The organism is Maribacter caenipelagi (assembly GCF_004364175.1).
GTDB lineage: Bacteria > Bacteroidota > Bacteroidia > Flavobacteriales > Flavobacteriaceae > Maribacter > Maribacter caenipelagi.
The window spans coordinates 1-57671 of sequence record NZ_SNZW01000014.1 but is presented as its reverse complement, the minus strand read 5'-3'; the positions used below and the strand labels follow the sequence as shown (position 1 = coordinate 57671).

Annotated in this window: 51 protein-coding genes (1 of these 51 running past the window's edge); 28 read left to right on the top strand and 23 right to left on the bottom strand. The window is 35.1% G+C overall.

Features of this window, described 5'->3' with window-relative positions; all coding sequences use genetic code 11:
* Positions 1-256, bottom strand: the 5' portion of a protein-coding gene (locus DFQ03_RS08170) for an FG-GAP-like repeat-containing protein (RefSeq protein WP_133672693.1). The gene continues 1256 nt to the left of window position 1, outside the view; the window shows 256 of its 1512 coding nt (coding positions 1-256); its start codon is at positions 254-256; its stop codon lies beyond the left edge, outside the window.
* A 107-nt stretch (positions 257-363) separates the two neighbouring features.
* Here DFQ03_RS08170 and DFQ03_RS08165 point away from each other — a divergent pair, with 107 nt between their 5' ends.
* Together DFQ03_RS08165 and DFQ03_RS08160 are read left to right on the top strand one after the other, a co-directional pair.
* Positions 364-768, top strand: a complete 405-nt coding sequence (locus DFQ03_RS08165; protein ID WP_133672692.1) for a DUF2452 domain-containing protein — start codon at positions 364-366, stop codon at positions 766-768.
* Positions 769-841: 73 nt separating this feature from the next.
* A complete protein-coding gene (locus DFQ03_RS08160) occupies positions 842-2176 on the top strand; it encodes a serine hydrolase domain-containing protein (protein WP_133672691.1) in 1335 nt (444 codons plus the stop codon).
* A 442-nt stretch (positions 2177-2618) separates the two neighbouring features.
* Here the strand turns inward: DFQ03_RS08160 and DFQ03_RS08155 are convergent, their stop codons facing one another.
* Complete coding sequence (locus tag DFQ03_RS08155; RefSeq protein ID WP_036158183.1) at positions 2619-3461, bottom strand: 1,4-dihydroxy-2-naphthoyl-CoA synthase; 843 nt, start codon at positions 3459-3461, stop codon at positions 2619-2621.
* 184 nt (positions 3462-3645) lie between these two features.
* Here DFQ03_RS08155 and DFQ03_RS08150 point away from each other — a divergent pair, with 184 nt between their 5' ends.
* The 10 genes from DFQ03_RS08150 to DFQ03_RS08105 all read left to right on the top strand — a co-directional run bounded on the left by DFQ03_RS08150 (position 3646) and on the right by DFQ03_RS08105 (position 12681).
* Complete coding sequence (locus DFQ03_RS08150) at positions 3646-4374, top strand: phosphatase PAP2 family protein (protein ID WP_133672690.1); 729 nt, start codon at positions 3646-3648, stop codon at positions 4372-4374.
* Between the two features lie 81 nt (positions 4375-4455).
* Positions 4456-5445 carry a 2-hydroxyacid dehydrogenase gene (locus DFQ03_RS08145; RefSeq protein WP_133672689.1) on the top strand — a complete coding sequence of 330 codons (990 nt, stop codon included), beginning with the start codon at positions 4456-4458 and terminating at the stop codon, positions 5443-5445.
* Between the two features lie 21 nt (positions 5446-5466).
* A complete protein-coding gene (locus DFQ03_RS08140) occupies positions 5467-6417 on the top strand; it encodes an NAD(P)-dependent alcohol dehydrogenase (protein ID WP_133672688.1) in 951 nt (316 codons plus the stop codon).
* 103 nt (positions 6418-6520) lie between these two features.
* Positions 6521-7621 carry a polysaccharide lyase family 7 protein gene (locus DFQ03_RS08135; RefSeq protein ID WP_133672687.1) on the top strand — a complete coding sequence of 367 codons (1101 nt, stop codon included), beginning with the start codon at positions 6521-6523 and terminating at the stop codon, positions 7619-7621.
* 153 nt (positions 7622-7774) lie between these two features.
* Positions 7775-8566, top strand: a complete 792-nt coding sequence (gene thiM / locus DFQ03_RS08130) for a hydroxyethylthiazole kinase (RefSeq protein WP_133672686.1) — start codon at positions 7775-7777, stop codon at positions 8564-8566.
* Positions 8559-9200, top strand: coding sequence for a thiamine phosphate synthase (gene thiE / locus DFQ03_RS08125; protein ID WP_133672685.1), 642 nt, complete (start codon positions 8559-8561; stop codon positions 9198-9200). Before thiM ends, thiE begins: the two co-directional genes overlap by 8 nt.
* Positions 9179-9832: a thiaminase II gene (gene tenA / locus DFQ03_RS08120; RefSeq protein WP_133672684.1), complete on the top strand. Its 654-nt coding sequence runs from the start codon at positions 9179-9181 to the stop codon at positions 9830-9832. The genes thiE and tenA overlap by 22 nt, the downstream gene beginning before the upstream one ends.
* The gene (gene thiD, locus DFQ03_RS08115) at positions 9820-10632 is read left to right on the top strand and encodes a bifunctional hydroxymethylpyrimidine kinase/phosphomethylpyrimidine kinase (protein WP_133672683.1); all 813 of its coding nucleotides are present in this window, start codon (positions 9820-9822) and stop codon (positions 10630-10632) included. Before tenA ends, thiD begins: the two co-directional genes overlap by 13 nt.
* A gap of 160 nt (positions 10633-10792) precedes the next feature.
* A complete protein-coding gene (locus tag DFQ03_RS08110; protein WP_133672682.1) occupies positions 10793-11980 on the top strand; it encodes a TlpA family protein disulfide reductase in 1188 nt (395 codons plus the stop codon).
* Positions 11981-12156: 176 nt separating this feature from the next.
* On the top strand, positions 12157-12681 hold the full coding sequence (locus tag DFQ03_RS08105; protein WP_133672681.1) for a hypothetical protein: 525 nt from the start codon (positions 12157-12159) through the stop codon (positions 12679-12681).
* A gap of 218 nt (positions 12682-12899) precedes the next feature.
* Here the strand turns inward: DFQ03_RS08105 and DFQ03_RS08100 are convergent, their stop codons facing one another.
* Entirely contained in the window at positions 12900-13082 is a 183-nt protein-coding gene (locus DFQ03_RS08100; protein WP_133672680.1) for a hypothetical protein, read from the bottom strand.
* A gap of 321 nt (positions 13083-13403) precedes the next feature.
* Here DFQ03_RS08100 and DFQ03_RS08095 point away from each other — a divergent pair, with 321 nt between their 5' ends.
* The 3 genes from DFQ03_RS08095 (at position 13404) to DFQ03_RS08085 (ending at position 16734) form a co-directional block, all read left to right on the top strand.
* The gene (locus tag DFQ03_RS08095; protein WP_133672679.1) at positions 13404-14591 is read left to right on the top strand and encodes a M24 family metallopeptidase; all 1188 of its coding nucleotides are present in this window, start codon (positions 13404-13406) and stop codon (positions 14589-14591) included.
* Between the two features lie 413 nt (positions 14592-15004).
* A complete protein-coding gene (locus DFQ03_RS08090; protein WP_133672678.1) occupies positions 15005-15586 on the top strand; it encodes a Crp/Fnr family transcriptional regulator in 582 nt (193 codons plus the stop codon).
* 59 nt (positions 15587-15645) lie between these two features.
* Entirely contained in the window at positions 15646-16734 is a 1089-nt protein-coding gene (locus tag DFQ03_RS08085) for an alpha/beta hydrolase family protein (RefSeq protein WP_133672677.1), read from the top strand.
* A 69-nt stretch (positions 16735-16803) separates the two neighbouring features.
* Here DFQ03_RS08085 and DFQ03_RS08080 read toward each other — a convergent pair whose 3' ends face one another.
* On the bottom strand, positions 16804-18009 hold the full coding sequence (locus DFQ03_RS08080) for a glycosyltransferase (protein ID WP_243834457.1): 1206 nt from the start codon (positions 18007-18009) through the stop codon (positions 16804-16806).
* Positions 18010-18391: 382 nt separating this feature from the next.
* On the opposite strand from DFQ03_RS08080, the gene DFQ03_RS08075 reads away from it, so the two are divergent.
* Positions 18392-19372, top strand: coding sequence for a PLP-dependent cysteine synthase family protein (locus DFQ03_RS08075; protein WP_133672676.1), 981 nt, complete (start codon positions 18392-18394; stop codon positions 19370-19372).
* 16 nt (positions 19373-19388) lie between these two features.
* On the opposite strand, the gene DFQ03_RS08070 is transcribed toward DFQ03_RS08075, so the two are convergent.
* From DFQ03_RS08070 to DFQ03_RS08050, 5 genes are all read right to left on the bottom strand, one after another.
* A complete protein-coding gene (locus DFQ03_RS08070; protein WP_133672675.1) occupies positions 19389-21233 on the bottom strand; it encodes a PLP-dependent aminotransferase family protein in 1845 nt (614 codons plus the stop codon).
* Between the two features lie 457 nt (positions 21234-21690).
* Positions 21691-23901, bottom strand: a complete 2211-nt coding sequence (locus DFQ03_RS08065) for a polysaccharide biosynthesis protein (protein WP_133672674.1) — start codon at positions 23899-23901, stop codon at positions 21691-21693.
* Positions 23902-24065: 164 nt separating this feature from the next.
* Entirely contained in the window at positions 24066-25577 is a 1512-nt protein-coding gene (locus DFQ03_RS08060; protein WP_133672673.1) for a DEAD/DEAH box helicase, read from the bottom strand.
* A 99-nt stretch (positions 25578-25676) separates the two neighbouring features.
* Entirely contained in the window at positions 25677-26606 is a 930-nt protein-coding gene (locus DFQ03_RS08055; RefSeq protein ID WP_133672672.1) for a 2-hydroxyacid dehydrogenase, read from the bottom strand.
* Between the two features lie 3 nt (positions 26607-26609).
* Positions 26610-27119: a DUF6155 family protein gene (locus DFQ03_RS08050; protein WP_133672671.1), complete on the bottom strand. Its 510-nt coding sequence runs from the start codon at positions 27117-27119 to the stop codon at positions 26610-26612.
* Between the two features lie 172 nt (positions 27120-27291).
* Here DFQ03_RS08050 and DFQ03_RS08045 point away from each other — a divergent pair, with 172 nt between their 5' ends.
* Both DFQ03_RS08045 and DFQ03_RS08040 read left to right on the top strand, forming a co-directional pair.
* The gene (locus tag DFQ03_RS08045) at positions 27292-28155 is read left to right on the top strand and encodes a sigma-70 family RNA polymerase sigma factor (protein WP_036154298.1); all 864 of its coding nucleotides are present in this window, start codon (positions 27292-27294) and stop codon (positions 28153-28155) included.
* A gap of 769 nt (positions 28156-28924) precedes the next feature.
* The gene (locus DFQ03_RS08040; RefSeq protein WP_133672670.1) at positions 28925-30217 is read left to right on the top strand and encodes a PI-PLC domain-containing protein; all 1293 of its coding nucleotides are present in this window, start codon (positions 28925-28927) and stop codon (positions 30215-30217) included.
* Here DFQ03_RS08040 and DFQ03_RS08035 read toward each other — a convergent pair.
* From DFQ03_RS08035 to DFQ03_RS08010, 6 genes are all read right to left on the bottom strand, one after another.
* A complete protein-coding gene (locus DFQ03_RS08035; protein WP_133672669.1) occupies positions 30207-31514 on the bottom strand; it encodes a YaiO family outer membrane beta-barrel protein in 1308 nt (435 codons plus the stop codon). The two genes, DFQ03_RS08040 and DFQ03_RS08035, sit on opposite strands and share 11 nt — an antisense overlap.
* Positions 31514-33895, bottom strand: coding sequence for an LTA synthase family protein (locus tag DFQ03_RS08030; protein WP_133672668.1), 2382 nt, complete (start codon positions 33893-33895; stop codon positions 31514-31516). The genes DFQ03_RS08035 and DFQ03_RS08030 overlap by 1 nt, the downstream gene beginning before the upstream one ends.
* A gap of 6 nt (positions 33896-33901) precedes the next feature.
* On the bottom strand, positions 33902-35332 hold the full coding sequence (locus DFQ03_RS08025; protein ID WP_133672667.1) for a glycosyltransferase family 2 protein: 1431 nt from the start codon (positions 35330-35332) through the stop codon (positions 33902-33904).
* The gene (locus tag DFQ03_RS08020; RefSeq protein WP_133672666.1) at positions 35325-37445 is read right to left on the bottom strand and encodes a HEAT repeat domain-containing protein; all 2121 of its coding nucleotides are present in this window, start codon (positions 37443-37445) and stop codon (positions 35325-35327) included. Before DFQ03_RS08020 ends, DFQ03_RS08025 begins: the two co-directional genes overlap by 8 nt.
* 256 nt (positions 37446-37701) lie before the next feature.
* A complete protein-coding gene (locus tag DFQ03_RS08015; protein ID WP_133672665.1) occupies positions 37702-38067 on the bottom strand; it encodes a response regulator transcription factor in 366 nt (121 codons plus the stop codon).
* Between the two features lies 1 nt (position 38068).
* Positions 38069-39829, bottom strand: a complete 1761-nt coding sequence (locus DFQ03_RS08010) for an ATP-binding protein (protein ID WP_133672664.1) — start codon at positions 39827-39829, stop codon at positions 38069-38071.
* Between the two features lie 142 nt (positions 39830-39971).
* Between DFQ03_RS08010 and DFQ03_RS08005 the strand changes: the two genes are divergently transcribed.
* Positions 39972-41261 carry a dipeptidase gene (locus tag DFQ03_RS08005; protein ID WP_133672663.1) on the top strand — a complete coding sequence of 430 codons (1290 nt, stop codon included), beginning with the start codon at positions 39972-39974 and terminating at the stop codon, positions 41259-41261.
* Here DFQ03_RS08005 and DFQ03_RS08000 read toward each other — a convergent pair.
* Positions 41258-41662 carry an acyl-CoA thioesterase gene (locus DFQ03_RS08000; protein WP_133672662.1) on the bottom strand — a complete coding sequence of 135 codons (405 nt, stop codon included), beginning with the start codon at positions 41660-41662 and terminating at the stop codon, positions 41258-41260. The genes DFQ03_RS08005 and DFQ03_RS08000 overlap by 4 nt on opposite strands.
* A 272-nt stretch (positions 41663-41934) precedes the next feature.
* On the opposite strand from DFQ03_RS08000, the gene DFQ03_RS07995 reads away from it, so the two are divergent.
* Complete coding sequence (locus DFQ03_RS07995) at positions 41935-42345, top strand: glyoxalase (protein ID WP_394346266.1); 411 nt, start codon at positions 41935-41937, stop codon at positions 42343-42345.
* Here DFQ03_RS07995 and DFQ03_RS07990 read toward each other — a convergent pair.
* A complete protein-coding gene (locus DFQ03_RS07990) occupies positions 42334-43014 on the bottom strand; it encodes a DUF2461 domain-containing protein (protein ID WP_133672660.1) in 681 nt (226 codons plus the stop codon). The genes DFQ03_RS07995 and DFQ03_RS07990 overlap by 12 nt on opposite strands.
* Before the next feature lie 94 nt (positions 43015-43108).
* On the opposite strand from DFQ03_RS07990, the gene epsC reads away from it, so the two are divergent.
* On the top strand, positions 43109-43900 hold the full coding sequence (gene epsC / locus DFQ03_RS07985; RefSeq protein ID WP_133672659.1) for a serine O-acetyltransferase EpsC: 792 nt from the start codon (positions 43109-43111) through the stop codon (positions 43898-43900).
* Positions 43893-44780 (top strand): cysteine synthase CysM, encoded by an 888-nt coding sequence (cysM, locus tag DFQ03_RS07980; protein WP_133672658.1) that lies wholly within the window; start codon positions 43893-43895, stop codon positions 44778-44780. Before epsC ends, cysM begins: the two co-directional genes overlap by 8 nt.
* A 71-nt stretch (positions 44781-44851) precedes the next feature.
* Here the strand turns inward: cysM and DFQ03_RS07975 are convergent, their stop codons facing one another.
* The 3 genes from DFQ03_RS07975 to DFQ03_RS07965 form a co-directional block, all read right to left on the bottom strand.
* Positions 44852-45394, bottom strand: a complete 543-nt coding sequence (locus tag DFQ03_RS07975) for a hypothetical protein (RefSeq protein ID WP_133672657.1) — start codon at positions 45392-45394, stop codon at positions 44852-44854.
* A gap of 189 nt (positions 45395-45583) precedes the next feature.
* Positions 45584-46678, bottom strand: a complete 1095-nt coding sequence (gene corA / locus DFQ03_RS07970; RefSeq protein ID WP_133672656.1) for a magnesium/cobalt transporter CorA — start codon at positions 46676-46678, stop codon at positions 45584-45586.
* A 34-nt stretch (positions 46679-46712) separates the two neighbouring features.
* A complete protein-coding gene (locus DFQ03_RS07965) occupies positions 46713-47498 on the bottom strand; it encodes a tRNA pseudouridine synthase A (RefSeq protein ID WP_133672655.1) in 786 nt (261 codons plus the stop codon).
* A gap of 298 nt (positions 47499-47796) precedes the next feature.
* On the opposite strand from DFQ03_RS07965, the gene DFQ03_RS07960 reads away from it, so the two are divergent.
* The 3 genes from DFQ03_RS07960 (at position 47797) to DFQ03_RS07950 (ending at position 50760) form a co-directional block, all read left to right on the top strand.
* Positions 47797-48279 (top strand): hypothetical protein, encoded by a 483-nt coding sequence (locus DFQ03_RS07960; protein WP_133672654.1) that lies wholly within the window; start codon positions 47797-47799, stop codon positions 48277-48279.
* Between the two features lie 289 nt (positions 48280-48568).
* Entirely contained in the window at positions 48569-49267 is a 699-nt protein-coding gene (locus tag DFQ03_RS07955) for a response regulator transcription factor (RefSeq protein WP_133672653.1), read from the top strand.
* Positions 49264-50760: a sensor histidine kinase gene (locus DFQ03_RS07950; protein ID WP_133672652.1), complete on the top strand. Its 1497-nt coding sequence runs from the start codon at positions 49264-49266 to the stop codon at positions 50758-50760. The genes DFQ03_RS07955 and DFQ03_RS07950 overlap by 4 nt, the downstream gene beginning before the upstream one ends.
* Before the next feature lie 61 nt (positions 50761-50821).
* Here the strand turns inward: DFQ03_RS07950 and DFQ03_RS07945 are convergent, their stop codons facing one another.
* The 3 genes from DFQ03_RS07945 to DFQ03_RS07935 are packed head-to-tail and all read right to left on the bottom strand — an operon-like array spanning position 50822 to position 53905.
* Positions 50822-52291: a MoxR family ATPase gene (locus tag DFQ03_RS07945; protein ID WP_133672651.1), complete on the bottom strand. Its 1470-nt coding sequence runs from the start codon at positions 52289-52291 to the stop codon at positions 50822-50824.
* A gap of 6 nt (positions 52292-52297) precedes the next feature.
* Entirely contained in the window at positions 52298-52744 is a 447-nt protein-coding gene (locus tag DFQ03_RS07940) for a hypothetical protein (RefSeq protein ID WP_133672650.1), read from the bottom strand.
* A 9-nt stretch (positions 52745-52753) separates the two neighbouring features.
* Positions 52754-53905, bottom strand: coding sequence for a vWA domain-containing protein (locus DFQ03_RS07935; RefSeq protein WP_133672649.1), 1152 nt, complete (start codon positions 53903-53905; stop codon positions 52754-52756).
* A gap of 791 nt (positions 53906-54696) precedes the next feature.
* On the opposite strand from DFQ03_RS07935, the gene DFQ03_RS07930 reads away from it, so the two are divergent.
* The 3 genes from DFQ03_RS07930 to DFQ03_RS07920 all read left to right on the top strand — a co-directional run bounded on the left by DFQ03_RS07930 (position 54697) and on the right by DFQ03_RS07920 (position 57367).
* A complete protein-coding gene (locus DFQ03_RS07930) occupies positions 54697-55443 on the top strand; it encodes a DUF1853 family protein (RefSeq protein WP_208295899.1) in 747 nt (248 codons plus the stop codon).
* A gap of 139 nt (positions 55444-55582) precedes the next feature.
* The gene (locus DFQ03_RS07925) at positions 55583-56290 is read left to right on the top strand and encodes a hypothetical protein (protein WP_133672647.1); all 708 of its coding nucleotides are present in this window, start codon (positions 55583-55585) and stop codon (positions 56288-56290) included.
* 153 nt (positions 56291-56443) lie between these two features.
* Positions 56444-57367 carry an SRPBCC family protein gene (locus tag DFQ03_RS07920; protein ID WP_133672646.1) on the top strand — a complete coding sequence of 308 codons (924 nt, stop codon included), beginning with the start codon at positions 56444-56446 and terminating at the stop codon, positions 57365-57367.
* The last annotated feature ends 304 nt before the right edge of the window (positions 57368-57671 follow it).

The window sequence follows — 57671 nt, the reverse complement described above, 5'->3', positions numbered from 1 at the left end:
TAATTATTGCAATTTGTTCATTAAAAGAATACTTGTAATAAGGGTGATTTTCTGGTGTAATAATTCCCAATCGAGCGCCCATATCTGGCAGTACATTATCTCTCCATATATCTTTTGGTAAATCATTAATATTCGGAGCCAAATGGCAGCTGGCACAATAGGTTTCGTAAAGAACAATTTCTTTCGAACGCTTTTCTGTATTACACGATACAATTAGGCATAACAAAATGAGATAAAAGGCAGATTTAATAGCCATTAGAATTAGTTCGTTTTATTGAATTCAGATTTGAAGAATGGAAGATACCCATACCGTTAAAATCTTGCAAGTGATAAATGCGGGCTTTTCTTTAAATTTGTAGGGCTATGAAAAAAGATAAAAAACCAGATAATGTAGTTTTCAATGAAGATACCCAAGAGTATCATGGAAAACTATCCCCTTTTGCAACCGGAGTATCCGCACCAAAAATTACTCCGCCAGATGTAACTTCCTGGAAGAATACGCATATTGTAAGTGCAAATAATCAGTTTAAGGCAGAATATGAAGCACTACAAGCTTCGTACAAGAAACTGATGGATAATTTTGAATACAACAATCTTGTGTATAGTGCTAAATTCAGTTTTGAGCCCATTGTTGGTAAGGAATACCATTTATATAAGGCAAAAGATGAAAGCACATTTCTATCATTGATTTTACCTCAAGAATGTAACTTTAACCATGTTGGTAGTTTTAAGCTTACATCAGATAAAACGTGGCAGAAATTGGAGTAATTCTAGCGAAACAAGAAGTCTATACTAACTTAAGATCTCATCACATTTTAATTTTATCAAGAACATAATAAGAATGAAGAAAAGAAAACTGCTTTTAGGCATTGTCTTAGTAGGTATCATTACCGCGGCATATTTTAACTACCCAAAACTAAATCTAATTTCTGGCTATGCTTCTAAAAACATGGCCTCTAGTGTTTTTATTGCGGATAGAGATGCTGATGATATTACTCTAAACGATAATAATATGCCGTTGATTAAATTAGCGGATTCTGAGGTGTTAGAAGAAAATAAATCTGCCACTGCCACGGTATATGGACTAATGCCAAGAACAGCGGTGTTTAAAGAAGGACTTGGCACTGTACTAATCAACAAAGAATTTTCTAAACATAATTTTGACATTGTCCCCAATAGATTTAAAGTGCAAGATTCACTTCCGTTCCCTTATGGAAATAACGGAGTTGTCGATACGGTATTAGAAAATGTAGCCTATGATAAACTAGAAGTGGCATTCGAAAATGCTTTTAAAGATCCAGAACAAAAAACAAGATCTCTTTTAGTAGTTCATAAAAATCAAATTATAGGGGAACGTTACATTCGCGGATTTTCTAAGGATACAAAAATTCTTGGGTGGTCAATGACCAAAAGTATCTTGTCTACTCTTTATGGTATTTTAGAGTATAAAGGTGCTATAAAAATGGACTACAAACCTTTTTCTCAGGAAATACGTATGAAGAAGCCGAAAAATGGTATAACTCTTAATCACCTATTACGTATGCAAAGTGGATTGGAATGGGACGAGAATTATTTTAAAATATCTGATGTTACCCGTATGTTATTCTTAGATTCTGACATGACTTTGACACAACTTAATAAAAATGTCATTGCCCAGCCAACAGAAGTGTGGAATTATTCTTCTGGCACCACTAACTTACTTTCTGGTATTCTAAGAGATCAGTTCGCTACACATCAAGAATATTTAGATTTTCCCTATAAAGAATTAATCGATAAGATTGGAATGAATTCGATGCTATTAGAAACCGATTTATCTGGTAATTATATTCTATCATCTTATGGATGGGCAACCACTCGAGATTGGGCTAAATTCGGATTGTTATACTTGAATAAGGGAGATTGGAACGGTAAACGCATCTTTTCAGAAACTTGGTCTAATTATGTTGCCAAACCAACCATTAACTCTAACGGATCTTACGGTGCGCATTTTTGGTTAAATGCCGAAGGAAAGTACGAAGACATTCCTACAGACCTTTATTCCGTTAACGGATTTCAAGGACAGCGCATCTTTATTATACCATCTAAAGATTTAGTAGTGGTGAGAACGGGACTGGAAGAACAGACAGATGAGCAATTCAACACGCTACTCAAAGAAATAATAGCGTCTATTCGATAAAAGGCATAAAATTTTAACCTTGTAAATACAATACCACATTTATACAGCAGTTCACAACAAAACTCTCTTGTGTGGCAACAATAATTTCAAAGAACTCTAAATGATATATACATTTATAGTGTTATTAAAAACGAATTAAAAAATTTTCATTTTCATATAGTGTTCTCGTAAAAGAGTCTGATCTTCACTGATCGGACTCTTTTTAGTTACAGCTAATTCAGTTTTCAGTATTCATTTGGCCGTAGGAGTTTTCAGGTGAGAAAGTATTAAGTACTGCTTAATTGATTCCGAAACGCTTCTCGTTCTAAAAACCAGATTCAGTTCTCGACTGCGCTCGAACAGACATACTTTTATTTTAGCCTTTAACCTAAAAAAGTTCATTCTTTCATATGAAAGAATGAACTTTTTTAATACAGCCAACAGCCAACAGCCAACAGCTATTCTAAGGTAACCAATTATCTTTACCGAAGTTTGGTTTACGCTTTTCTAGAAATGCATTTCTACCTTCTTTTGCTTCTTCGGTCATGTAGGCTAATCTTGTGGCTTCACCTGCGAATACCTGTTGTCCGACCATACCATCATCGGTTAGGTTCATAGAGAATTTTAGCATTTTTATAGAAGTTGGAGATTTTTCTAAAACTTCTTGTGCCCATTGAAAAGCAGTATCTTCTAACTCGTCATGCGGAATTACAGCATTTACCATACCCATATCAAAAGCATCTTGTGCAGAGTAATTTCTCCCTAAAAAGAATATTTCACGAGCTTTCTTCTGTCCAACCATTTTCGCTAAATATGCAGAACCGTATCCGCCATCAAAACTGGTGACATCGGCATCGGTTTGTTTAAAAATGGCGTGTTCTTTACTAGCTAAAGTCATATCGCAAACCACGTGCAGACTATGTCCGCCACCTACGGCCCATCCCGGTACAACGCATATAACCACTTTTGGCATAAAGCGAATCATCCTTTGAACTTCTAAAATATTTAGACGATGCTGACCATCTTGACCAACGTACCCCTTTTCTCCCCTAGCCTTTTGATCACCACCAGAACAAAAAGACCATATTCCGTCTTTAGTAGAAGGTCCTTCCGCAGAAAGCAAAACTACTCCGATAGAAGTATCTTCTTGAGCATCATAAAATGCTTTAATTAGCTCGCTTGTCGTATGTGGTCTAAAAGCATTTCGTACATTAGGTCGGTTAAACGCAATTCGCGCTACGCCGTCACATTTTTTATAGGTAATATCATCAAATTCTATAGCCGTTTTCCAGTTGGGTGATTTCATATTTTCTAACAATTCTATTATCGCATAAAGATAAGGGTTCAAGGTATACCTGTGCAAATTTGAGAACTAGGTTACCTGACTTAAATTTTAAGTATTAACTCAATCGAGTCAGTTATCAATTTATTTGAAACAGTAGAAGTACCCGTTATCTACTAAGTTTACACAAAAATAAATAGTACGTTTCATGAAACAATCCCTTTTTACATTTATAAAATCGCTTCGTGAATTTTTAGCGAATAAATTAAACCAATACAATACAACGCTACCCTATGTAATTACGGTCATTGTAGCTTTAGTAATTGTTGTTGGTGGTATTAATCTATTTGTAGAATTGACAGAAACACTAAAGACAGAGATGCTTACAACCTATGATACTGCAATTACAGATTATGTAATTTCTTATCGTAATCCTGGTTTAACCTCGTATTTTAAATTCATGACCAATATTGGCGATGTGTATGGGTATTTAATAGTACTTGCAGTTTTTCTTTTAGTATCTCTTTTGGTATTTAAACGTTGGAAATATGTTGTACAAGCAACCTTGGTTTTAGCGCTAGCGACCATTTCTAATATGATGCTAAAACGTTTTATTGACCGTGCTCGACCAGGTATTGAGCATTTGGTTTCGGTAGAAACGTTGAGTTACCCAAGTGGACATGCCATGAGTGCGATGGCTTTCTACGGATTTCTAATATTTCTAGTTACCAAATTCAATATTAATAAAGTGATGAAATATGTATTGATTTTGGTTTTGATAACACTAATTTTAAGTATCGGCATTAGTAGAATCTATTTGGGAGTCCATTTTCCTTCTGATATCGCTGGCGGATTTATTGCCGGATTAATCTGGGTTGTTTTCTGTGTACTAGTGTTTGATTTAATCGAATTATTTAGAAAAGATCCACAAACTTAAATTGCAAACCTGATAATTGTCATAAAATTTCAAGTTCCAATAAGTAATTTTATTCCGCAATAACATACCAATAGAATTTTTATGAAAATAGCTGTTTTTAGTACAAAATCTTATGACCAAGAATACTTTGAAAAGTATAACGATGAACACCAATATGCGTTCTCATTTTATGAAACTGCATTAAATTCAGACACTGCTAAACTTACTAGTGATAGTAAAGTAGTTTGTGTTTTTGTGAATGATGTTGTCGACAAAGAAACGATTAAAGTATTAGCAGCTAACGGAGTAAAATTAATAGCTTTACGCTGCGCAGGATATAACAATGTAGATTTAGAGGCTGCTGAAAGTCATAATATAAAAGTTGTTAGAGTTCCCGCATATTCACCAGAGGCAGTAGCAGAGCATGCGTTAGCACTGATTTTAACTCTCAATCGAAAAACACATAAAGCTTATAATCGAGTTAGAGAAGGTAACTTTTCATTGAAAAACTTAATAGGTTTCAATCTACATAATAAAACGGTCGGAGTTATTGGTACAGGACAAATCGGAGCTACGTTCTGTAAAATAATTAAAGGATTTGGGTGCAATATTATAGCTTATGATATAGCCGAAAATCAAGAGTTATTAGATTTGGGGGTAACATATGTTTCATTAGAAGAAGTATTTAAACAATCAGACATTATATCTCTTCATTGCCCGCTTAATAAACACACGAAACATATAGTCAACAAATCCTCCATAGCCACTATGAAAGAAGGTGTTATGATTATTAATACCAGCCGTGGTGCATTAATTAATACTGCAGATGCAATTGAAGGTTTAATTACGAAGAAAATAGGCTACTTAGGTATTGATGTATATGAACAAGAAGAGAACTTATTCTTTGAAGATTTATCTGAACATATTATTCAAGACGAACAAATACTACGATTGTTGAGTTTTCCGAATGTATTGATCACTTCCCACCAAGCTTACTTTACCAAAGAGGCAATGGATCAAATAACCACAATTACATTAGAAAATATAAAATCATTTGAGACTGGTAGCGAGATAGCGAATGAGGTGAATTAATTAAAATCAATTCCAGATGACATGAAAGCAATTACCAAGAAAGTTTATGGCGGACCAGAAGTACTTCAGCTAGAAGAAGTAGCAAAACCGGTAGTAAAGGATCATCATATTTTAGTTAAGGTGATGGCAAATTCAGCAAATCCGGCAGATTGGCATATTCTTCGTGGCAAACCCTTTTTTGCGCGGTTATCATTCGGTCTCTTTAAACCTAAAAAGCCCATATTGGGTGCTGATTTTGCTGGAATTGTAGAAGAAGTAGGCAATAGCGTTGAGAATTATAAAATGGGTGACCATGTATTTGGTGAAATGTTAGACGGTGGTGCTTTTGCTGAATATCTATGTGTACCGGTAAATGCATGTGCTAAAATGCCAGAGAATGTCGGTTTTTCTGCCATGGCAGGTGTTCCCATTGCTGGTCTAACAGCTTACCAAGCGCTGATAACACATGGAAAAATCAAAGAGGGAGAATCTGTTCTAATCAATGGTGCATCAGGTGGTGTGGGTCATTTTGCAGTTCAAATAGCAAAGGCATATGGAGCACATGTAACCGGAGTATGCTCCTCTAGAAATATAGATTTTATAACATCAATCGGCGCAGATGATACCCTTGCCTATGATGAAGAAAATATTCATGAACATAATGATAACTATGATGTCATTATTGACACCCACGGAAACCTATCGCATTCAGATTATAAAAGAATGGGTAAACGAGGAGTCATGGTAGGTTATACCACTATGGCGCATATGCTTTCTGTTTTATTGAAAAAGGTATTTAGTAAATTTCCATTGATCCAATTTACGGCCGAAGCAAATACCCACGATTTAGAAATTTTGGCATCACTAGTAAGAGAAGGTAAAATGAAAGTACACATAGAAAAGACATATTCGCATACTGAAATTCCGGAGGCAATTGTCCATATAGAGAAGATGCGGACAAGAGGTAAAGTAGGTATGGAATGGGAACGGTGAGTATATATAAAACAAAACCCTTAAAATCCGTTAAAGTATTGTTCCTTCAAAATTCATAAAACACTTAAACTATTCCTATCTTATGGTTTCCTAACATAAGACAATGAAAAATAACACCATAGCATTAGCATCATTACTACTAGCTTTCAGTTTTACTAGCTGCAAGAATACTACTAAAAAGTCAGCTGAATCTACAGAAGAAAGCACGAATGAAAATAAGTCAACTGAAACCGTTTTCGCAAGTGACGTAATTCCGTTTTTTGATGATTGGAAATTAATTTTAGGCGATGGTACAAATGCGGGAATCGCCAATGACTTTGAAAATAAAGATTTCTTCTATACCACAAATGATGGTAAAGATGATTGGGTAGTTTTCAAAGCTCCCAATGGTGGCGATACCCATGGCACGTCGAATAATACAAGAACGGAACTGGCCCAGATTAAAAAATGGTATCCAAAAACGGCAGATGATAAATTGACTGCCACCTTAAAAGTAATGAACGTATCTTCTACGGGAGATGCCCGTGTTGCTTCAACACACGCTGTAGTAGTGGGTCAAATTCACAGTGCAGATGCGTTTGAAAACGAGCCATTAAAAATATTCTATAAAAAATACCCTGGTCATACCAAAGGTTCTGTGTTCTGGCATTATGAAATCAACACCGCCGGAGATGATAATTCCGGAAGGTGGGACTACTCTACCGCCGTTTGGGGCAATGATTTTTCGGTAGTGGGCAAAACGGCAGACTCCTATCCTGCAGAGCCAGAAGATGGTATAGCTTTAGGAGAAGAATTCAGTTATGAGGTTGTTGTAAAAGATGGCATCATGAGCTTGAAGTTTATGAGTGACGGTCATGAAACCAAAACGTTCACCAAAAATTTATTGGAATCGGAATACACTACAAAAGCAGATATTCCTGAGCAAACAAAGAAATTATTTTTTCCAATTGGTCAAGATGGTGTGGAACGCAAAGAAGCCTATGCTGGAGAGGGTTGTTTCTTTAAGTTAGGTACTTACAACCAAACAAATGGTAAATCTCCAGATGAAAATATGAACTGGTGCTCTGGCGCAGAAACCCATGGTGGCGATATTGAAATGCAATATGCAGATGGTAACTATGCCGAAGTGTGGTTTAAAACAGCGAGTATTCAAGTTAGCAATGCCGCCGTATCGAACGAAGGATATTTTACGAAAAATGATTGATTATGCCTGCAAATTAGAATTCATATTTTAAACACTGTCCGTTAATAACTTATCAAAATGGTAACATGATTTTGAAGGCTGTTTTATTCATTATCCCGATCTTAGTTTATTCCGTTTAAAAATGAATCAACCATCATATTATCAACTATTAAAATGAGCAGTATTGCATTCGTATTACAAAAAATAAGAACCAAGAGTCCGCTAGTACATAACATCACTAATTATGTGGTAATGAACAACACTGCCAATGCGTTGTTAGCGGTTGGTGCATCGCCTGTTATGGCACATGCTATTGAGGAAGTTAAGGACATTGTTACCATTTCTTCTTCTCTGGTCATCAATATGGGTACCTTGAGCGAGAAATGGGTAGAAAGTATGCTTATGGCCGTACAACAAGCAAAAGCAACCAAAACTCCGTTCGTATTCGATCCTGTAGGTGTCGGCGCATCTGCGTACCGAACAGCAATTGCCCAAAAAATTATTGAGACTGCTACACCCAATGTAATTCGCGGTAATGCTTCAGAAATTATGGCACTGGCAAAAGTGACCAATTCAACAAAGGGAGTGGATAGTACCATGGATACTAAGGATGCTATTGAAGGCGCTACCCTTCTCGCGCAGAAATTGAACAACACGATTGTCATTAGTGGAGAAACCGATTATATCATCACCGGTGACAACATCAGCAAAATTGAAAACGGGAGTCCGCTTATGGCTAAAATTACCGGCATGGGCTGTACGGCAACGGCACTGGTAGGTACCTGTTTGGGTGTTGAAGAAGATATTCATTTAGCGGCTACGGTGGCAATGGCGATTATGGGTGTCGCAGGAGATTTGGCACATGAAAAAAGTGCAGGACCCGGTAGTTTTCAAATGAATTTTTATGATAGTCTTTATGAATTATCGCCAGAAGTCTTGGCAGAAAAAGTAAAGACGAATGCCTAAAGTAGATTACGCTTTAATGTATGTGACCGATGATAGCATTAGGGATGATCATTCCTTTTTTGCCATTCTAGAAGCGGCTTTGAAAGGTGGGGCAACCATTGTACAATTACGTGAAAAAACCTGCGATACCGCTACCTTTTACAAAAGAGCAATTCGGTGTAAAGAACTCTGTGGCACTTATCAAATTCCTTTACTGATTAATGATCGCTTAGATATTGCGCTTGCCATAGATGCTGACGGAGTTCATATCGGTCAGTCCGATATGCCTTATAATGTCGCTAGAGAATTATTGGGTAATGAGAAGATTATCGGGCTTTCGGTTAGTACTACGGCCCAGGCTATAAAATCAGATGCCCAGTCGGCAGATTATATCGGCATCTCCCCTATTTTTTCAACGAACACAAAGACAAACGATCTAGCAAAACCTTTGGGGATTTCGGGACTAAAAGAGATTCGCGAATTGTATACAAAGCCTATTGTTTGCATTGGCGGAATTCACAAAGAAAACACCAAAGAAATTATAGCAAATGGAGCGGACGGAATAGCAGTTGTTTCTGCAATTTCTAAAGCCGAAGATGCTGAAGCGGCAACAAAAAAACTTAAAGATATTATATGCAAGACTGGTACAAACTAGCAAGACAACGAACAGACCATATTCTAGAGGCTATAAAACAGCAGCCTTTTATCAAAGAGCTCATGAACGGTACCTTACCTTCAGACATTTTTCAGTTTTATATTCATCAAGATGCCATGTATTTGGCTGCCTATAAAAAAGTATTGGCAAGTGTTGGTGTAAAATGTGAATATGAAGATGACACCCAATTTTTTCTAGATTCCGCAACAGGTATCATTCATGTAGAAAATGCGCTGCATCAGATTTTCTTAAAAGAGAATCAGCTAGTTCATGAGCCCTCTCCTACTTGCGAACTATACACAAGCTATTTGAGCCGTATAGTGGCGAATCATTCTTTAGAAGAAGCATTGGCCGCCGTACTGCCATGCTTTACCATTTATAAAGAAATCGGAGATTATATTCAGGCGAACCAAACCAATAAAGAAAATAATCCCTTTCAAGATTGGATAGATACCTATGGCGGCGAAGAGTTTGCCAGTTCTGTAAACAACGCCATAGCGATTACCAACAAATACGCAGCCAACGCATCTGAAGAAGTTTTGGCTAAAATGGAAACGGCTTTTACCAAAGCATCAAAATTGGAGTGGATGTTTTGGAACAGCGCCTATACTAAAGAAGCATGGAAAATATAGACCCACGATACAAAAGTGTATTGAGCATTGCCGGAAGTGATTCTGGCGGATGTGCCGGTATACAGGCGGATATTAAAAGCATAAGTGCCTGCGGAGCTTATGCCGCTACCGTGATTACAGCAACTACGGCTCAGAACACAACGGGAGTCACTGACATACACGCCATACCCATTCCACATCTAGAAAAGCAGTTAGATGCTGTTCTCAGTGATATTGATTTTGGTGCCGTTAAAATAGGTATGCTCCATTCTTGTGAAGTGATTGAAGTAGTGCAGCATAAACTAAGTGAATACAAGGCTAAGAATATTGTTTTAGACCCGGTTATGGTAAGCACATCTGGTCATAAATTAATTGCCGATGACGCTATAGCGTGTCTAAAATCCTTCTTGCCACACGTAACGCTGATTACCCCTAATATTCCAGAGGCAGAACTTTTGATCGATGAGAAAATAGATAGTGACAATATGGAAGAAATTGCACAGAAAATTGGAGAGCGTTTTCAGGTTTCCGTATTATTAAAAGGTGGTCATATCGACAATGGCACCATTGTAATGACCGATGTCTTTTATGTGCATGAAACCCAAAAAGTAAAGGTAATTACCAACCCAAGGGTGAATACCAATAACATTCATGGTACGGGCTGTAGTTTATCTTCAAGTATTGCCGCTTATTTGAGTTTAGGCTATCCTATGGATGATGCCATTACCAAAGGATGCAATTACGTGAACCAAGCGATCATTGCCGGTAAAGATAAAATTTTAGGTCATGGCAACGGACCAATTAATCATTTTGGGTTGTAGTTATTATTAATGTTTTCATTGTTGAAATCCCATAAAAAGATTCAGCAAAATTTGTAAACACTAAGCATATTAATTTTTAGAACGTAAATTAGAATAGTGAATTCCCCATTCGAAATTATTATAGCTTCATTGTAATTGTCTAAAATAATGAGAGATTAAAATGAAATCAGCCCAAGTAAAAATAACGACAGTTCTTATCATATTGTTTCTAGGTGTAACCGCTTGTACTTCTCCCGCGGATATTTCGGGTACATTACACGGATTAAAAAAAGAAAATGTAAAAATCTATTTGATTCAACCGGATGCGTTAAAACATGTAGCGGCATCTTATTTAGGGAAAGTCATAGACTCAGCGGTGGTAGCCTCTGAGGGTAATTTTGAGTTCCATAACCTACCAACTACCAAAGAACCTGTATTATTAGAATTGGCAGTACAGCCCACCGGAAAAAGCGGTAACTATTTACAAAACGACGACCCAAAAACGGCGAACTATATGCCTATTGTTTGGCAATCAGGCGAAACACTACAAATCTCGGCAGAGTACAATAATTTTCAGCAAAGTTTTACCATAGATAACCCCTCAGATATAAATACCACTTTGTTAGAACTACGAGATCTGAAATTAGAAGCGTATCGAACCAATCTTGCCAACAAGCAATGGCAAGTGGAAGAAGGTGATGAATTACTAGCCAAAGAACATGCTATTTTACAATATCGTACAGTATTAATGACCTTTGCAGAAAACACTCCGCATCTACTACCAGCTATAATAGCATTACGGTGGGTAAGTCCTGAGAATGATTATGAGCGCGTTCCAGAATTTTTGGTAGACCAATGTAGCAAGTGGCAAAAAATACAACCCGATCACCCTTGGGTAAAACAACTGTGTAAAGAAAGTGCTCCAGCAAATTTGCCTGTATTAATAGGCGATGAATTTCCAAATGTTGAACTACCTACCATTACAAAAGATACCGTATCTCTTAGAGACTCATTGGGCAAAAAGCTTACGATTGTCGACTTGTGGGCATCTTGGTGTGCTCCTTGCCGATTAGAGAACCGTAATGTTTTAGTACCCCTATATGATGAATACCACGACCAGGGCTTGCAAATTGTGGCCTACGCCCTAGAAAGTAATGAAGCAAGCTGGAAAGCAGCTGCAGAGCGCGATGGCGCAGATCGTTGGCTACAAGCTTCTGACCTGCAAGGCGATGATGCCCCATTTTTAAAGAAAATTCGTGTTCGTACCATACCATCAAACTTTATTTTGGATAGTAACGGAGTCGTGATCGCAAAAAATTTGCATGGTGAAGAATTGATGGATTTGGTGAAGAATAATTTTGAAAAGTAAGTTTGAACTACCATTAGAAACCTCATTATAATTAGTTATTTCGTTAATAACTTGATTACAACTCATATTGTAAGTACTTGCTTTCAATTTTTGAAAGAACGAAATTCGTTATCATCCGCTAAAAGGAATTAAAACTCCTCTTAGCTCCACGTTGTGTGTAATACTAAAAAAATGAAATGATAGAAAATTTTTTACCATTGTTAGAAAAAATTTCGCCCGCAATAATTACAATTCTTGGAAACTTAATTTTCTACTTATGGATTAAAGGAAAAGTTGATAAATCATTGGAAAAAAATAAAATTGCATACGGTGGAATTTTTAAAGAAAAAGTAAATATCTATCGTGAGTTATTAGAACGCACTTATGGGCTAAAAAAAGAGTTAAGTAGATTTCAGTATGTGGGTGTAAAAGAAGATGGAACTGTTATTATGGAAAAAATCAACGATTACATTCAATTCGCATCTATAAACCAACCTTTCCTTTCAAAAGAAATGCTATCAGATGTAAATACTCTACGTACCGAATTTCAAGATGTATTTGATAATTTTTATAAACACATAGCTAATTCAGATTCCACGCAATTGAACAATTTTTTTCAAGCTGGGAATAAGCTTAGAGCTAATGAACCATTTAAAGAAATTGAAGACAGAATAGTTACTGAAATGCGCAGAGACTTAAAAATTGAAAATTTCGATGCGTAAAAGTACTACACACAACAAAACCTAAACGTAATGCGGACTTTAGGGCAAAACCGAAAGGTCTGTGTATATTTATAATGTCGCTAAATCTGATGGATTTAGCTTTGGAACAAAAAAAGAAAAAGCAAAACAATAAGCTTTAGCTTCGTGCGCAGACGGAAACGCAAAGTTTCCTTGCCTGCCCTACTTGCCATAGCCGTGACGATAACGAAACCACCAACTTAACCTCTATTCTTCTCCTCTATCCATTTACTCATAAACTTAGTTGCAGTCATGGTTTGGTACTGTAATAAAACACCAGTAAAGTTTTGTGTTCTATGAGCAGTAATTGATTGTTGCAGCTGTGCTATCGTTTCTAGATACACCTGATCCAAACTGGTTTTAGCATACAAGGTATTGACCAAAGTTTTGCCTTGGTCTTTTGCCGTTTGCCAAGATTGCTGAAAATGTTCATGATGAAGATGTAATGGATTTGTGAAGAATTATTTTAAAAGCAATTGGCAAGATTAGCTTCAACGCTGATTATACTTTAAAAAGAAATCCTATTATTAACTCAATCGTTAATAACTTATCACAACCTACTTTGCAAGTACTTGCTTTCAATTTTTGAAAGAACGAACTTGGTTATCATTCGCTAAAAGAGTCTTTTCTGAGCTTGCCGAAGTATTGAAACTTCTTTTAGCTCTTTGTTGGCGGTAATTTAAGTAACCCATTAAAACTGAAATTTGAGAATAAGTAAATCAGAATACAAACAGAGAATACAGTTAATACAGGATAAGATTAAAACTAGCGAAATTGACTCTTTAATCATTTCTGAAGAAGAAGATATCTACTACTTAACTGGGTTGACTTATAAAAGTCTTGAAAGATTATTTTTATTAGTAATTAAAGAAGATAATGTAAGTTTTATTGTTCCAAAAATGGAATTGGCACATCTAAAAAAAGTAGACAACGTTAATGATATAGAAAGTTATTGGGAATATCCTGCTCAAAAACCAGAACGTTGGAAAGATATACTTTTAAAGAAAGTAAAAGACAGTAAACTAATTGGAATTGGTGGTAAAACACCTTATGAAATATCAGCTTTTTTAACATCAGTAAATCTAAAAACTGTAGAAAACGCAATACTGGAAAAACAAAGATGGGTAAAAAGTAGTGCAGAAATTCAATTAATTAAACAAGCGTCTACATACTGTGATGTTAGTATCAATAAACTAAATAAAAATGCCTATTTCGGAATGTCGGAACTTGAGGTTTTTTCAATTGGACGTTCTATTCAACAGAAAATTATTAAAGAAACGCCTTTTGACTATTTAGCTACAAATATTCTAGTAGCAGCTTGGCCAAGTAGAATTTCTTATCAGCCTCACGGTATACCAAAAGTTTCAGATCTACTAGTTGAAGGGTCGCATATTAGTTTGGCTTTTTTAAGAGTAAATGGATATTCGGCTGAATTAGAAAGAACATTTTTTACAAGTAAACCAACGAAAGAACAAGAAGAAGCTTTTGAATTGATGATGGAAGCAAGAAGAAGAAGTTATGCTGTTTTAAAAGAAGGAGTTATTGCAGAAGAAGTAGACCTTGCTGCCAAACAGTACTTAACTGACCAGGGACTAAAAGATAATTTAATGCATAGAACTGGACATGGAATAGGTTTGGGTAATCACGAAGGACCTTATTTAGCAGAAGGAGACAAAACCGTTCTAAAAGAAAACATGGTTGTAAGTATAGAGCCAGGAATTTATATTGAAGGAGTTGGAGGTTTTAGACATTCAGACACTGTATTGATTACAAAAAATGGATATGAAATTCTCACGAACTGTCCTGATGAATTGAAAGACTTGACTTTTACTACATCTAAACCTTTACAAAAGTTAAAAGGGAAAATTATAAAGAAAATGTACAGAATATAACTACCGCCAATATTGCGGTATAAACCGATAACTAAACCACCAATTACCCCTCTATTCTTCTCCTCAATCCATTTACTCATAAACTTGTTAGCCGTCATGGTCTGGTGGAGCAACAAAGCACCAGTAAAGTTTTGTGTTCTATGAGCATTAATTGATTGTTGTAGCTGTGCTATCTTTTCTAGATATACCTGTTCTAAATTGGTTATGTATACATGGTATTTACAAAAGTTTTTCTTTGATTTTGTGCCGTTTGCCAAGATTGCTAAAAATGTATCTAGCTCAACCTCTTAATCACTCTCCTTTATTTTTATAATTATAGTATCTTCAAACTGAAAACCAAACATACGAGACGAGACCGTTGGCGGTAATTGTAAAACAAACTCATTATTAGTCGTTTTAACGATTAAGGTAATATGACTGACTATCTAAAGAAACATCTAAATCAAAAATTAATACTTTCTGATGAGAAATTAGAAAGTGTATTAATTTGTTTCAAGGAAATACATACTAGGAAGAATCAGATATTGATTCATCAAAACAAAGTTTGTAAACATTTATTTTTCATAAAAAAAGGATGTTTACGAGTTGTATGCACTAGGGATGATGGTCAAGAATGGACAAGGCAAATTGAAACTGAAAACAACTTCATTACAATATTTCCTAGTTTCATCGAACAAACAAATACCAGTTCATACCTTCAGGCTATCGAGGCAAGTGAAATATTCTATATTTCATTTACAGATTTTAAAAAGCTTAATAATATGCTTCCTGAGTGGAAAATATTCTATACCGACATTCTTGAGAAAGCATATATAAATAGTGTGAAACGAATTGAAAAATTAATAACAATGAGCGGAAAACACCTTTATCAAGATTTTAAAATAAATCATCCTGAGCTTTTAAGAAGATTACCTAATAAAGTTCTAGCGAGTTACCTAGGTATGTCCCAAGAAACACTGAGTAGACTAAAAGCTAAAAAAAATGAGACTTCTTGATTTTTGTCAATTTTATTTACTTAGATGAGTTCTAATTTTGTACTTAAATTAAAAATCATATGTATTTAAGAACTTTATCATTTCTAATCATTTTATTTGTTTTCTTACCTTTTACAGCTTGCAATAACGATAATTATAAAGACCAAAGTTTTCAAAATTATTTGCAAACACATAAATATGCAGTTGGTCAAACCAATTTTACATTTCTTGATTCTTTAAGAAACAGACCTTTAAAAACCGAAATATGGTATCCGACAAAAGACACTACTAAATTTAATGTCACAACCGAATACCCTTTTAAGTTACCTCCTACTTCAAAAGACGCAGAACCTATTGTAGAAAAATCTCCCTTGATTTTACTCTCTCACGGAACAGGAGGAAATAGAATTAGCCAAATGTGGCTTGCTTGTGAACTAGCTTCCAACGGATTTATAGTAGCTGCAGTTGACCATTATGGCAATACCTTAGATAATAAAATTCCAGAGAATTTTGTAAAAGTTTGGGACAGACCATTAGACATCAGTTATGCACTCGACAATCTGTTGAATACTTCAGAATTTAGTTCGATAATTGACTCAACAAGAATCGGAATGGCAGGATTTTCATTGGGCGGTTACACGACAATTTCACTAGCGGGTGGCGTGTTGAATTATGAATTACTAAAAGAATTTTCCAATACCAAAGAAGGAAAGGTGGAGTTTCAATTACCTGAATTGGGAGATGTTTCAAAACTTATTACTCCCGAGATTATTGAATTGGGAAATAAAGAATATAGATACCTTAAAGACAATAGAATATCTGCGTTTATAGCAATGGCTCCTGCTATTGGACAAGGGTTTAATGAAAAAAGTCAATTTGAAAAAGTTGATAAAACAGTTTTAATCATTGGTGCGCAAAATGATGAACGGACACCTGTCAATACCAATGCTAAACATTATAGTAAATTATTAGATGGCTCAAAATACATAGAATTGAGAGGAAAAGTAGGGCATTACATTTTTATGAACGAAGCAAAAAATAGTCTTAAAAGAAATGCTCCCATTGTTTTTAAAGACGATAAGTCTGTTAATAGAGATGAAATACACAAAGAAGTTTCCACTATGACAATAGAATTCTTTAATAACGAATTGAATAAAAAAAGCTACTAACACTGCATATGAAATCATAGCTAGTACCACAATACAATTCATATACTCATCAATATCTAGACCACCAATCTACCCTCTATTCTTCTCCTCAATCCATTTACTCATAAATTTTGTTGCCGTCATGGTTTGGTGTTGCAACAAAGCACCGGTAAAGTTTTGTGTTCTATGAGTAGCAATTGATTGTTGCAGCTCTATTATATTTTCTAGAAACACCTGTTCCAAATTGGTTTTGGCATATAAGGTATTGACCAAAGTTTTACCTTGTTCTTGTGCGGTTTGCCAATTTTGCTTTGTAGTATATAATTGAATCGCTGCTGCTGCAAATTCGGCAGGGTCATTTTTTATAGCGCCGTTCCAGTCTAAAATACCGTGCATCCCTTCTGCGCCGATAGTTGTGGTAACGCTTGGTGTACCATTTTGCATGGCGGCAATCAATTTACCTTTTATACCCGCACCAAAGCGCAAGGGTGCCAAACAGACTTTTGCGGTACGCATCACTTCATCTACACTTTCCGTTCTGCCGTGTACTAGAAATCTCGTTGCTGGGCTATTCATTTCTAACAATTGCTGTGGTAAGTAGGCTCCGTAAATATGTAATTTGGCATCTGGCAGTTCTTTTTTAATGAGCGGCCATATAATCGTTTTTAAGCACTTAACGGCATCAATATTGGGCGCATGTTTTCCACCGCCTATGAAGATAAAATCGGTTCTTTCTTCAAATGTTTTCCAATTGGATTCTTCCCTAATTTCATCAACCATAAAAGGAAGTAACAATAATAGACTTTCGTCTATTTTGACAACATCGGTCAATAATTGCAACTCATAGCTAGAGATAATTAGGCAAAGATCACAACGATAGATACTGGCAATTTCTCGTTTGGTTTTGTCATCTGCCAGCCACGCCTCTGTAGTAAATGGAACATTCTTTTTAAAACACTGCTCCCGTACATGGCGTAGGCTATGCAAATCTTCGGTATCTAAAATTCGTAAGGCATCTGGGCAATTTTCAGCGAATCGCCACCCAAACTGTTCTTCGGTCAAAAAGCGATCGAACAGCACCACATTTGGGTTCAGTTCTTTCACGAAAACATCGAAAGAGCTATCGTTCATTTTAATATCCGCAGTATGGAATCCCAATGAAGAGAAATCAAACGAAAACTCCGACTTCGAGGCCGCCGAAGCAATGGTAATCGCATATCCCTGCTTTTTGAAAACATCCAATAATTGCATCATCCGCACTCCCGCAGCTGTAGAAGCAGGTTCGGGCCATACCAAGGCGATTACGAGAAGTGTTTTCGTGTTGTTGATAGTTGTCTGTTATCTATTGTTGGTACAAAGTAAATGAATCGTTTTACGGTGGGCAAGTATTTAATTGGGAGTTCTCAGTGGTCAGTTGGCAGTAACAGTTTTCAGTATTCAGTATCAGTGTTCTGTGGGCAGTTTTCAGTATTTGTTTTTAGTATCAGTTTTTAGTATTTATTTTCGCTTCGCTCGAACCATTATATATTTAAATTACTTATATCAAAAACTAGCAACTGACATCGAATAACTCAGCTTTACCCACTATTGCGCAATCCAAATCAATTATTGATGTATCTGCAACAATATTGCTAGAATCAATCTAGTTTTATACTTTTGAGGGACTTTAAAATCAGCTATGGAATACGCAGAAAATATACTTGGAACAATTGGTAACACTCCGCTTGTAAAAATAAACAAACTTACAAAAGAGTTACCTTGTTTAGTATTAGCTAAATACGAGACCTTTAATCCGGGAAACTCGGTTAAAGATCGTATGGCCTTAAAGATGATCGAAGATGCCGAAGCGGATGGAAGATTACAACCAGGCGGAACAATTATTGAAGGAACTTCTGGGAATACCGGAATGGGATTGGCATTAGCGGCCATCGTAAAAGGCTACAAATGTATTTTTGTATTAGCGGATAAACAGTCAAAAGAAAAGTGTGATATTCTACATGCTGTAGGTGCAGAAGTTGTGGTTTGCCCAACTGCGGTAGAACCAGATGATCCAAGATCATATTATTCGGTTTCTAAAAGATTAGCGCAAGAAACAACGAATAGCTGGTATGTTAACCAATATGACAACCCAAGTAATGCCATTGCACATTACCAAAGTACCGGACCGGAAATATGGAAACAAACAGAAGGAAAGATTACACACTTTGTAGTTGGTGTGGGAACTGGCGGAACCATATCTGGCGTGGGCAAGTACTTAAAAGAGCAAAATCCTGATATTAAAATTTGGGGAATTGATACTTACGGCAGCGTATTCAAAAAATACCACGAAACGGGAATCTTTGATGAAAAGGAAATCTATCCCTACGTGACCGAAGGAATCGGTGAAGATATTTTACCAAAAAATGTAGATTTCAGCATCATTGACGGATTCACCAAAGTAACCGATAAAGACGGCGCGGTGTATACACAACGACTGGCAAAAGAAGAAGGAATGTTTTTGGGTAACTCCGCCGGTTCGGCTATAAAAGGAGTATTGCAGTTACAAGAGCACTTTACAAAAGATGATGTGGTAGTCGTATTGTTCCATGACCACGGCAGTAGATATGTTGGTAAAATGTTCAATGATGAGTGGATGCGCGAGCAAGGTTATATTGATTAATCCACCACTACCTTATTTACATACTTTCAACAAATTTCGTAAAGACTTCTTTGTGGCGTTCGACATCCATATTCGGAGAAAGAGAAACACGTGCTATATAATCCTTGTCGTCCTCTTTTGTGGTGCCTTGGGTCGATGTTGCAGGTATCGTCCAATAACAACCCTTTAACTGTCCGTAACTAACACAGTATTTACTCTCTTCAGGAATTTCGGTGATCATAAGATGTATCAACCTATGGTTTAGTTCGCGTTTGTAGGCTTCACGTTCTTCAGCAGTATCTCCTTTGGCAGGCAGATCTAATGAAAAAACAGACGGCGTAAACCCTTCTTTAGCCAATTTTTCCGATACAAAATTAATTTTAGCGGTGGGTAGCGTTTCTGAAATGAACGCTACAAATTCACGCGTATTTGCATATGCATCTTGAATTCGCTTTTTCATGGAAGGCATTTGTTGCGCAAGAATTTCATATTGCAGGTCTGTAGCCTCATTATCGCAAAGCTCTAAGTGCAATGCTATTTTATCCATTAAGGTATCTCCTTTTTTATTTGCTATGCAATAGCCTGCAGTACATTTGCCACCACTAGGGAATTTTGAACCACTAGAAAATGATATTGTTCTAACGGATGAAAGAATATCGTCATCCCCTAAAAAGTGAACATTTGGGCAAAACGTTTGATCTAGAATAAATACAGGCTCGATAGCATCGTCACCATTACTAGTATTTCGTTTGGCACTTAAAACAGCCCTTAATTTTTTAAGATCAGGAACTTCTACCCTCGGATTTGTAGGTATTTCTGCAATAATATACGGTATGGCATCCTCTTTAGCGATTTGCTCTAAAACCTTATCGATACTTTGCACCATATCGTTGTCGCCATCAACCGGTAAATCAACAATTTCGATAGCATCGTTACAAGCGGCGACACGCCTAGCCTGATCATTGGTACCACCATAACAATTTGGCGGAACAACAATTTTAATTTCCTTGCCCTTATAGTTTTCAGCGGCATAATGTACCAATCCCATCATAATTGCATACTGCACCGATAGTCCGCTTGATGCAACCAGTGGCGTGGTAATTGTACCACTAACTTCCCTTATTAAATCTATTACCTGAGACTTGTTCTCAGCTGAGTTTGTTTTTTTGTTATCGGCTATTGGTTGGTTAATAAAAGACTTTAGCGCATTAAGACAATTTGCTGGTGTCATTGCTACGGTCTCTCTTCTTCTGAAATGCTGAATGTCGGATATAAAATCTTTATTATCGGCTCCGTTAACCAATAGAACACTACCAAGACCGGAGTGTATGTTGATATAAAAATCAATATTTGAAATTACCTTTTCAGCCGAAAACTTATCTTGATGCGATACAAAAATGGTAGAACCGTCAAAGTCTAAAATATTCGATGGATGATCCACTTGTTGCAACTCGAAAGTATAGCCATATACTGTGCGTAATATTTCAGCATCAAAAGAACTAGGTAGTTCTCCAGTGTAAGCAATCAGCGTGTTTTTATGAGTTAATAAATTTGTTCTTAGGATGGATAAAATAGGAGCTGTCTTTGACAAAAAACTAATGACCTCGTCTGGTGATATGGTATTGATATTGGCAATTGCCCATTCTAAAATACATGACAGCGGATGACCTAACCTGATATAGTCGTAAGCAGTAGGTAATTCACTTAGAGCGGAAGTATCTGAAATGTTATCATTTGCTAAGTTTTCGAACTGGCCTAAAAATTGAACTTTAGCTAATTCTTCATTGTAAATATCTAATCGATGGGTTGTTAGGTTCAGCCAATCCGATGGCATATTTTTAATGACTTCTTTAATAAACTCCTTCATTTTAGTAACCTCCATAAGTATCGACTTTTGACTGCTCGAAATTACGTAATAATTAAAACTATATAAAGTTTTCAGTAGGCAGTTTCAGTTCTCAGCTATCAGTAACAGTTTACAGTATCAGTTGGCAGATTAAATTGGCAGATTCAAATTGATAAACGTTTTTGCGAGGAGCTTTTCGCGACGTGGCAATCTGCCGAATCATTGTAATTAAGTATATTTTTAGTACCTCTGTCAGTTCGAGCGGCTTTTTAGTTGTAGCATAGCGAAAACCAAAAAGTTGCCTGCCTGCCGGCGGGCAGGTATCGATAACCCTTTTGTGTAACAAACGTTCTCGATACTAATTTCTCGATACTAATTTCTCGTACCTCGAAATTCACTCGAACTTACCATTCATTAGATAGTATGTAGGTGTGTCCCGAAGAAACAGATAGCCACTTTCCACTCGCTATGACCAACAACCGACAACCAACAACTAACTTCCTGAAACCCCGATTTCATCAAGGACCATCACCCCATAATCTGTTTGGTCAAAAATGAATGTGATGTTACTTACCTCTTCTAGATTTAACTCAGGATTTATAGAAGTGAATTTCTCTAATGGCAAATGATAAGTCTGTAGTTGTACTTCCCAATCTTCACCAATCATTTCTTTATCTAAAAAAGCGAATTTGGTGAACCTGGTTTTTAATGGTTTTGGTATTCCCTTGATATCACTAACTTTTAGTGCAGAGGTTTGTCCTGATGCATCAGTAAGTTGTATGGTGAAATCCAACTGCGGAACTTCCCGTTTATCATCTTCATTTTTTGCTTCCTTTTGTTTTTCGGTTAAATTGATATCTAACCACTCATGATTTCCTGCACCCAAGGTAAATTGCAAAGTTGAATTTGTTGTAATGGCAATAGAATCATCCGTTGAAAGCCGTAATTCATACATTGCTTTATCCGAAGAACTTGTATCATTTTTATAATCCCATCCCAAAATCACAGCATTGTTTTCTTGACTGCCCTCATCGCGAGTCGGTAGATTTTGTTCCTTCCAAAGGGCAAGATTAACACCTTTTATTATGGTGCTATCTTTTGCCGTAGTAATATCTATATCTTCCTCAAAATTTGCAATAGTCTTATGATTAGACGATTCATAAGAAGTTAAATAATGTTCTACAGGTAACCATTGTTTGGCAACCGAAACATTCTTGAATAGCCCACGATATTCTTGATTGTTTTTTAAAGTAGCTTCGGCAAAGGCGCTTATAAAAACCTTGGCGGCTTCTTGCTGTTGTTCTTCTTTTAATAACGGATTTAAATTCAACAGCCATTTTGAGGGAGCACCAAAATCTGAATTTCCCCAAGTTGAATTAAACTGTCCGTGATTGGCGTGGTGAATATAAACACCCGATTTAAATCTAGAAATGCTATCCGTGTATTCTAAACGACGGTAAGGGCGCATCCCCCAAAAACTAACCTCGTCAGCATCATAAGAACCCTGTATACTTAAAAAATTAATATTGTTCAATACTATTTTACGGTCATATCTATAATCAGTAGGTGCCAATGCCACCACCCCTTTAATATTGAAATTGAAATCGAATTTCTCTTTTGCTTGATCAGGAAAATAAGGTAACGGATTAAATGCTGCGGCAATAGAAACCGCCTCTCCACCACGAGAATGCCCAACGAACATAATATTATCCATATCCACTTTATGTTCAAGTTCGTGACCTTCTTCATTATTCCAGTTTCTCCATAGCTCCAAGTGTTTTAATAGCAACCAAGCTCGAGCCGGCATTTCTTTACCCCTAAAATCACCCGACCAATGTCCGTTTAAAAAATTCTCGTCAACCGAAACAGCAATTATTCCCCTACTCGCCAATAAACTTCCCAAATAGCCATAACCATCATCAGAATAATCGATCATATTATGATTGCCATGAACAATTAGGGTTAGAGGAAATGGTCCTTCACCTTGGGGCATATACACTCTGCCGTTAAGCGGAAAATTATCTGACCCAAATCCCCAATAGCGCTCACGCCATTTTTTCTTTTTACCTGTCCAATCTGGTATCAGCCAAGTACCATCAACCGTATTGGTTTTGTACTTGACTCCCCTTGAGAATTCCGTTCTTTGTTCATCTGTACCGCTACCATATGTAAATGTATTTATTGAAAAATCACCAGATGCTGCCGGGTTATCAAATAATACCTCAGTAGGGGGAAACCCATTATCATTAGAAAATGCCAAGGGAATTTCTTTATCATAAGGGTCGGAACCAGAACCCGCTAAAACGAACAGCATATAACCCGCACCAATTAACATGAGCACGAGAAATATACTTGAAAGTGCTGTTCTTTTTATTTGAAATAGATAAATCGAAATACAAAGCAGGATACCAATAACGGCAATAGCCGAATAGAAAAGTACAGGCCACCCGAAACCAATATATTTTAAAATAATGAAAACGATGATACCACCTAGAATTGCAGTTACGGTTTTCATCGGTATATTTTTTGAGCCTTTACCGATAATATTAAGAAACACGTAGATTAATGAATTTATACATAAACCTATGGTAATGGCTATGAACATCATGACCAAAGGGTGCCAACCGGTAAGAAAGTGATAGCCGGCAATGGCATAAAAGACTACGGTAAGTAATATAATGAGGGTAAATAAGCGATTTTTCATTGGTTGGAATAGTTCTGGTGGTTCTAGCACTTGAATTTAACCAACTTCTGCGGATATAAATAACCGACTCGCCATTTTTAAAAATCCGGTAGTAAAGACCTCTTTAGAATATAAAATCGATAACCAGATAAAAGATAATTCTGAATATCAAATACCTTTAAAAATTACATTTTTGCAGCGAACATCTTAGAGATTTTAGAACGCAATTTTCGTTCATAATCCTCTTCTAGCCATTCTTTATAATTTTTGGTATTGTTCATAATACAATACGAATATTGGCGTACGCGATACTTAATTTCTTCTTTTAATTTTTTCGCTAGAATACGGGCATCAAACACATCTTCAGAATTTTCTACACATATTTTTGCATGCTGCTGAATACTCTTTTCAAGAACCAGTTTAGATTTTTCGCCATTGGCAAAACTCTTTTTATATTCCGCTTTAATATCAAAATCTATGTCTGTCGAATTTGCAAATTCTGCTCGTAGATCTGCAGGCATTTCATATACGAACTCTCGTTCGATCTCTTCATCGTTTTTAATGTTCTCCAAGTAAAAATCTGGAAAGTGGAAAATCTCTTGCCAATCGATACCTGCATTCCATAATCCGAAACGGGCAACATTGTTCCCCATATCAATAACGTTGAATTCTTCTTTATGAGGAAGGTATCTAGAACCACGACCGATCATTTGAAAATAAAGCGTTAAAGAACGTGTAGCACGATTAAGAATAATTGTTTCTACACTTGGTTCATCGAAACCAGTAGTTAAAATACTTACAGATGTAAGAATAGCATCAGGTGTTTCTTTAAACCATTTTAGTATCTCTTTTCGCTCAGTGGCATTATTCTTATTGTCTAAATGGCGAATATTGTAACCTGCCTTTTTAAAGGTCTCGCAAACATATCTAGACGTGTTTATACCATTGTTGAATATGAGCGTTTTAGTGCCTTTACCAATTTCAGTATAGGCAGAAACAAGCTTATTAAGCATGCTGTGGTTACCATATAATTCATCAGAAGATTTTACCGTATAATCACCGCTTATACCAAGTTTTAAATTCTGTAAGCTTACATCATAATTATACATATTTGCCTTTGCCAAGAACTTTTTCTGAATCAACGATTCAATTGACTCGCCCACAATCAACTTTTTATAGTTGTCTTTCATGGGGAGTTTTATGTTGGAACTTAGCGGAGTAGCGGTAACCCCAAGAATAACAGAGTTTTCAAAGAATTTAAAAAGTTTACGGAACGAGTTGTAATGCGCTTCATCAATTATTACCAGTCCGATATTATTAATCTCGACCTTTTCTTCTTGCAAGCGATTGTTAAGCGTCTCGACCATGGCCACAAAACACATAAACTCGTCTTGATCTTGCCACTCTTTGACCTCGCTATTTATTATTTTGTTCTTAACACCAAAGCCATTCAACATTCTTGACGTTTGCTGACTTAATTCTATACGGTGTGTTAGTACAATTACCTTTTTATTGGTTCTTGCGATGTAGCGTTTGGCAATCTCAGAAAATACCACCGTTTTACCACCACCGGTAGGCAATTGGTATAACAAATTAGAATTATCGCCATTCTCATATAAATACTTAAAAATAGTATGTAAATCTTCCTCTTGATAATCGTAAAGGGTTTTCTCAGCAGTTTCTTTATGTAATTTCAAAAGGTGTGTAGGCGTTTATTTATGTTAATAATGCAAAAACCTTATAAAATTATAAGATTTTTATGGGTCTAGGAAATAAAAAACCTGAAAAAAACAATATTAGTAGCCCTTGTCAGAATCTACTAAATTCTGCAATTTTTCTCCGGAATTCAACCTTTTATAATTTTCAATAATCTGCGGAATTACGGAATTGGTATCGGAAACACTTGCGTAATGGGGAGTCATGTGCACTCTTTTATGATCCCAAAAAGGATGGGTTTTAGGCAAGGGTTCTGTATGGTAAACATCTAAACAAGCTCCAGATAAATGAACTGAATCTAATAAATCGATTAAATCTTCGTCAACTAGATGACCGCCACGGGCAACATTAATAACGTATGCATTTTTAGGAAGCTGAGACAAGAGCTCCTTGTTTAGAATACCTTCAGTTGCTGTTGTTAGTGGCAACAGACAGACTAACACATTGGTAGTTTTCAAGAACTCTTGTTGTTCATCTGCACCAAAAAAAGTTCTTACGCCCTCAATATTCTTTTTACTCCTACTCCACCCTTGTACCTTGAATCCGAATCTGGTAAGGTCAGAAGCAGTAAGTGCACCTAATTCACCGAGACCCAAAATACCAACAGTTACATCTTTAATTCGTAAATAACTTTTAGGTTCCCATACATGTGCTACTTGATCTAACTTGTAAATGTTTAAATTTTTAAGGTAAGCAAGTAAGACACTCAGTATATGCTCAGACATATCACCCGCTAAAAACGTATCCACTATACGTGTTATAGGAATATTTTTAGGACGTGTATTATCTTCAAAAATATAATCTACACCAGCACCGGCAGATGCAATACATTTTAAATTAGGGTAATTTGCTAGCGTACCGGTTGGATGCTTCCAGATGACCGCCATGGTTATTTCATCTTTTGGGTGACTCTCTAAATAGCTATACACCTTTATAGAACTATCTGCCTTTTGTAAGGCATTCTTCCACACATCTATCTTATTATCCTGCCTAATAACTACTATTGCCATATACTAATCTATAATATCTAAAGCCTTTGAGAATTCATCCTCAAAAAGCCACTTTTGATTTTGCGTTTCGGTATATATGTTTAAAATGCGCGCTCGAAATTCTGGAAAGACACCTTGAACGGTAGTAAATTGAATAACCTCGTTAAATGAGTTTAGCATACTTCTATAAAAAGAATCTGGTACATTCTTCTCCATCGAGAAGGTTTGTGCAATTTCGAGATTATAGCACATAACATCAGCAATTAAATGTGGGTCTACCCCCAGCTTGACGAAATGCTTAATAAATTTCTGTGCGACAGACCTACGGGCTTTAGGTTTTCTTCTCTTGAGCGGAAAATATTCGTTAGATATTTTAGCTTTTGCATCTTGCACCAATTTATCTTCTTTAGGGTTAAATGCAAAATCGTAATAAGTTTTTACGGTCGGAAATTTCTCGTAAAGCTCTACGATTTGTTCTTCCAAAGCCTTTTTTGGAAGTTTGGAGAGGTATGTTTTTAAAGCCCGTTTACTCATAAAAATTCAGTGTCTATATTCAAAAATACGCTTTACAGGAACAATGTCCTAAAAGGCTAAATCTTTGTTAAAGCTAATAAATGCTGTAGAAGTATAGTGAAATTCATTAGGAAATACGGATAAAAAGCGGTATACTGTAAACTTGTACAACTTCTAAATTCCATACACACATATGAGGCAACTAAAGATTATCAAGCAGGTAACGAATCGTGAGTCGAAATCACTGGATAAATATTTGCAAGATATCAGTAAAATTGATTTGATTACAGCGAATGAAGAGGTAGAACTGGCGCAGAAGATTCGTGAAGGTAGTCAAGCAGCTTTGGAGAAATTAACCACTGCAAATTTAAGGTTCGTGGTTTCCGTAGCAAAACAATATCAAAATCAAGGTCTTAAATTACCAGATTTAATTAATGAAGGAAATTTAGGCTTAGTTAAAGCAGCAAAAAGATTTGACGAAACAAGAGGATTTAAGTTTATATCCTATGCCGTTTGGTGGATCAGACAATCTATATTACAAGCTTTGGCTGAACAATCTAGAGTTGTTCGTTTACCGTTGAACAAAATTGGTTCTATAAATAAAATCAAAAAGACATTTTCTTATTTAGAGCAGGCACATGAACGTCCGCCTTCTCCAGAAGAAATTGCAAAAGAATTAGAAATGACGGTTTCTGAAGTGAAACAATCACTTAAGAATTCAGGTAGACACGTATCTATGGATGCACCTTTACGTGAAGGCGAAGATTCTAACCTATATGACGTATTACGTTCAGGAGAGTCTCCAAGACCAGATAATATTTTATTACAACAGTCTTTGAATACTGAAATCAATAGAGCTTTAGATACATTATCGCCAAGAGAGGCTGATGTTGTTAAACTTTATTATGGCATCGGTGATCAACAATCTATGACTTTGGCAGAAATTGGACAGACATTCGATCTAACAAGAGAACGTGTACGTCAAATTCGTGAAAAGGCAATTCGTAAATTACGCCATGCCTCTAGAAGTAAATTGTTAAAGACGTATTTAGGCTAGACTTTATTATTGTTTTAAAAAAAGAAAGCGCCCGTTATAAACGGGCGCTTTCTTTTTACATAATGTTTGGGAACACTACGAATAGGTCAATTTGTTGATATTAAAGTTTACTAGGATACTATTAAGATCCTGAATAAAGTTTTGATACGATGAGAAATCTTGATTTTGGTGTGCCATGGGTGTATTTTTTTTGGTTTTGGTTTGATTGACTCTTACATATAGTCCAACTCTGCTAATTCGTTGATACTAAGAATCTCATTTAAATCTTGAAGAAACAAAAGGTATTCTTCTCCGTAGGTGTCGTAAAGCATATTGTAGGTTTAAAAGTTAATCTTAATTTGGGTATTCATATCTTGAAGTAAATATATACTGATGATAAGGCTGTGACAACAAAATGTGGTGAACTAATTTAAATATGTTGTAAAACCTATAAAAAAGTGTTGTTTACTCATCTAAAACCTATGAACCCTGTAATTGGCTAGGCTTCACAAGTGGTATTTCATCCTATTTATTGGTATTTTAACGATATTCTTCAAAAATCAGGTATGTTTCCCCACTAATGATATTTCTCTAAGAATGAAATGAAAGTAAATAATCCTTTATATTAAAGAATCATGTAGCTTTATTTCTAGAGTACCTTAAACATCCTATTTAAATAAAGAAGAAGGTATTTATCATTACAATACCATTGATCTAATTACGTTTTTACAATAGTATAAATGGTATATCATATTCCAAGACCTTTGATTAAGCTGAAAATATAATTACAATGACAAGATTCTCACATCTACTATTCAACCATAAAGTCCCTATTCTATTAATTTTACTTTTTATCTGGAAACCCGTAAAAGCAGAAAATAGAAGCACTATAGATTCCTCATTTGAAAATTTACAATCATTAGAATTAATTCTAAATAGTCATAGTTTTAATACTCATGAGCGAAGTACATTTTCTTATGCTTCTCAAACCGAATCAATAGAACGCGGATTAACAATTGTTCATCTACAAGCAGATAATAAAGTGGAGTTCAAAACTTTTGATACCTATGGTAGTAAAGAAGATGTAAAAACATTTTTAGAAGTGCTTACTCAAATGATAGAATCTAAGGCGATTTTTGCAATGTTGGCACATGATTCTGCAGCAGCACAATTAACAGGATTCGAAAAGCAGTTATCTGATTTAGGCTTTCTACAATTAAGCGCCTTAAAAGGAAGGCAAGCATACATTATGCATAATATAAATGGTACTATTACTGAACAGGTAAATGATAATTCCATCACAGAAACCTTAAGTATTACATCATCCGTTGGTAGTACTGCTATTTATTTTCCGAAAGAGGTATATGAATTTGAATCAAATATAGATAGATACATTGCCCATGCCGGTGGAGAGATTAACGGAGTGAAATCTACCAACTCGAAACATGCTTTAGATGAGAATTATAAAAAGGGCTTCCGAAATTTTGAATTGGACATTATAGAAACATCCGACGGTAAATTGGTGGCGGCACATGATTGGAATATGTGGGCACGTTTTACAGATTATACAGGTACCTTACCTCCTACTCACGCCCAATTTATGAAACAGAAAATTTATGGCGATTATACGACCTTAGATATGGATGGAATTAATGCCTGGTTTAAGAATCACCCAGATGCGACCTTGATTACCGATAAGGTGAACGATCCAATAGCCTTCTCTGATTCGTTTATAGATAAAGACCGTCTAATAATGGAACTATTTAGCGTTATGGCAGTAGAAAAGGCATCTGAGCAAGGTATACACCCCATGATTTCTCAAGAACCGTTGTTAGCTATTAAAGGTGATAAAGTAAATTTTCTAAAAGTCAATAACGTTAGTCACGTTGCAGTTTCAAGAAGAATAATCTCAAGTCAGAAAAAATTGATGCTGCAATTAAGAGATGCGGGCATTAAAGTATATGTTTTCAACGTCAACTTCGACGCAGGCAAAGATGAGCAATATGTTTACGATAATGAGTTAGGTTTGGTGTACGGTATGTATGCCGATAAGTGGATATCTGCTATGCAGTCTAAAAATTAAACTCATAAGTTAAACCTGCAGATATAGAATAAAAATAGCTGCCAGGATCAAAAGATTGCTCTTGTCGCAAAACCCCTACATTAGTTCTATAGGCACTAAGGTTATTTTTACTGGTAAATTGATATTCAAAGCTTAATCGTTGCGATTCGATATACAAAAGTGTTTCTGCCAACAATTGATCGCCCGAAGTAAACTGTCTCAACTCAGGTGAAAAACCATAACCTACATTTAAACCCATATAATTTTCGGCATCCTTTAAATATTTACGTACTAGTAAGTTACCCGAGACCCTAGTAAGCTTATTAGACTCAGGCGTTATATATGAGCGTAGCGAGAAATAATAGTTTCCCTTATAATAACCTAAAGAGTTGGTAATTGATTTGACATCTTTAGTCGCAAAATTTATAAATCTACCACCGGCAGAAAACTCAACACCACTTTTATGATTATAATACACATCGCTACCCATTTTGTGATTGGGGTATAGGTCAGATTCAGAATATCCATAATTTACATAGGCATAGAACCCCTTAGCAATTTTAGGATACAAATCGAGGTCTAACTGAATTCCGTTCTTACCAACTCTATTGCTATTATTTATTCTTGGGATAATTGATCCAAAAGGAGTTTGTCTTTTGTAAGCAATACTAGACGTGGTAATAGGATCAAAACGTTGGTCATAAAACGTAACTGAACTATTGACCATTACAGAATTTTTGAGTTTCTCTTCTGTCACTGGCGTTTTTCTTAATAATTCACCGTTTTTATCATCAATAACTTTCGCCTCCGTTTTTTTTGATTTTTTAGCGCCTACTAATTTAGTTTTAACAGCGCTATCGACATTATACCAACCATCTTTGGCATACGACAAACTAGTAATACCAACTTTAGCTAATGCCTGAAGCCTTTTTAGTTCTTTATCATTTTCTATGTTCGCCAATGCTTTATTTGCCAGTCCCAATGCTGTAGCATAGTTTTTAGCATACAGTTCGTTTTTAACCGCAGAAATCCATACTTCTCTATTATTCTTATTAGTTGATAATATAGCGTTGAATTCGGTACGTGCTAAATCATAATCACCTCGCCAGCTCAATGTACTCGCCCATAATATAGAAGTATTTATATCGGTAGCAGGCTTGTTAATCATTAAATACAGCATATTATGTGCAGTATTGGTTTTGCCCTCATACGCCAATGCATATGCAGTATCGAAATTACCAGCAGTATCTTGACCACTAACACGAACAATACCGGCTAATAGGGTCAAAAGAATGATATGTATAAACGTTTTCCTCATTATTTAACAGATGCTATGGTAGTAGCGGGTTCTTTTTGTTTTGGTTTGTGTACTTTGATACCGGCATTTCTTGCAATTGTTCGGGCCCTAGAAATTTTATCTACAATCTCATTGGCACTAGAACTATTTGCTTCGACCTTATCGATTAGCTCTAAACCTTCATTCAATTTATCTGACCAGTAATACACATCGAAAAGTGCAGCATAAGAATCTATATAATTCGGATTAACAGAAATACACTCTTGTAATATTTCAGCTGCTTTTTCATGATTCCCTTTCCATGAATTCACTCTTCCCATTAATATTTTAGTGTCAATATGACTAGGTGCTCCAGAAAGGTTATAACGGCATAGCAACAAGGCTTTATCCCATTTTTTATTCCATGCTAAATCCCGCGCCTTAAAATATCCTTTATCAGAATCTTTACCGTCGTAAACACTGTTCAACCAGACGGTTTCACTATCGGTAAATTGTTCTTTTTGAATCGTGAAAATTGCCAAACTATCAGGAATTATCTTGTTCTCTGTAGTCACATAATGGTTCACAGATTTAAATCGCTCTAAGGTAGATTCAATAGAACCACCACCAAAAGCAGAACTGACATTCATATTTTCGTCTAGTTCCATAATATCGCCATCAGTATATAGTTTTTCTTTACTTATATATTCTTTCAATTCGTTCTTATTACGCATCAACGGAATATTTTTTGTAGACCTAAATGCAGTTTCCATATCAAGTGCACCACCCATCCAAGCCACTTTTTTAGGCATTTTCAATTCATAAGAATTTGATAGTAAAGCCAATATAGACGGAGTAATATCGAAATGTGATGAAACAGAACTCATTTTACGTGTGGTTGTGAGCATAGGGCTGAACATAATCATCGGAACATGAAAACGGCTAATAGTATTACGCTGTGGTATAGGTATAAGCCTATGGTCACCAGTAATGATGAAAATCGTATTCTCGTAATTTGGTTGTGTTTTGTATGATTCCATAAACCATTTTATAGCATCATCTGTATACAACAGTGTAGCGAAAACGTTATCATTCTTTTCAATGATTTTCTCGACTCTAGAGTCAAAACTGCCATTTTCTAGTATATTCTTTACTTTACCTTCAAACAAATCTTGATTTGGCGGAATAAAAGGTTCGTGTGTACTAATAGTCATGTAAACCTCTAATCGTGGTTGATTTTCACCTCTTTCAAAACTTAAACTTTTCTTAAACAATTCCATATCAGGATACCCCCAAGAAGAACCTGCGGCATCTTCAGCTTGTTTTTGGTATTTACTTCCGAATCCTGATTTATCTAACACAAAATCAACATTCTCACTAGTTAAAAATCGGTCAACCTTATCAAAAGAACTATTGGTGCCTTGATAAAATGAGGTATGATAACCATTATTTTTAAGCACACTGAACATGGTCAATTTGTTTGGGTATTCTTCTAGTTCCATGAATCCGCTTTTACCAAAAGGCAACGAACCTAATAATGATGGTAATACTCCGAATGTCCTACCCGTATTACTCAAGAAATTTTCCCAGTATAAAGATTTAGTAGTTAGAGAATCTAAGTAAGGTGTGAATCCGCCATATTCGGCACCTTCACCAACAAAATCTCTACCCAAACCTTCGACCATTATAAAAACGATATTAGGTTTCTCTTCTTTAAGATTAAAATACTCACCCAGCACATTTTCTACATTTGCACTTTGCACCAAAGGATACTCTTCTTTCGATGTATACGAATTGTCTTCGGTACTGGTATTGTATACATTAACAGCGAGATATTGTACTTTATTCTGATTAATAGGTTTGCCGTCTGTAAATAAAGAAGCCATAAACAGACTAAATAAAACAATCGTAAACGGATACATTTTGCTAATTCGATGATAGACTTTAGAAGTAATTCTATAGAGTGCTAAAAAGAGACTTATTAATATAGATATGCCAATGAGCAGATAAAATGAAATCATGAATCCGCCAGAATTAGCTATCGTTATTTTCATATCTGCATAACTATATCCTAAAATATCTGAACCTAATGGCACTAATGTAGTACAGTAGTAGGCCGTAAGTAACGCTTCGAATATGAGTACAAAACTCAATAAAACGAAGACAAGGTTAAAGCCGTATTTGGAGCGCAAATTTTCCCAAAAATTGAAAGGTAACACCATTACAATACCCATCAACGCGGTAAAACCTATTTGATGAACAATAGCTTTTAAAAAACTTACTGAAAAAATAGTATCGATAACCCCTTTATAATACAGCATACCGTATTGAAAAAGCGCCAACACGAACAAACATCCGAAAAAGGATATCATAAGCCGTGTATACTGCTTTAAGGAATATCTATCTATTTGACTTGTGTTCATTGCTTATTAAGATGCTTTTGCAAAACCTTTTCTAACTTGGGATCCCCAACCAGATTTTATTTTGAATAATTTTTTATAGTTGCCCCTAACTGCAGCATACACTACAATTGGGTGAAAAATGAAAGGCTCTAGAATTGCCAGACCCATAAGTATTAAAATGTCTTTTGTTTTACGATATTGGTTATAAGAATACACATCCCAAAGAATGGCATAAAATGAAATCATGATAGAGAAAAGGAAAATTGCCAATGTAATCATGAAAAAGAATTCCCAATTTAGAATGCCTAAATAGGCAAAAAGTATAATGGTGAAAAAGCCAAAAAACTCCAATAAAGGAGAAAGCCATTCATAGAAAAACCAATATGGATAACTTAATAAACCAAGTCTACCATATTTTGAATTGAACAACATGTCTTTATGTTTGAACAATGTTTCTAAATTACCACGAGCCCAACGGTCTCTTTGGTTGACTAGAATTTTAAGATCTTCAGGAACCTCGGTCCAACACAACGGATCAGGAATATATTCTATCGTATATGGTTCTTTTCTATCATGCATATAACGACGCATTTTAAAAACGATTTCCATGTCTTCACCAACAGTATCAGTATCATACCCACCAACCGCTAACGCAATTTCACGTTCAAAAAAGCCAAATGCACCAGAAATTATAAGTAAGCTATCAATTCTACCCCAAGCCATTCTACCTAAAATAAATGAACGGGTGTACTCTAAAAGTTGAAATCTAGCCAACCAATTAGTTGGTAATCTAATTTCTTCAAGTTGACCACCTTGTATGATACAAGAGTTGGCTACACGTATTACTCCGCCGACCGCAATCACCCTTTTCTTAGAACGTTGAAAAAATGATTTGACCACGTGTAATAAAGCATCTGGTTGTAACAGGCAATCGACATCGATACAACCTACATATTTACTGGTAGACAATGAAACACCAGCATTTAAAGCATCTGACTTGCCACCATTCATTTTATCAACAACGGTAAGCTTTTCAAAAGCCCTGTTTTTTGATTTATAGATACCACGAACTGTTTTAGATTTCCAGTCGGGATCCATCTCAACAGTTATTTTTTCGAGGTCGTAAGAATCAATCAGTTTTTGTAATGTATCATCTTTACTTCCATCGTTCACGACCATAACATCATAATTGACATATTGAAGTGATAATAAAGAGCGAATATTTTCTACAATGGTTAAGCCTTCATTATAAGCGGGAGCAATTATAGTGATGGTTGGCGCCAAAGGAGAAGCCATTATTTTGGTGATATCTGTAAAACTGTTTTTATTTCTATAATGAAGAGAGTTCTTTGTAGAGAAATACGCCATTAATGAAAACAGGACAAACAGAATTAAGGTAAAAACAAAGAATACAAAATTGATGTATTCCAATACCACACCAAATAGTTCACTATCCATTTTTCTTTCGGTATAAGGAGTTGGACATGGAGCATAATTGATCGAACAAAGTAGAACCATTTTCGTTCGAAACAGATCTTTTATGTTCTGTTGGCCTATTAAATTCTAGCTCAAAACCGACATTAAAAATGGAATCTTCGTCTGATGCAATAATAGAATGATCAGTGACTACTGCCAATTGCGACTTTATATGTGCTAGGGCTTCAGTAGCCTTTTTTACGAGAGTTTTTGATTCAGTTTGAATAACATTATTTAAAAGATCAATTTCTTTCTCGTCACCAACTTTTTTAATTTCGCCGATAAGCATAAGTTTTGTCTCATAATCGGCTAGATTATAAATATCTGTAAATACACTTTCGGCAAGATCATTATCATCAGAAAACAATTCATTTGGTCGTGGTGATTGGTATGAGAATTTCTGAATTAATTCATTTGCTCTCTCGATAACTACTTCAGAACTATTTTCTTCTATAATTTGGTATAAAAGGATGAGTTCGCGACAGTCACCAAGCTCAGATATGTTTTCTAACAATACCATGGCATCAAGCTCTTCTTGAGGCATAAAATTCGCCGTGAAAGAAATATTATCATTTTCAAAAGAAATAAGCGGCTCAGCCGAATCAGCTGTGTTGATATCCACTTTATTTTGCTCTATTTTTTCTGAATTTAAAGTAGACCAATCAAGTCCATTATTTATATTCGTTGAAATATTATTTAACGGATTTATAGAAGACTGCTCTTGCGTATCTTCCATTGATTCATCATCTAATTCAAATAACGGTTGAAAATCGTCATCTTTATAAGAAGTAGTTACTTGTTGAATAACATCTTCTTCTACAACATATGGTAGAAAACTAAAAGTAAGCTCTTCTTCTTCCTTTAATACTTCTTGTTCTTCTTCTTCTAATTCTTGGACTTGCTCACTGTCGACTACAGTCTCATTTTCTTTTATTTCCTCTAATGCTTCTTCATCTTTAATATGAGGTAAAAAACTTAAATCGATATCTTCTAATGACTTGACCTTCTTTATTTCATCAACATCTAATGCTGTCTCATCTTTTTGAATCAGTTCTTCAACAGTTGCTTCCTCAATATCGTTAAGTGCAACATTTTCTTCAACGGTAGGTGATATTACTGTTATGTCTTCAGTAGTTGTTGTTTCAACATCTACTTCAGTAGAAACATCTGCATTCTTATCTTCTAATATTATATCTTCATGATTATCGATAATTGAAAGATCCTCTTCTTGCAATGCATCATCACATATAACATCATAAAAATCTGGCTTAGATATATTTTTAGTTGGTAAAACTCTTTCAGGATCAATTTTGTTGAGTGTTCCTATTACTTTACTTTTTATATTAAAGTTGCGTTCTGTCAAATGCAGATTTTCTAAAAAAGAAATTTCGGCCTTTGTACCCAATTCTCCAATGGCATCTAAAATGGCTATTTTAATATCATGACTAGCCTTGGAATACACTAATTTTAATGTTTTTAAAGCATTCACGAAATGAAAATCTTTAATGCACTCAATAGCTTCTGCCTGAATATCTCGATTCTTATGTTTTAACAGGGTAATTATAGATTGCTCAGCATCGTTCTGACTATAATATTTAATCAAACGCAAAGAAAACAATACTACGTGGATATTGGTAGAAGTTAACCAGAGCCCGAATTGTGGCGGACTATAATTAGGCTTATGTCTAAGTACATCTAACAACTTTAACTGTTGCCATTCAGCAATCTTAAACTTGGTATTATCAAGAAAATATTTAATACCCTCTTCTTTAAGATTAACCACTGCAATTTCTGCCTGTTTACGAATGGTACTTTGTTTATGGTTTATGAATTTTATAAGTAGTCCGTATGACTCATCAACCTCCATAGTTGTCAATTCTAGTATACCACTTGAAACAACTTGCCATTTTCTGCTGCCTAATTTTTCGTAAGCATTGTGATGTAGTCCTAAATCTTTATATAAATCAATTAATACCGTTTGCGATTGACCAGATAAATCTTTTCGTAGATCAAGCAAAACTTCGGTAAGAACATCTCTATCGAAATTATTCTTTATTAATTCTCTAATCTGAACTTTTAGGTTTAAATAATTCATTTTTTCCTCCTTAGTATTTGAATCTTCATAAAAAAGAAATTCATTGATCATAGGGGAAAACTCGACCTTTTTATTTTTGGTACGACTGTTATTTGATGTAATTTTATTTCTGATGATGAATACACCAACAAAATAAATTACCGACAACACAAAAAACAATATAGTAAGCCACCAGAGATATTCTAAATTGAATTCTGGTGCAGTTATTAGCGATATTTTAATTTGATTAGGGGGAATCAACAAATTTTTATCTTACTTATTTACTTATTTCTCGCGCTATTCGAACTAGTAATTCCGTTGGACTTACAGGTTTCGTTATAAAATCATTTGCACCTAATTCAAAAGCTGTAAGAACGTTCTGCTCATTACCTGCCGATGATATAATAATTATAGGTGTCTTTGATTTAAGTTCATTTCGAACATAATCAATAAGCTCGATACCAGAACAATACGGCATCATAATATCACTCACGATAATGTCGGGCATTTTATTTTTTAAATACTCCTTTACTTCTTTTCCGTTGGCTGAATGATGTACTACATAGCCACCTTTTTTCAGTCTAAAGTTTAATAAAGACGCTAAAAGTTGGTCATCATCTGCTAATAGAACACTTTTACCCATCTTATTTTTTATTCATTATTTCTAGTTCACTGTTCAAGTTTTCCTCTAATAAAGGATAATCGTTTAAAAACAATTCATATAACTCTTTTACTGTTTCAAATTGATTTGTTTTACAGCTACTTTCTAGTTCAACAATTAACTTTCGCATTCCATCAGCTTTTATCATGGCAAAACCAGCCTTTAATTTGTGGGCAGATAACGCGATTTCCTTTAAATTTTCGGTTTTTAAATGAATTTTTACATTACCTATGAACTCAATGGCGTTCAATTTGAACAACTTTACTAATTCATTTAGCATATCAATTTCACCGAAACAATCTTTCATTAGATGGTTTAGGTCTATAACCGTGGTTTCTTTTGGTTCTATCATTGGCTTTTGAAGTATTGAGGCAAAATCTTGATGCTCTGTGTTTAATTTTTTGTTCTTTACTATTGTTGACATTAAATCGTCTAGGGTGTATGGTTTTAATAAGAAATCATTAATTCCTATCTCTTTACAATCTTTACTATCCTGCTCTGTAAAATCAGCACTAAAAGCAATAATTGGTACTGAATTTACATTTGAATTTTTATGATTTCTGATGGCTTTTGAAACTTCAAATCCATTTTGACCAGGCATTTTTAAATCCATTAGAATGAGATCAATTTTTCTTGAAGACAGCAAATACAAGCCTTTATCTAAATCAACATCTGCATGAACCGTACAGCCCCATTTTGTCAATTGTTCAACAATAAGGTGTTCGTTCATCTTATTATCTTCAAATACCAATATTTCGGTACCTACCAATAAACCACTGTTATCGTTTTTTGTAACCTTCTTTAAAGATTTACTTGGTACCGTAGTAGGACTAGCTATAGCATACGGCATTCTAAACCTAACAGTAGTTCCGCTATCTATTGTACTATCTATTTCGATTTCGCCATTCAGCCTACCTATAATTTCTTTAGTAATGGTTAAACCAAGTCCAGTACCACCATACTTCTTAGAAGTATCATCTTCTGCCTGGGTGTAACCTTTAAATATGGTTTTGATTTTTTCTTTAGAGATACCAATACCAGTATCGGCAACAGAAAACTCTATAAGACATTCGTTATTAATACGTTGTTTGGTGAAAACTTCTAATTTTATAAATCCTTGATGAACAAATTTCACCGAATTCCCTAATAGATTAAGAAGTATTTGAGATAATTTAGATGGATCGCCTTTTATTATTTTAGGCACGTTCTCGTCGATATCTATCAACAGTTCTATTTTGCGATCCATTACCAATGTCTCACATAAGAACATAACGTCATTAAGTAAGCTATGCAGGTTAAATTCTACCGTCTCAAAATTGTTATTACCCGAAGATAATTTAGAATATTCTAAAACTTCATTAATCAGCTTTAAAAGCGTATTTGATGCAAACTGAATGGCATCTACTTTTTTATGTTGCCCACGGGTTAATTTTTCTTCTTTTAAAAGATTCGCATACCCAATAATACTATTTAATGGGGTTCTAATTTCATGACTAACGTGAGCTATAAATTGCTTCTCTGAAGTGTCTTGATTTTCTGTAACAGAACCCTCATTTTTATTGGAAACAACGTGGTCTGTTTTTGGTGCATAAATATGTCTTTCTAAACTAGAACGAAAGGTATTAAAAGAGCTTTTTAACTCTTTAGCTTCAGCGGCATTTAACTCTTCAAAAGAGAATTCGCTAACTGTTCTTTCTAGTTGAGATAATTGACCAAGTAAATCCTTAGTATTTGAAATTGACATAAATAGGTATTCTTTAGTTTAAGAGGGTTGTTATTTATAATTACCTAAAAATGCATCAATACCGCTGCGAGAACAATAAAATGTTCTCTAAGAGTGGTTATTTGTTGTGAATACACTTAAATTGTAGGTCTAAACTCATCTGATGAAGCATCTTATCTATTTATTATGTGTACTAACCATAATCTCTTGCGGCGAAAAAAAAGAGAAAATTGAAGAAACTACCTTAGAAAAAGCACATCGAATTCATGATGATGTTATTACCATTGATACCCATAATGACATTAATGTAAAAAACTTTGTAGATAGTGTAAATTACAGTCAGAGGTTAGATAACCAAGTTAATTTACCGAAGATGAAAGAAGGTGGTTTAGACGTCACTTGGCTTATCGTTTATACAGGTCAAGATACGTTGACAGATGAAGGCTATGCCAAGGCAAAAGAGAACGCAATGTCAAAATTTGATGCTATTCATAAATTGTGCGAAGAAATTGCCCCCGAAGACATAGAATTAGCGTTAACTTCTGCAGATGTTGAACGAATAGTTGGTTCTGGAAAAAAAGCTGCTATGATCGGTGTTGAAAACGCTTACTCTATCGGAACAGATTTAGCACAGTTTAAAACCTACCATGATTTAGGCGCGCGTTATATATCATTAGCACATAACGGCCATAGCCAATTTTCAGATTCTAATACCGGTGAAGCCGATGATGAATGGTTGCATAACGGATTAAGTGATTTAGGTAAGCAAGCAGTAGTAGAAATGAATAAACTAGGTATAATGATAGATGTTTCTCACCCTTCAAAAGAAGCTATGAAACAAATGATATCATTATCAAAAGCACCAATTATAGCTTCTCATTCGTCTGCAAGAGCATTATGTGATCATAGTCGAAACTTAGATGACGAACAATTAATGTTGATGAAAGAAAATGGCGGCGTAGTACAGACCGTTGCGTTCAGCTCTTACTTAAATACTGAAAAACATGAAGCTAGAGCAGCATACATGAAATCTATTTATGAAAAAGTAGCTGATTCTTTAGATATCGCCTGGTACGAGCGCTCTCAGTTCTCAAGTTTATCTGATACTGAAAAAGAAGCCTTTATGGAAAACTACCCAAAGGTTTTAAAAATAGGAAAGGAATTGGTCGTTAATATGACTGATGCACCTGAAGCCGTAAATGTTTCTGATTTCGTGAACCATATCGATTATATGGTAAAGTTAATTGGTATTGACCACGTAGGCATTAGTTCTGACTTTGATGGTGGCGGTGGTATTGCAGGATGGAATGATGCTTCAGAAACCTTCAATGTTACCCTTGAGCTAGTAAAACGTGGATATTCTGAAGAAAATATTGCCAAATTATGGGGTGGTAACCTTATGCGAGTACTTGACGAAGTACAAGCTATAGCTAAAGAAATGGGTGAGCGTTAAAAATCATCACCCATTGCTGCTAGTCGATCTTTTACAAATTCTATTTTAGTTTTACCGTGTGCTGCAGGTTTTCCATTTTCACCAAGGTTAACCATAATGATGTTGTCTACGGTAACTATAGTTTCATGGTTCATTTTATTACGAACCTCGCAATTTAGGGTCAATGATGTTTTACCAAACTTAACTACTTCAATACCAATTTCAATAACATCGCCTTTAACGGCAGCGCTCATGAAATTAATTTCTGACATATATTTGGTAACCACTTTACCGTTTTCTAATTGAATTATAGCGTAAAGTGCTGCTTCTTCATCTATCCAAGCTAATAATCGACCTCCAAACAATGTTCCGTTAGAATTCAAATCACCAGGCTTTACTAATTTTCTAGTATGAAATCTCATAGTCTTTTTTTTGAAAATTTACTTTGCAAAGTTATGTCTAAAAATTTTCTACAGCACAATTTAACCGTTATTAGCAACACGATTTGCCAATTGTAACATTTACGTTATTAATACTTTACATATTAACAATTGTCTCTAGATAGAATTATGATAACCCTAATTTTCTTAGCTCTTTTTTGCCTTAAGCTTTATTGTTCATAACAGGTTAAAAACTTATTTATGGTATTAAACAGGCATTTTATCTAATACGTATCTTTAAGTAAAATCAAAATATAATGGACAGGACACAGAAATTGCAATCAATTCGCCCTTTAATTGCCTCTGCCAAAATAATGCCCAATATGAGTGATGACGAACGATTTCAGAATGAAACGTTACGCCCCATACTAAAACTTCAAAATGATTTACTTCTAGCATCTTATCAGAATTATATCAATAAAATGAAGAATAGTTTTTACGAGCTAAAGCTTAATAAGCGAATGGGCTACATTGCCAATTCTATTCAAAAAGATATTAAGTTCAGAAACTCCTTAAAAGGAATGATCATTGGTCAATTTACTGTTGAAGAGTATGAAATTTATATAAAAAACTCTTCTGCTTTGAACAAGAGAATGATGAATATGGTTGTAAAAAGAATTCAAGATCAGATTCAATATTTTGAAAAATATGAGCTAGTCCAATAATGATTCGCCATTTAAATTAGTGGTTAGAATTGTACTCATTAAATCGAAATAAGGGCGTATTGCAATAAAACTATCGTTTACTTTACTTGCAAAATAATCTGATAACACCTCTTTGTCGGTAAACTTTCTTACGAAGATGTACTGCTTTTTACGTATAAATTCAATATTGGGGTCTTCTTTATCAAAACCTTTAGGTGAAGTTTTCAATTCATCACCAACCAATGGTCCCCAAATAGACTTGAAATTTTTATTATCGATAATGTCGGTCAAATCGGTAGTATCTATTTCCCACTCTTTTCTAATACGCAACAAGTCTTCTTTTTCAGGATTCCAAAATCCTGTTGCAACAAAGCTATCACCAGGTGCTATCTGTAAATAATACCCGCCTCTACGGTGTTTACCTGCCCTTGAAAAAGATGCAGATAAATTATTTTTATATGGTGTTTTATTTTTAGAAAAACGGACATCCCTATAAATTCTAAATACTTTTAATTTTTCAATTTCATCATGTGTCTTTAGCATTTCAAGTACATGATTAAAAAAGCTTTTTACTTTAGTTTCCTCCGCTTTAAATTCCGCTTTATGCTCTGTAAACCACTCTCGATTATTGTTTTTCTTTAGCTTATTTAAAAATTGTAACGTGCTTTTTGTAATCTTCGTTTCTAACATTCGACTTAGCTGTTGTGATTTTAAGCTAAAGTTAACCATTAGATGAGAAGTACTTTTACTTATTTGGTTAATTTTGATGATCTAACGAAGACCTATGGACCATCGATCTATAATCGAAAAGATTAATACCCACAAAAAACAACCGAATTTAAGATTTCGCTTAAAAAAGAATACGGAAAAATTTACCGATCTTCTTTTTTATATGTTGTTCGATATTGAAACACCAGTAGCCGAAAGTTTAGATAAACTTGAAAAGCAATTTGATGAACTTGTAGATTTAGCATGTTGGGAAAGCGATAAACCTTGTAAGAAAGTATGGGAGAATTATGTAGAGAAACTTCCTTTAGTTCTAGAGAGTTTAAATCTTGATGCTGAAGCGACCGTAAACTGTGACCCTGCCTCATTATCAATTGAAGAAGTATATATGGCCTACCCAGGGTTTTATGCCATTTCAGTATATAGATTGGCACACGAGTTATACAAGACAGGCTTTCCGTTAGTACCAAGATTAATGACAGAATATGCACACCGACAAACTGGTGTCGATATTAATCCTGGAGCACAAATAGGGAGATCGTTTCATATTGATCATGGCACCGGAGTTGTAATTGGTGAAACTGCCATTATTAAGAATGACGTAAAAATATACCAGGGCGTAACCTTAGGCGGACTCTTTGTTGCTAAAAAATTACAGCAAACCAAACGCCATCCAACCATAGACAATAACGTAACAATTTACGCAAATGCCACTATTTTAGGAGGCGATACTATTATCGGTGCAAATAGTGTAATTGGTGGTAATGCATGGATTACGGCATCTGTACCACCACATTCAACAGTTTTTCACACGCCTGAAATTAAAATAAAAACATTACCACATGTCTAATACTTTATTATCGCTTATTGGCAATACGCCATTGGTAAAATCACGAGTACTTAATACAAACCCAAATGTTTCTGTTTATTTTAAATTAGAAGGGCATAACCCTGGTGGCAGTGTAAAAGATCGTGCAGCTTATAATATGATTAAAACTGGTTTTGATAATGGAGATTTTACCGTTAATGACAAATTAATAGAAGCTACTAGTGGAAATACTGGTATCGCCTTAGCTATGATTGCTGGTGTTTACGGACTTGATATTGAATTGGTAATGCCAGAGAATGCTACAAAAGAACGCGTTCAGACGATGAGAGCGTACGGAGCCAAAGTAACGCTTACGTCTTCAGATGTAGGTATTGAAGGTGCACGAGATTATGCAGAAAGTAAAGTTGCCAACGAGGGTTATGTTATGATGAATCAATTCGGAAACGAAAACAATTGGAAAGCTCATTACAAAACTACAGGTCCTGAAATATGGAAAGATACCGATGGTAAAATAACTCACTTCGTATCTGCAATGGGAACAACAGGAACCATTATGGGGACTTCTACATTTTTAAAAGAAAAAAATAAAGATATTCAAATAGTTGGTGTACAGCCATGCGACAATGCAAGCATACCAGGTATAAGAAAATGGCCCCAAGAATATTTACCTAAAATATTTAATCCTAAGAAAGTAGACCGCATAATGGAAGTCAATGAAATAGAAGCTAAGACAATGGCTAGAAGATTGGCAAAAGAAGAAGGAATATTCTCTGGTATGAGCAGTGGCGGCGCAGCAACAGTAGCCTTGCGTTTAGCTCAAGAATTAGATCACGGTGTTATAGTATCTATAGTTTGTGATAGAGGTGATCGCTACCTATCGTCAGATTTATTTGAACTATAACATTTTTCAAAATAGCATATAAAAAAAGAGCCGTCTACACGGCTCTTTTTAATTTTAACATAAACGCAATTCTATTTCTCTAACATTGCAGTATCACTAGGTTTGCTATATTCTTGTACTAAGAATTCTAAATTTTCACCATGTTCATTGGTGAAGATATAGGTGGTCTTATTATCTGCTACCTCTTTGCTTTTTAAACTTAAATTTTCAACAATTTTTAAGTTTTCACCTTCGTTCATGGCGACAACCAATTCGTCATTTTTAGAAACTAAAACAAAATCTTCTGGAGTTTCAGATTCATAGCTAAAGACTATTTTTTCGTCAAAGGCATCGTCATCATCATTGTCTATTTGTACTGTTTTGATAATCGTTGAAACACTATCCACTACTCTATCTTGATTTACCTTCCCTTGGTCCTTTTCAGCATTTTCTATGGTATTTAATCTCTTTGTGGTTATAACTACAGTATTCTTTACCAATTTCTTTCCGTCATTAATTGTGTACGATTTAGAAATTTTGGTATCTAATACTTCTTGATTTTGTTCTTGTGCCGACATAGTACCGGTCATTAAAAAAATTGCCGTAATTGACATATAAATGGTTTTCATTTTCATATATATTATTTTAAGTTAACAATAGACTTAAACACAGTAGTATAAAACGTGTTTAAATCGCTTATATCTAATAACTTAGACGTAGGCAAGATATATGAAATGTATTAGTAATTATGACCCATTACAATTAATCTTTAATGGAAATGCTTTGTAGAACAATATGAAAACAGAACGCTTGTAAAGCAAATATTAAAGCCACTTTTTCTTTTTAAAATAAAACATCATACCTATAAAAAGAATAATCATAACAGCCCAAACCACATGGTATCCGTATTTATAATGAAGCTCTGGCATATGTTCAAAATTCATACCGTATATACCAGCAATAAATGTCAAAGGAATAAAAATGGATGCCATAATAGTCAAAACCTTCATGACCTCGTTCATTTTATTACTCATATTACTCATATACATCTCCATTAAGCTCATAGACATCTCACGATAAATCTGTAAACTTTCGTTTATTTCAATGGCATGATCCAAAACATCGCGAAGAAACAATTTTGTATCCTTTTTAATCAGCTGATTTTCGGTATCTATTAGTCTACTTATCAATTCCTTGACCGGGAATATCCACCTTCGTATTTTCAGGATTTCCTTTTTTAATTGTTGAATATTTTGAGCTACAATAGGCTCAGGATTCTGATAAACCTCTTCTTCTAAATTCTCTATTCTATTATTAAGGTTTTCAATCGCTAAAAAATAATTATCTACAATAGCATCCAGTAAGGCAAAAAATAAGTAATCAGCTCCCCTAGTTCTTATGCGCCCCAGCTTACCGGTAATTCGTTCTCGTAATCCATTAAAAACATCGGCTTTTACTTCTTGAAAAACCAAAACTGTATTTTCATGTAGAACAAGTGCGATATGTTCACCTACAATTTCATCTTCGTCAGAAATGTATAACATACGAAAGATTCCGAAAATGTAATCTTCGTATTCATCTATTTTAGGGCGTTGTTCGGTATTGACAATATCTTCAAGAACCAAAGGATTCAAGTTAAAATGCTTTCCTAATTTTTCAATAAAAGGCTCATCCGTAATACCAACTACATTTATCCATGATATTTTGTCGGCTCGCTCTTCTTTAAAAAACTGTTCTATGTGTGCAAATTCTTTAGTTTCGAATCCGTCAGCATTATAGGTCGTGCTATGGATAAAACTATCACTTCGCTCCTTATCACCCATGTAACTTATGGTTCCCGGTGCTTTACCAAGCTTATTCTGCTGGCGAGACTTTTTCTTTTTACGCTTAGGGAAGTTGAGCTTCTTATTTACAGCCATGAACAATTTTTTATAAATATATTAAAACTACAAACTAATTATTGAAGTCCAGTTTGTTTAAAATTAAACCAGAACCAGGTGCAATAGTATTTAGTTTATGGTCAGAACCAGAAACTAAAGACGCTTTAATTTCTTCTATGGTAAGTTCGTGTTTACCAAGTTGTACCAACGCACCCATAATCATTCGTATTTGATATCTTATAAATCCCTTTCCCTTTATCTTTAAGATGTAACTATGCTCAGGAAAAAAATTGGCTATCAAAATATCATTGGGTACAATGGTACATTCTTCGATTTCACGAACTGTAATCGTTGTGGGTTTTAAAGATGCAGTGTACACACTAAAATCATGTGTACCTTCAAACAGCGAAGCACCCTGCTTCATTAACTCTAAATCAAGGTGATCTATGTAATTGGTTATAAAAGGCGCGCTAAACGGGTGATTCTTACATCCGAAGGAAAAGAAGTAATTATACTCCTTCGTTTTACTATCCTTTATAATATTAAAATCTTGACCGACAGATTCAATGGAAAGTAATCGAATATCTGAAGGTAAATTTTTATTAAAATCTTTTAAGAAAACATTTAGGTCTTCTAATGGTTCATCAATAAAAAGTTCAAATGCACCATCTAATGAAGAAACCTTAGAATCGGTTCTACCGGCACCCAGAATTTTAAAAGGAGTATTGGGGTATATAAATGTAAATGTTTTATTAAGCATACCTACAATAGTTCGTAGTTTAGGTTGTACTTGCCAACCATTAAATCTAAAGCCTAAATACTGCAGACGAACCAAATAACAAAAACGCTGTTTCTTCATAGTGTAAATGTAATTACATTATAAGCATTACTATACACCTCGTGTAAATTGTCTTCATTTACATCTACTTGCGTCCCTTGTTTTAGGTGGTAATTACATTATAACTTCCTACACCATTATTATAGGTATTTTATTGTTAATGTTCAGAAAAAATGGTAATATTAAAATATGATTATCTTAAAATCAAGGTCTTGAACAACAATGTTAACCGTTTGTCGAATTGTTTGGAAAAAAACAATATCATGCCATTACTTGCAGCAAAACTATGGTTCCTTTTTAACCATAAAAACTAAATTTCATGAACTCTATCAAAGGATTATTAACTTGGAAACGAACCTTAATTGTTTCAATTGTCGTGCTTTTTTTGTTGAACATCTTTAGTTTTTATGGTTTATACACCAATAAGTTTTACTTTTTCAAAATAGATAATTACATCTTTCCTATTCTATCCATTATTCACTTTGTATTTCTATATGTACTCTGGTTTAAAATTAAAGAGAATGAACTAAGTGACCCACCAATGCGAACATTAGAATATATTCTTTATATCATATCATTGGTATACATATATAAATTAGTAGAGACAATGATTGTATTGTCTAGCTATTCTGATTTTGAAAACCATCTTATACCGGGTACATTTTTACCTATCGGATATTTAATGTTGACATTATACGCAGCCTTATTATTGGTAACTCTTTTAGCTGTAGTATATAGAAAAGAAATGGTCGGCACATATCTATTTGATGATATGAACCAACATGTTGACCACTGGAAATAACTAGAACTCAAAAATTATCTTTAGCCCTCGTTAAGAAATTATCGAGGGCTTTTGTTTTAAATACGTTCAATTACATAGCAACAAAATAGCAACAAACTACCAGATATAGTCGACTTGATTATTCCTGTATTCTTAAGTTTTTAAATACAATTATCTATAAAAGTTTAAATATGCTGTAATTATCATAGCATTCCTCGACTTACTTATAAGCTAAATTATAGTGCGTTAGAACATTTGTCGTTCGCTGTGATTTTTCTGTGATACTTTTTTTCTTTATTCGTAATTGATTATGAAACGTATACTTATTATTGAGGATGATCCTGAAATCATTAAGCTATTAGAACTACATCTTTCTGATGTTAGTTATGAAACCACTATGGCAATGGATGGCAACGAAGGACTACGCCTTGCCTTAGAAAATGATTACGAGTTAATTCTTCTAGACCTGACACTACCCGGCTTAGATGGTGTTGAAATTTGTAGAAAGCTACGTGCTACTAAAAATACACCTGTAATTATGTTAACCGCTAAATCTGAAGAGATTGATCGCGTCTTAGGTTTAGAAATTGGTGCTGATGATTATATGACAAAACCCTTTAGCATTAGAGAGCTTTTGGCAAGAATTAAAGCTGTGCTTCGACGATCCAATAAAGTGGAAAAGAAGCAAGAGGATACGTCTATCATTTTGGCGGAAGGACTTTCAATTGATATTGATAAGCGAAAAGTGGTTTTAGGTGATTATAAAATTGAATTATCACCCAAAGAGTTTGAATTACTAGTATTAATGGCTTCTAACCCTGGTAGAAACTATACTAGAACAGAGTTGCTGAATATGATATGGGGATACAATTTTGAGGGCTATGAACACACCGTAAATTCTCATATTAATCGGTTAAGATCTAAAATAGAATCTGATATGGCCAACCCCAATTACATACTGACAACTTGGGGTGTTGGTTATAAATTTAATGAAGAGATAATGGCATGATAAATAACGGCAAAACTCTTACTCCGAAATTGGTAAAGAAACTATGGATGGCTTTCATATTTCTGATCATTCTAATGGGAGCTTCATATATTTTCATTACAGGTTACCTAACGCTGAATTATAACCAAGCTATTACACAGCGTATAAATGCGAATGTAGCAAATCATGTAATTCAAGAAAAGTTTCAAAATGCCGCTCCGTTTTTAGAAGATGGCACAGTTAACAAGGCACTTTTTGGAGATTTAATGCACGATATGATGGCGGTAAATCGTGGTATCGAGGTATATCTTCTTGACAAATCTGGTGATATTCTATATTCTGTAGTTTTAGAACATAATGATAATGAGCCGATGAAATCGGTTTCATTAGAGCCTATAAATAGGTTTATTGAAAGTAATGGAGAAGAATTTATTTTAGGTGATGACCCCTTAAATCCAGAAGCGAAGAATATCTTTTCTGCTGCACCATTTTCTATCGATGGTCATGAAGGTTATATTTATATTATAGTTGCCGGTAAACAATTAGCGCTCATTAGTGATAGTCTTTTTAGAACGTATTTCACCAAACTAAGCATAGGCGCCATTGTACTGACCATGCTTTTTGCGGCATTGATCGGAATATTAAGTATTTGGTTCTTGACCAAAAATCTTCGACTGATTACTCAAACCGTTCGTAAATTTCAAGAAGGTGATTTAGATATTAGAATTAAGAATCCTGAGCAATCAGACATTGAAGTTGTTGCCCTATCTTTTAATGAAATGGCAGATACCATTGTAGATAATATGGACAAAATGAAATCTGTAGACAATCTACGAAGAGAATTAATTGCAAATGTCTCTCACGATTTACGTACGCCGTTAGCTGTTTTAAAAGGATACATTGAAACGCTTCAGATTAAGAAAGATACGCTTACAGAAAGTCAAAAAGAAGAATATTTACAAATTACACATAACAATATTGATAAGCTCTCAAGTCTGATCAATCAGTTATTTGAGTACTCTAAATTAGAAGCTGAACAGGTTACCCCTATAAAAGAGCCATTCTCAATTACGGAACTTTCTCATGACCTTATTGCCAAATTCAGGCTGCTTGCAGAACAAAAACAAATACACCTTCAATTAGAAAATCCTGAAGAGAACTATATGGTATATGCAGATATAGGTCTGGTTGAAAGAGCACTACAGAATCTAATTGAAAATGCTATAAAGTATACAGAACCAAATGGTAAGGTTAGGTTAAGCCTAGTAAAAATGGGTAAACAAATTGAAATCAATATAACAGATACCGGTAACGGTATACCAGTGAACGATCAACCATTTATATTTGACAGATACAAACAAGTAAATAAGAACACTCAAAAGCAAGGGCTAGGTCTTGGCTTGGCAATTGTAAAAAAAATAATGGATTTACATGATACCACCATCGTAGTATTAAGCAAACCATATAAAGGTAGTTCCTTTATTTTCAAATTGCCCGCTTATCAATTGCCATGAATTTAAATATTGCTGTGAAAAAGAGAAAGCCCTATTCGTAATGAATAGGGCTTTTTTGATTCTAGATATCTTTTAAGAAACTACTGTAGAGGTCTTTAAATTCAAAACCATCTGTAAAACGTTGCTTATTTAATTTTTTGTAGGAGACCAATCCCCATAACAACAATTCTTTTAAGAAGTATACATCTTTAGTATCATAATCTGGCTGATGGTCTTTTAACAACTGATTTAATGCTGGTATGCTATCTAGAGCACGTTTGTACTCTTCATCCGTAAAATCGTCCATTAGCTCAATACCTTCACCTTGAAAAAACCAATGCAACAGCTCGTCATAAACGGTTTCTTCATCTTTACGCTCTAGTTTATTTATTTTGGGAAAATACTTTGGGAACAATGATTTTACAGCATCATCAATTAAAATTGCCGCAACGCCGTCCGCTCCCTCCTGCTCTCCTTCATACACCAATTCTATCTTACCGGTAATTGCAGGTATAATCCCCAAGAAATCACTTAAACGAACCATGGTATTATTTCCACCGTTCAATAAAGATCTACGCTCTGCAGTACTTAATAAGTTTTCAAAAGCAGTAATACTGGTACGTGCACTCACACCACTTTTAGCATCTACATACTCACTTTCACGAGCTTCAAATATAATTTGCTCTAACAGATCCTTTGCTAAATCCGGAACATAAACAGCATCAGTTTGTCTAGAATCTAACTTTGCCTCTTGCTCGGTAATCTTGCGGGCAATTTCAATATCATCTGGGTAATGCGTTAAGATTTGCGACCCAATTCTATCTTTTAGTGGAGTAACGATACTCCCTCTATTGGTATAATCTTCTGGGTTAGCCGTAAATACGAACTGAATATCCAAAGGTAATCTCAGTTTAAATCCGCGGATTTGAATATCTCCTTCCTCCAAAATATTGAATAAAGAAACCTGAATACGTGCCTGCAAATCGGGCAGTTCATTAATCACAAAAATGCAACGGTTCGCACGAGGTATCATTCCGAAATGAATTACCCTGTCATCTGCATATGACAATTTTAGGTTTGCTGCTTTTATAGGATCTACATCACCAATTAAATCTGCTACGGTAACATCGGGTGTTGCTAGTTTTTCTGCAAAACGCTCATCTTTATGCATCCAAATTATGGGAGTGTCATCGCCTTTTTCCTTGATCAATTCCATGGCAAATCTGGACATGGGCTTCATAGGGTCGTCATTGATTTCTGAACCCTCTACAACGGGAATATATTCATCCAATAAATTGACCATTAAATGCGCCAAACGAGTTTTTGCCTGACCACGAAGTCCCAATAAATTAATGTTATGACGAGAAAGAATAGCCCGTTCCAACTCTGGAATTACCGAGTCTTCATAGCCCCAAACACCTGTAAAGGCATCTTCGCCCTTTTTAATTTTTTCTACAAGATTGTCTCGCAACTCATCTTTTACACTTTTGGTTTGGTATCCGGCAGCTTTTAACTCCCCAAGTGTATGTATGTTTTTATAATCTAATTTCATAAAAATTTATTTCTTTAAAATAGCAATAGTTTGTTTTAACTCGTCCGGTTTCTTTATTCGGATGTTTATGGAAATGTATTCCCATTTATCGTTTATATTTTCAGCCAAAACATCCATTTTTGATCTTATATTATTTATTGGTTTATCTCCTCTAACATCTATAGTAATTCCGACAGAATCACCAGACTGTGAATAACCTACAGAACCATTTAACAAATCTAAAGAACCTAAAGGTTCTAAGTTACCAAGCAATTTTAAAACTGTAGAATCCTTTTTTGCAATTTCTAGAGCATCTTCGCATATTTCTGGCTCTGAATATGCCTTCGTTAAATAAGAAATATTACGAGACAATTCCGGGGTTAATGTTGAAACCAATAAACCTACAAAAACTAAAAAGAATAGCATTATCCATGTCCTTTTCAACTTATACCAAGGTCTTTTATAAGATGTCATCTTTTAGTCTTATTTCAATCTTTTTTTTCTATTTGCTTCGTAATCCTCAAATATCATTTCGCCTAAACCTTTTAATCCTGTAAAGAATGCCTTGCCTTTATTAGCCTCTGTAAAATGGCGAATAAACTGCATCAAATACGGGTCTTGGGCAATCATAAATGTCGTAATGGGAATATGCAACTTACGAGCCTGGCGCGCCATATTATAGCATTTCTCTACTATAAAATCGTCTAGTCCCACACTATTCTTATAATACGTACCGTCTGGCATGCGCAAACAACTTGGCTTACCATCGGTAATCATAAAAATCTGCTTATTGGTATTTCGTTTTCTACGGAGCATATCCATTGCCAATTGCAAACCTGCAACGGTATTGGTGTGATACGGACCAACCTTTAAATATGGTAGATCTTTAATAGGTATAGGCCAGGCATCGTTACCGAATACCAAAATATCTAAAGTATCTTTTGGGTACCTGGTGGTAATCAACTCTGCCAGCGCCATGGCAACTTTTTTAGCGGGCGTAATACGATCCTCTCCGTACAAGATCATACTATGACTAATATCGATCATAAGTATGGTACTCATTTGTGCTTTATGCTGGGTATCTTCAACAACCAAGTCATTTTCACTTAAATGAAAACTGCCCACACCGTGATTAATTTGAGCGTTTTTAAGACTCTCGGTCATAGATATGTTTTCTAGACCATCGCCGTAACGGTATTCCCTAAGGTCGCCCGTATGCTCATCTCCTTGTCCTGATTTACCTGTTTTATGATTACCGGCACCACTACGTTTAAGTTTTCCAAAAATTTGGTCTAATGCACGCTGACGGATGATACGTTCCATTTTCGCGGTAATGGAGATATCACCACCGCCAGAACCTTCTTCCCCATCTTCACCATTACCACCGCCATCTTTAAACTCTTCGCGTATGTAACCTTTTGCCTTAAGGTCTTCTATAAAATCGTCAATGGTATAGTCTTCGGTCGTCAATTCATATTCCTTGTCCAGCTCGCGTAACCAATCGATCGCTTCGTCAAAATCACCAGAAGTATGTGTAATTAGCTCTTGAAAAATATCAAATAGCTTATCAAAAATAGATTGTTCGGGTGCTTCGTAAGTTTCAAAGCGGAACCCCTTTCTTATATTCATAGCCATACTATAAAATTAACACTTTTACGCTGGATGCCCACGGCTTTTGGGAAATGTTAACGTTGTTGTTTAAGTTTGGTTGTTGGTTGTTGGTTGTTGGTTGACTGTTGTCGGTTGACCGTTGATGGTTGTTCGTTGTTCGTTGTTCGTTGTTCGTGTTGAGTTGGACGCTGTACGCAATACGCTGTGCGCTTTTCGCGTGGCGCTTAGTGTTTCAAGGAAGCAACTTCGGCTACGGAGTATAATTGGTAATAAACAATTATTAGTTGGCAGTATCAGTTTTCAGTATTCAGTAACAGTATTGATATTTCAACAAACACTATTAACGAACAACGATTAACGAATAACGATTAGCGCATTTCGCAAAAATATTCGTCTTTGCGAGGAGCATTTTGGCGACGAAGCAATCTGTTTGTTTCGTGTACCTAAGCTACAGATTGCCGCGCTATGCTCGCAATGACGTTTAAATGAAGTAACTTCGACTACGGGAGACAAATAACAATAAACAATTAGCAATAATCAGTATGCAGTTTCAGTAGGCAGTATCAGTTAACAGTATCAGTTTTCAGTATTCAGTAGACAGTATCAGTAGACAGTATCAGTATGCAGTATTGATATTTCAACAAACACTATTAACTAACAACGAACAACGATTAGCGATTAGCGATTAGCGATTAGCGAAAAACAAAACACCAACAACCGACAACCAACAACTAAAAAGATAAACCATCAACCAGCAACAAACATTAATCAAACAGATACAAGGCTTTTTAAGTACTCCGCCGTTATGGGAAGGTGTGCAGTTTGGTGTGCCTCAGTTTCAGTTTCCGGAGATGGTGATAGACGGTTTTGTGCCACGATCTATTCCTGAGAAATTGCGGTTGGGACATCGGATGGAATATGTGTGCAAGCAGTTGTTAGATGCAAGTGCGGAGTATAAAGTGCTATTGCATAATTTACCGATACGGGAAGAAAAACAGACCATTGGTGAAATAGATTTTATTGTTCAAGAAACCGCCACACAGCAGCTGATACATGTAGAACTCACTTATAAATTCTACATTATTGACACCGAAATAAAAGAACCCATACATCAACTGATCGGACCCAACCGGCGTGATTCTTTTTACACCAAGCTAGAAAAGATAAAGAACAACCAGTTTTCATTACTGCATACGCCCGTTGGGCGTTCGGTATTGTTGGAAAAAGGAATAGACACCGCTACCATAGCGCAAAAGGTATGCTATAAAGCCCAACTCTTTAAACCTTATAAAAGCGCTCCATTGCCCATTTCTCAAGTAAACCCAAATTGCATTGTGGGCTTTTGGTTACGGATGGCGGAGTTTCTTACGGCTGACTTTACGCCACATCATTTTTATATTCCCACGAAGGGTGAATGGGTAGTAGACCCTGAAGACGATGTTGAGTGGCTCACACACCAAGAAGTTACCATTGCTATTACGGAACGCTTAGAAAACAACAGTGCTCCCATGGTTTGGATGAACAAAAACTACACCTCATTAGAGAAGTTTTTCATAGTGTGATGGTAAGCATTATTTCTTAGTTTACATACCACAAATACCTGTTAATAACTGTTGATAGGTCTTTTTTTATGTGGGTGGGAATTAGATTACTTTTATAGATGGAATATTTGCAATTGTTGTAGCACATTTAAGAAAAACTTTGGAACTAATAGAAAAAGACATAGAAGATTGGATTGAACATTTTGCAACTATTGTTGGAGAACAAAAAGAATATGATTTAAAATTGCGTGAACAAAATCCGTCTGAATTTTTCCTTCAATTAACATTACCAAATAATTATCAAGAATATGCAATTGCTTTACACTCATTCTGGATTAATAATAAAATACCAAAAGATAAAATTGTAGTTCGAGAGTTATCAAATGAAGAATTTCCCGAAGATGATTTTTCTCGTGTAACTTGGAAAGATTTTCACGAAAGAAAATATCGAGGGTATGATTTGAATAAAGCCATTATGGATAGTATTAATCATACTCACTCATATGACAAGCAACTAAATAACGAATTGTATCCTGTCGAAGGATTAATGGATAAAGAACATTTAATTAGTTTAGTAGAAATAGTATTAGAATTATATGGAAATCAAGAAATTGAACTATTTTATACTTTTCTTGCCACGAAAAACTGGGAAAAAGATTTGATTTACAGTGGTAAAATAAGTGAACTTCCAAAATTATTTGAAATTGACAATTTGAGATTAACACCAAGTCTGATTTACCCAAAAGAAAAAAATTGGGTTGTGAATACCGATTATGATTTAGCGTTCACAACAATCGGAGGAGAAAGGAAGTTTATTTCGGAACTTTCAGAAAGAAATCATGACGGAATAGTAAAAATTGCGCGATAAAAAAGTGCTACAATTACGTATATAGCTCATAGCTAATTAGTTGATTAGTTGATTAGTTGATTAGTTAAAGTTAAGGCATATTTGGAAAGTCGCCAAATTTTCTAATTTGCATGCTACGAGCCATCTACAAAACCGTTTTTAAACATTTTAAGATTGAATAAAATTCACCTGATTTCCATTTTAATAACTCTTGTTCTAATTCAAATTTTAGGCTATGTTTCAATCAACTACCTTGGAGATTATGGGTGGAGTGTTTTTCTCTTTATTCCTTTTTTAATTGGTTTTTTACCTCCTTATATTTCTGGAAAGAAAATTACTATAACTAAAAGTATGGCTTACAGATTAAGCTTTGCCGCCTTAGGGATTGCATGTCTGGTTCTCTTAGTTTTTGCAATTGAAGGTATTATATGTTTACTAATGGCAAGTCCTCTTCTTGCCCTTGCTGTTTGGCTAGGATCATATATCGGATATAAAAGCACTGGCTCAAATTTTATGAACTCAAAAAACACAACTATTATATTAGTTTTACTATCGCTTGGGTTCACCGGTTTCGATTATAATAACAAGCCGAAAGACTTAATACCCGTACGGACTAAAATAATTGTAAACGCTCCAATTGAGGCAGTATGGAAAAACGTAGTCACATTTGATAAAATTAACGAACCTACTGATTGGATTTTCACCACTGGAATAGCTTATCCAACTGACGCCACTATCGTAGGAAAGGGTGTCGGAGCAATTAGATATTGCAATTTCACTACCGGCAGTTTCATAGAGCCAATTACAACATGGAATGAACCAAATTTATTACAATTTGATGTTCAGGAGCAGCCAATTCCTATGAACGAATTAAATCCATTTTGGAATGTTCATCCTCCACATTTAGATGGATATTTTAAATCCTATAAGGGACAATTCAAATTAACCAAAATATCTAAAAATAAAACGGAACTAGAAGGTACGACCTGGTACAAGGTGGATATTTATCCTGAAATATATTGGAAAGGCTGGTCTAATTTCATAGTTCATAGAATACACGAAAGAGTTTTAAATCATATAAAGTACGAATCGGAATAAAAACGTTTTACAACGGAACCTAAACGTAATGCAGACTTTAGGGATAAACCGAAAGGTCTGTGTATATTTATAAAGTCTCTAAATCTTATGGATTTAGCTTTGAACAAGAAAAAATAAAGCAAAACAATAAGCTTTAGCTACGTCGGCAGACGGACAGGAAAGGTTTCCTTACCACCGCACTACGCTTAGCCCAACCGTTGTGTTTAATATGGTACGATATACAAACATCCTTTACAGAGTTATAGAAACATCGTTTACACTTTTTAAGTTGCATTTGAAACCAAAATTCAGATGCTATGCCTTG

What these genes read in the sequence shown, in the direction of transcription:
- DFQ03_RS08165 (WP_133672692.1), top strand. Translation starts at nt 364, where the DNA reads ATGAAAAAAGATAAAAAACCAGATAATGTAGTTTTCAATGAAGATACC.
- DFQ03_RS08160 (WP_133672691.1), top strand. Translation starts at nt 842, where the DNA reads ATGAAGAAAAGAAAACTGCTTTTAGGCATTGTCTTAGTAGGTATCATT.
- DFQ03_RS08155 (WP_036158183.1), bottom strand. Translation starts at nt 3,461, where the DNA reads ATGAAATCACCCAACTGGAAAACGGCTATAGAATTTGATGATATTACC.
- DFQ03_RS08150 (WP_133672690.1), top strand. Translation starts at nt 3,646, where the DNA reads ATGAAACAATCCCTTTTTACATTTATAAAATCGCTTCGTGAATTTTTA.
- DFQ03_RS08145 (WP_133672689.1), top strand. Translation starts at nt 4,456, where the DNA reads ATGAAAATAGCTGTTTTTAGTACAAAATCTTATGACCAAGAATACTTT.
- DFQ03_RS08140 (WP_133672688.1), top strand. Translation starts at nt 5,467, where the DNA reads ATGAAAGCAATTACCAAGAAAGTTTATGGCGGACCAGAAGTACTTCAG.
- DFQ03_RS08135 (WP_133672687.1), top strand. Translation starts at nt 6,521, where the DNA reads ATGAAAAATAACACCATAGCATTAGCATCATTACTACTAGCTTTCAGT.
- thiM (WP_133672686.1), top strand. Translation starts at nt 7,775, where the DNA reads ATGAGCAGTATTGCATTCGTATTACAAAAAATAAGAACCAAGAGTCCG.
- thiE (WP_133672685.1), top strand. Translation starts at nt 8,559, where the DNA reads ATGCCTAAAGTAGATTACGCTTTAATGTATGTGACCGATGATAGCATT.
- tenA (WP_133672684.1), top strand. Translation starts at nt 9,179, where the DNA reads ATGCAAGACTGGTACAAACTAGCAAGACAACGAACAGACCATATTCTA.
- thiD (WP_133672683.1), top strand. Translation starts at nt 9,820, where the DNA reads ATGGAAAATATAGACCCACGATACAAAAGTGTATTGAGCATTGCCGGA.
- DFQ03_RS08110 (WP_133672682.1), top strand. Translation starts at nt 10,793, where the DNA reads ATGAAATCAGCCCAAGTAAAAATAACGACAGTTCTTATCATATTGTTT.
- DFQ03_RS08105 (WP_133672681.1), top strand. Translation starts at nt 12,157, where the DNA reads ATGATAGAAAATTTTTTACCATTGTTAGAAAAAATTTCGCCCGCAATA.
- DFQ03_RS08090 (WP_133672678.1), top strand. Translation starts at nt 15,005, where the DNA reads ATGACTGACTATCTAAAGAAACATCTAAATCAAAAATTAATACTTTCT.
- DFQ03_RS08085 (WP_133672677.1), top strand. Translation starts at nt 15,646, where the DNA reads ATGTATTTAAGAACTTTATCATTTCTAATCATTTTATTTGTTTTCTTA.
- DFQ03_RS08075 (WP_133672676.1), top strand. Translation starts at nt 18,392, where the DNA reads ATGGAATACGCAGAAAATATACTTGGAACAATTGGTAACACTCCGCTT.
- DFQ03_RS08070 (WP_133672675.1), bottom strand. Translation starts at nt 21,233, where the DNA reads ATGGAGGTTACTAAAATGAAGGAGTTTATTAAAGAAGTCATTAAAAAT.
- DFQ03_RS08065 (WP_133672674.1), bottom strand. Translation starts at nt 23,901, where the DNA reads ATGAAAAATCGCTTATTTACCCTCATTATATTACTTACCGTAGTCTTT.
- DFQ03_RS08055 (WP_133672672.1), bottom strand. Translation starts at nt 26,606, where the DNA reads ATGGCAATAGTAGTTATTAGGCAGGATAATAAGATAGATGTGTGGAAG.
- DFQ03_RS08050 (WP_133672671.1), bottom strand. Translation starts at nt 27,119, where the DNA reads ATGAGTAAACGGGCTTTAAAAACATACCTCTCCAAACTTCCAAAAAAG.
- DFQ03_RS08045 (WP_036154298.1), top strand. Translation starts at nt 27,292, where the DNA reads ATGAGGCAACTAAAGATTATCAAGCAGGTAACGAATCGTGAGTCGAAA.
- DFQ03_RS08040 (WP_133672670.1), top strand. Translation starts at nt 28,925, where the DNA reads ATGACAAGATTCTCACATCTACTATTCAACCATAAAGTCCCTATTCTA.
- DFQ03_RS08035 (WP_133672669.1), bottom strand. Translation starts at nt 31,514, where the DNA reads ATGAGGAAAACGTTTATACATATCATTCTTTTGACCCTATTAGCCGGT.
- DFQ03_RS08030 (WP_133672668.1), bottom strand. Translation starts at nt 33,895, where the DNA reads ATGAACACAAGTCAAATAGATAGATATTCCTTAAAGCAGTATACACGG.
- DFQ03_RS08025 (WP_133672667.1), bottom strand. Translation starts at nt 35,332, where the DNA reads ATGGATAGTGAACTATTTGGTGTGGTATTGGAATACATCAATTTTGTA.
- DFQ03_RS08020 (WP_133672666.1), bottom strand. Translation starts at nt 37,445, where the DNA reads ATGAATTATTTAAACCTAAAAGTTCAGATTAGAGAATTAATAAAGAAT.
- DFQ03_RS08015 (WP_133672665.1), bottom strand. Translation starts at nt 38,067, where the DNA reads ATGGGTAAAAGTGTTCTATTAGCAGATGATGACCAACTTTTAGCGTCT.
- DFQ03_RS08010 (WP_133672664.1), bottom strand. Translation starts at nt 39,829, where the DNA reads ATGTCAATTTCAAATACTAAGGATTTACTTGGTCAATTATCTCAACTA.
- DFQ03_RS08005 (WP_133672663.1), top strand. Translation starts at nt 39,972, where the DNA reads ATGAAGCATCTTATCTATTTATTATGTGTACTAACCATAATCTCTTGC.
- DFQ03_RS08000 (WP_133672662.1), bottom strand. Translation starts at nt 41,662, where the DNA reads ATGAGATTTCATACTAGAAAATTAGTAAAGCCTGGTGATTTGAATTCT.
- DFQ03_RS07990 (WP_133672660.1), bottom strand. Translation starts at nt 43,014, where the DNA reads ATGTTAGAAACGAAGATTACAAAAAGCACGTTACAATTTTTAAATAAG.
- epsC (WP_133672659.1), top strand. Translation starts at nt 43,109, where the DNA reads ATGGACCATCGATCTATAATCGAAAAGATTAATACCCACAAAAAACAA.
- cysM (WP_133672658.1), top strand. Translation starts at nt 43,893, where the DNA reads ATGTCTAATACTTTATTATCGCTTATTGGCAATACGCCATTGGTAAAA.
- DFQ03_RS07975 (WP_133672657.1), bottom strand. Translation starts at nt 45,394, where the DNA reads ATGAAAATGAAAACCATTTATATGTCAATTACGGCAATTTTTTTAATG.
- corA (WP_133672656.1), bottom strand. Translation starts at nt 46,678, where the DNA reads ATGGCTGTAAATAAGAAGCTCAACTTCCCTAAGCGTAAAAAGAAAAAG.
- DFQ03_RS07965 (WP_133672655.1), bottom strand. Translation starts at nt 47,498, where the DNA reads ATGAAGAAACAGCGTTTTTGTTATTTGGTTCGTCTGCAGTATTTAGGC.
- DFQ03_RS07960 (WP_133672654.1), top strand. Translation starts at nt 47,797, where the DNA reads ATGAACTCTATCAAAGGATTATTAACTTGGAAACGAACCTTAATTGTT.
- DFQ03_RS07955 (WP_133672653.1), top strand. Translation starts at nt 48,569, where the DNA reads ATGAAACGTATACTTATTATTGAGGATGATCCTGAAATCATTAAGCTA.
- DFQ03_RS07950 (WP_133672652.1), top strand. Translation starts at nt 49,264, where the DNA reads ATGATAAATAACGGCAAAACTCTTACTCCGAAATTGGTAAAGAAACTA.
- DFQ03_RS07945 (WP_133672651.1), bottom strand. Translation starts at nt 52,291, where the DNA reads ATGAAATTAGATTATAAAAACATACATACACTTGGGGAGTTAAAAGCT.
- DFQ03_RS07940 (WP_133672650.1), bottom strand. Translation starts at nt 52,744, where the DNA reads ATGACATCTTATAAAAGACCTTGGTATAAGTTGAAAAGGACATGGATA.
- DFQ03_RS07935 (WP_133672649.1), bottom strand. Translation starts at nt 53,905, where the DNA reads ATGGCTATGAATATAAGAAAGGGGTTCCGCTTTGAAACTTACGAAGCA.